Below are 57109 nucleotides of genomic sequence, written 5' to 3'. Positions count from 1 at the left end.
TGTAGCATAGCCAACCTCCCTTAAGTAGCCTGTTAGCTTTACTTGTATCTCTAATCGCTAGCACTTGTGTAATGGACAGCAAGGTCAAAAACGATCGTCCAGTTTGATAAACATCTATTGGACATAGTTAGGATTATGTTAAACATGCCTAGATTTACGTTAACCATAACCAACAGGTTCATATTTATTGGATAAAGCGACTCGCATTTTAGGGTTGAATAGAATAGGGTATACCGAAAATCTAAAGGTATGAATTATGGAAAACATAGCTATTTTGGTCGACGTTCAAAACGTTTACTACACAACACGAGACAAATATCGCTCTAATTTTGACTACAACCAATTTTGGTATGTAGCGACAGAAGGTCGAAGTGTTGTTGCGGCTCATGCGTATGCGATTTCTAGTCAAGATCCTAAGCAGCGTCAATTCCATCATATTCTGCGCGGTGTGGGTTTTGATGTGAAATTGAAGCCATTTATTCAGCGTCGTGATGGCAGTGCGAAAGGTGACTGGGATGTTGGCATTGCCTTAGATGCCATCGAACTAGCCGAGAATGTGGATACAATCATTTTAGTCTCTGGAGACGGGGACTTTGAGATCCTCGTGGAAAGAATTAAACAGCGCTTTGGCAAAAAAGTAGAAGTGTACGGTGTACCCGGGCTTACTGCTCAAAATCTTATCGATTCTGCGTCAAAGTTCGTTCCGATTGAAAAAGATTTCCTACTATAGAGGAAATCTCTCATTTATAATTGAAATTAACAGTAACGATAATTAAAATGCAAACTATTATTATTTGTCGGTTTGTATGATGTCGCGCGTTTTAGTTGTTGATGATGATATTCAGTTGTGTGAATTATTGGGTGAAGTTCTAGAGAATGAGGGGTATCACGTTGATACCGTTCATTGTGGTGAGGCTGCACTAGAGTTTATCCAATCCAATCTTGTTGATTTAGTGTTACTTGATGTGATGCTGCCTAACCTCAGCGGTATTCAAGTTGCAAGGCGCATCTGTCAGCGATTTGCTACGCCTATCTTGATGCTAACGGCACTCAATGACGATGCATCGATGCTTGATGGTTATCAAGCTGGAGCCGATCAATACATCGCTAAACCTTTCAATGTTCCTGAGCTACTGACTCGTATCAAGGTTATCTTACGTCGAGTTGGATTTGAGCGTCAGAGACAGTCTCTAGCTTCATCTAACCATGGTTTGTGTGAACAGATTTCTCGTTTACCCCTAACTGGTACAGAAAAAGATCTGCTTGATTATTTGATTAAGAATGACGGCATTGTTGTATCTAAGTCTGACTTACAAATACATGTCTTAAAGAAAGAGCTGTGTCCCTTTGATCGCAATTTAGACATGCACATCAGTAATATCCGTCGTAAGTTAGTACAGGCAGGGTTGTCTAAACAGCATATTAAAACGGTTCGTGGTAAAGGATATAGTTACTTAGAGTCGGTTGGAACATGAGTACCAAACTAATACGTTGCCCCGACTTCATTGCCAAACGTAAAGATGGATTAACGTTCCAACTTTTCTCATATCTGACGATCATCCTTGTCAGTATATTTATTTTTCAAGCGGTTGCCGAAAAGGCGTTGATGAAGGCACTACTTAAGGTGCCTGATTCTGTTAAGCAAGAAATGTTGGATCTCGCGTATCAAGCCGATGTGTTAATCGAAGATGGCGATATGGATGAATTGGCTGACTGGGCCAATGCTCAACAGTACTATTTGTTTGTTTTAGACAAAAATAATCATCCTCTGACACATCGGCACATGCACCCTCATTTTGAGTTCAAGTTACGTTTCTTGAGAACGTTGGATCATCAATTGGATGCCGTTGTTAATCGGCCAATTTTTGGTCTACCCCTAGAAAGCGGTAATAGCTTAGTTATCCAATTACCGCACCGATTCCATCCCGCAAATTCGTTTGGCTTGTATTCGTCATTGATGAAGGCATTCATCGCTTTCATGATCCTTTCTTTGTTCTCTTTAATTATGGCAAGAAGGCTTCAACAACCTTTAGATCGCTTGAGAGAGGCGAGTCGACGTTTAGCTGAAGGTGATTTCTCAGTGCAAGTCGTCTCTGAATTAAAATCAAACACACGAGAGTTCAATGAGCTCGCGGTGGATTTTGATCATATGACATTTGAGATTAAATCACTGGCAGAGAAGCAACGCCGCTTGATAAGAGATGTCTCACATGAGCTGAGAACCCCTTTAGCAAGGCAAAACCTCGCTCTGCACTTATTACGTAATGAGGTAGATGACAGGAGTGCTGGGCTGCTTGTTCGTATGGAAAGTGAAACCGAAGAGATGAACAAACTTGTGGGCGAAATCCTCGAGTTTAGTCGCTTAGAAACCTCTCGCTACGATTCCAAGCTTAGCTTGATGCAGCTAGAGCAATATTGCTCAATGCTTGTAGCGCAAATGCAAAATGATTTAAAGCCTAATCAAACATTAGTGGGGGATTTAGAGACTCCGACCTCGATGGTGAACATTGATGAGCGGTTGCTTTTAAGAGTAATCGGGAATTTGGTTGGCAATGCGATTAAGTATGCAGGTGAGCATGCACATATCTCGGTCACGACGTATGAAAAGACTGTTGATCAGCGTTACAGTGTCATTTCTGTAGAAGATGATGGAGAAGGAATTCCTGATACCCAAATTGCAGGTATCTTTGATCCTTTTACTCGTATTGAAACCGCTAGAGACAAGCAGTCTGGCGGCTACGGCCTAGGCCTTGCCATCGTTAAAGAGGCAATGGTTGTTATGAATGGTCATGTGACGGCGGAGAATAGAGAAAATGGGGGACTGAGAGTGAATCTAATGTTCCCAATTTGTGAGCCCGTTAATTGACCTTGCAGTTCCGGTTATATTGAGGCTTTAGTATTGATATTAATGGTTGATACCCAAACCCCATAAAAAACGCCACAGTAAATGCTGTGGCGTTTTTTGTGTTTATAGCTAAAGCGTAAGCCATTAATTACGCCATAGCTTGAAGCTTGGTTGCAAGATTACGCTTCTTGGCGTGATAGCTTAACTTCTTCTTCTTTCTCACCTGCTGTAGGGTCGTTGAAGCGAGACTCATCAAGAGCGCCTTCAGACTTAGCAACGATGATAGATACGGCACTATCACCTGTGATGTTTACAGCGGTACGGATCATGTCTAGAAGACGGTCAACCCCCATGATTAGAGCGATACCTTCTAGCGGTAGGCCGACTTGGTTCAATACCATCGCCAGCATAACCAGACCAACACCGGGAACACCTGCAGTACCAACAGACGCCAATGTCGCTGTTAGGATAACCATTAGGTAATCGCCCATAGTAAGGTCGATGTTGTATGCTTGTGCGATAAACGCAGTTGCAACACCTTGCATTATTGCAGTACCGTCCATGTTCACTGTTGCACCCAGTGGTACAGTGAATGAAGCAACTTTGTTGTCTACACCCATGCGGTTCTTAGCGGTTTCCATTGTTACAGGAATCGTTGCGTTTGAAGAGGCCGTTGAGAACGCAAACATGATCGCATCTTCCATCTTACGCAGGAACGTAATAGGGCTAAGGCCAGTGAACCCTTTAAGCATTGCACTGTAAGTCACTAAACCATGCAATAGGAGAGTGCCTGCAAGTACAAGGAAGTATTCTGCTAAGCTCCAAATTGCGTCCAAACCTAAACCAGAGAAAAGTCTTGCCATTAGGAAGAAGACGCCAAAAGGAGCAAGGTTCATCAGTAGAGCAACAAGCTTCATGATCACTTCGTTTAGGTCTGCAAATACAGCAGCAATACGTTCACCTGGTTTACCAGCAGCACTAATCGCGATACCGAATAGCACAGCAAATACGATCACTTGTAGTGTTTTGCCCTCAGCCATCGCCTGGATAGGGTTGGTTGGGAACATATTGATGATGACTTGGCCCAAAGAGGGGGCATCCGCTGATTTGAAAGAGCTCGCAGCAGCCAGATCCGCACCAGCACCTGGTTGGAACAGGTTACCGATCGTCAATGCTAGAGTGATAGCAACGGCTGTAGTACCGATATAAAGTGCAAGCGTTTTGCCACCCATACGACCAAGAGTTGATAAGTCTTTAAGGGAACTTGTACCACACACTAGCGACACGAAGACTAGAGGGACAACAAGCATTTTTAAACTGGCGACAAAAATTTGTCCGCCTACTTCAAAGAATCCATTAACGATGTAGTTGTTAACAAATCCACTTTCTGAAAAAAGGGATTGAATGGCAAATCCCGTTAATATACCTGCGACCATACCAAGAATTACTCGGCCAGTCAGAGACATAGGTTTTTTGGTATTCATTTAGAACACTCCTTATTATTTATAACTTTGATACCTTTTCAAAGTGAGCAGGAGATTAGCAGTCGGATAATCAAATCGAAAAACAAAAAATGAGTTTGGAATTATAGATGTGATCAAAATCACTGATAACCGTATGAATTAAACAAATTTAAATAAAGAAATTCACTATTAATTAACATCTATCGAGGCTTTTATACATAAAAACGCGAAATCAAAGCTAATAAATAAGAGAAGATAAAATTTTTAACGGTGGTGGTGGGGGACCCGAACAAAAGCACTTCTAAGTATATGTATTGAATCAGGTTCTGTTACATCTAATCAATACGCTTACCAAGACCTTTCAAAACTTTACGAATGCAAAGAATGTAAATTCAATGCAAATGGTAATAGTTATCACTTATATTCTCTCGCGAAAAGATTCAGTGATACCGGTAACGGTTCTGCGAGCACATCAAATAATTATTCAAAGTGCTCGTACAAAAAGAATAAAAGCGGAGTAAAGGACATGTTTTCAAAGAGCCCATTGGCTTTAGTGATCGGCGCAGTATTAGCTTCACCAGCAGTATTGGCAGAAACAGCAAAAACAGACGAGCACATGGTTGTTGAAGGTCGTGACTACGGTTACAAAGCCGACACGAATACAACAGCAATGCGCATGGAGGCGACTCAATTAGAGACTCCGGGACAAGTTTCAGTAATCGATGAACAAATTATCGATGAACAGCGTGCATCAACTCTTGGTGAAGTTCTAAAGAACGATGCATCTATTTCCGCGGGTTCAAAATCTACAAACCGTGAACGTTTCAATCTACGTGGTTTCGAACTAGATAGTGGTTCAAGCTACCTACGTGACGGTGTTCAACATTGGTCTCATTATCGTCAACCTATCGAACTTTTAGAGCGTGTAGAAGTGTTGAAAGGACCTGCTGGCCTCCTTTATGGTGAATCAACACCGGGTGGCTTAGTAAACATGGTATCTAAAAAGCCAACTTATGAGACACAAGTGTCTGTTAGCCAAGATATTGGTTCAGATAACTACACTCGTACAGTTGCAGATGTGAGCGGCTCTTTAAACGAAGCTCAAACGTTGAGAGCACGAGCTATCGTCTCTCAAGAAAATCAAGACTCTTACCGCACACGCTTTGATGGCACAGATGTTGAAACAGACCGTTTTGTTGGGGGCCTATTCGTTGATTACGATATCAATGAAGATGTGATGCTTTCTATGCACTACGATCGCACTCAAGAATTGGGTGATTTAGATAATGGCTCGAAGATCGATACTGCCACAGGCAAAGCGATCAATCCAGATACGGTCAATGACCAACGTTTTGCTCAAACAGACAATGACGTTGCGAATTACGGTGCTGTAATTGCTGCAAACCTAAATGAAACATGGTCAGTTAAAACAGGTATCAGCCGTCAGTTCTATGAGCGCCGACGTACTGAATCTGATAACGGTGTAGATTCGCAAAAAGATAGAAGCGGTAATATTACTGGTTACGGTTACAAAGTATCTGACCGTCACGATGAATGGACTTTCGATACTGCTTACCTAGATTTTACTGGTGACTTTGATGCGTTTGGCGTTAATCACCGAATGCTAATTGGTGCAAACGGCCTACATTACGATTACAAGCAGCTTTACTCTTCTGATTATGCATGTTTAAGCGCTACTGAAGCGGAAGCGGTAAAAGCTTGTGGCAACGGTTTTGATATGCCTTCTGATATCAGCTATCACAATGATGATGCGCTATCTCATTCAGAAAGTAAGCATTATGGCTTCTATCTACAAGATTTAGTAACGTTCAATGAACAATGGCAAGTTCTTGCAGGTGCACGTTTTGCGTACGACAAAACTATTAGCAGCAAAGGTAAAGAAGAGAGTTTTAACAATGTTCTTCCTAAGCTCGGTGTAATTTACTCACCGGTATCGAATGGCTCGATATACACAGTATATTCAGAAAGCTTTGAACCAGTTGGTGAAATTACTGACCAAGACGATGTGAACTTTGGTCAATCGCAAGACGCTAAGAAAGGTACTTTGTATGAAGTTGGTACAAAGTGGGAATTGTTTGATGAGCGTCTACTTGTTTCTGGTGCAGTGTTCCAAATCACTCAATCAAATATTCAAGTGACAGAAGACGTAGATCCTAACGCTAATAACGGAAAAGAAACACGTACTTCTCAAGTTGGAGAACAGGTTCATACTGGTGTTGAACTATCTGCAACTGGCTACCTAACTAATGCGTTGTCTCTAAGTGCATCTACAATGTTCCTTGATGCAGAATATAAGAATGATCCAGAGCGAGAAGGCAAGACACCGGCCGACGTGCCAGAGTTCACGGCAAGCATCTGGTCTACTTATGCATTTAACAACGGTACTGACGTAAACCTAGGTGTATACCACGTCGGTGAGCGTTACACAGAAAGCTCTAACACATTTAAGAAAGACGCATATACTCGTGTAGATATGGGCATTGCACATACTATCAAATATGACGAGAACTTAGATTTTGTTGCTCGCTTCAATGTAGAGAACTTATTTGATACTGACTACCTAGAAGGCGGTAGCACACGTGGTGTAGTAGTTGGTGAAGGCCGTAACTACATGGCGACTTTACAGGTGAAATACTAATTTGTTGGTAGGGTGCTATTAATAATCTAAATACTAAGGGGAAGGTTTTGGCTTTCCCCTTTCGTGATTCTGCTATTTAGTAAAAATATCCCTAGTAATGCGAATGATTTTTAATGATAATGAGACTGCTTATCAATAAAATTCATTTGAACTTCTTCTACAGTAAATGACTACAATTATGAATCTTTTAAAAACTAGCCTAGCACTTGCGATCAGTTTGGTTGCAACGTCTTCGATGGCAAACAGCTTAGATCAAGCTCAATCAATTCAAAACAAGACCAATAACGCGTCGGCTTCGAGCCAAAAGGTTATTGATAAAAGCTCACAAGCAACACTCATGCTGCAAGCTGAAATTGAGCGTCTTCAAGAAGAAGTCAAAAACTTAGAAATTTATCATGATCACCTTGCTGCTCTGGTTGAAAGCCAAAATCAAGAAGCTCAAAGCATTGAAGGGCAGATCGAAGAAATTAAATACACACGCCAAGGTGTCGTGCCTTTGATGTATCAAATGATCGATGGCCTGCAACAGCTGGTAGAAAAAGACGTGCCGATTAAGAAAGAGCAGCGTCTAGAGAGAGTTGAAAAGCTTCAAGCAATGATGACTCGTGCAGACGTAAGTGATGCTGAGAAATATCGTCGTATTCTAGAGGCTTACCAAATTGAGATGGACTACGGCATTAAGCTTGGTGCATACCAAGGTCGCGTAGAACTGGCGAGTGATAAAACGATTGAAGCAGACGTACTGTACTTAGGACGCATTTCTTTAGTTGCTCGTAACTTAAATGGCAGCCAATACTGGGCTTGGAATCAAACAGCAGCTCAATGGCAAGAAGTTGATTCTTCGATGAAGTCTGAGCTCGATAAAGCGTACGATATTGCTAGCCAACAAGCGGCTCCAAGCTTGATTACTTTACCTGTTTCTTTAACTGTTGCGGAGGTTAAGTAATGAACTTAAAGCCATTAGCAGCATTGCTTTGTATCACGTCTATTTCCTTTTCTGCTTTCTCTGCTTCTGATTCAACGGCTCAGTTAGTGAACAAAGCGAAGTCAGAAAATCGAGCACAAGCGTCTCACAACGTTGCTCGTGAATCTGGCTTCAAGAAAACTGAACAAGAACTAAGAGCGATTAAAGCGCAACTTGAAGCGAAACGTACATCAGTTCAAAACGCAACAGACGTGCTTACTCAAACGTTTAGCGATAACGAAAATAAGTTGGCTCGCTTAGAAGAAAAACTTCGTCTAGAAACAGGTAGCCTTGGTGAGCTATTCGGTGTTGTTCGTCAAAACGCGAAAGAACTGGGCGCAGAGCTTAGCTCTACTGTAAACAGTGTTGATCGCGCTGAGTATACAGCGACCGTTGAACAAATTATCGATGCGAAATCATTACCATCAATGCCTCAGCTTTCTGGCTTGTGGATGAGTATGGTAGAGCAGATTCAAGCGAGCTCTGAGCTTAGCAAATCTCAAATTGCTTTCATTAATGGTGAAGGTAATACTCAAAATGTTGATGCTTATCGCTTGGGCTCGATTGGCCTAGTGACAGATCAAGGTTACGTTAGTTGGAACACTCAACGTGAAGACGCAATCGCATACCTTAAGCAGCCAGAAAATGGTCCAACGCTAACATCACTTTCTTCACTGGCAAATGGTGAAGTAGCAAGTATTGTTGTCGATCCTTCACGTGGATTCATGTTGGAGCAGTTGGCGCTAACACCTAGTCTATCTGATCGCCTTCAAGCGGGTGGTGTAGTTGGTAAAGTGATTCTTGGCTTACTGGCTATTGGTTTAATTATCGCATTGGTTCGTGGCGTGTCTCTATCAATTGCTCGTCAGAAAATTCGTGCGCAACTTAAGAACCCTGAGCAAGCGGGCGATAACCCACTAGGTCGTGTTCTTGCCGTGTACAACAAAGAGCAAAACCAAACGGTTGAAGCGTTAGAGTTACGTTTACTAGAAGCGGTTGTTGATGAACAAACTCACTTAGAGAAAGGTCTATCAATGCTTAAGTTATTGGCAGCGCTAGCACCAATGTTAGGCCTTCTCGGTACAGTAACGGGTATGATCGAAACGTTCCAAGTGATCACACAGTTTGGTAACGGCGACCCGAAAGTAATGGCGGGCGGTATTTCGATGGCGCTTGTAACAACCGTACTTGGTCTTGTTGCTGCAATGCCTCTTCTATTGGCACACAACATTCTTAGCACTCAAGCAGAAAACATTCGCAATATCCTTGAGAAGCAAGGTATTGGTCTTGTTGCTGAGCAGGCTGAAAAGACAACTGAATCGAGTGCTGTTGTGTCACCAGTTGGGACTGCTGCGTAATGGATATTTTGTCGGGTTCTCTATTACCAGCGAGTTGGTTAACGAGTGACTGGCTGCTGTCTTTATCAAGCTTTATGGAGCAGGGCGGTTTCGTCTTGTGGTGGCTAGCGGCTGTTGTCCTAGTGTATTGGGTGCTTGTGGTAGAGCGTGTGTTATATCTCGCGTTCTATTTTCCTAAGCAGCGCCAAGCTTGGATAGCAAAGTGGCATGAAAGAGAAGATCATTCTTCTTGGCATGCCAGGGCCATTCGTGAAGGTTGGTTAGGTCAGGCCAGTATCTTGCTTAACCAAAACTTGAACTTTATTAAGCTATTAGTGGCTATCTGTCCGATGTTGGGCTTGTTAGGTACCGTAACTGGTATGATTTCTGTCTTTGATGTCATGGCGACACAAGGCAGTAGTGACCCTAAATTAATGGCTTCAGGCATTTCGTTGGCAACACTGCCAACCATGGCGGGTATGGTAGCAGCCTTGGCGGGTATGTTCGTACACGCTAGATTAGCCAAAGTGTGCAACCGCTTAGAATTGAAATTAGAAAAATCTTTAAGGAGTCAACGATGAGACTCGGTCGACGTCATTCTAAAAACGAAGAGGCTCAAATAGACCTAACTTCGATGCTTGATATCGTATTTATCATGCTTATTTTCTTTATTGTGACCAGTTCATTTGTTCGTGAATCAGGGGTTGAAGTTAATCGCCCACAAGCTTCTAACGTAGTAAGCCAAAAGGATGCGGGCATCTTTGTTGCGATTACTTCTGCTAACGACATCTTTATTGATAAACGTGTCGTTGATGTTGAACGCGTTCAAGCGACGCTAGAGCATTTATTACTAGAACAACCGGATGCTTCTTTGGTTATCCAAGCTGATGAACACGCATACAATGGTACTGTTGTAAAAGTGATGGATGCTGCTAAAGGTGCGGGTGTTAAAAACATTGCACTTGCTGCTGATAAGCGATGATCTTGGAGGATCTTTATAAATGATTCGCCTATTTCTTGCTTTACCGTTAGCGGGCGCACTGGGCTTAGCACTTTTTTCTTTCATGGCTTGGATGGTCGACAATGGTCACCAACGTTCACCAGATGAGACTGAGACGTTAAGTTTCAACATGGTGATGGTGGAACAGGAACAAGAAGTTCAAAGAAGACAACGTGCTGTCCCTGAAAAACCAGAAATGCCAGAGCCGCCACCGGAAGCGCAGACGTCTCAGTCACAAGCTGAAGTAACGCCTCTGAACTCGATGTCTTCATTACCTTCATTGGATTTGAATACATCCATTGATGGTTTAGCGATTAATGCACCAACATTTTCTGACTTTGGATCAAACCAACAGGCGATGCCGCTTTATCGAGTGGAACCTCGTTATCCAGCCAAAGCACTCAAACGTGGTGCTGAAGGCTTCGTTATTATGTCGTTTACGATTGATGAAACGGGGCGGCCTGTCGATATTAAAGTTACTGATGCAAACCCGCGTCGTATGTTTGAACGTGAAGCGATGAGAGCACTTAAAAACTGGAAGTACCAACCAAAAGTTGTCGATGGAAAAGCGATAGCTCAAGTTGGTCAAACAGTGAAACTAGAGTTTAAGTTGGCAAAATGATGAAACAGATATGGATATTAGTGGGCTTATTGTTATTGCCCTTCACAACGCAGGCACAAGAGCTGTCTCAATATACTGCTATTCGTGTTCAAAAAGCACATAACCTTGCTCAAGAAGAAAAGGTAAAGCAGGCGATTGATGTTCTCGCTAATCTAGAGCTATCTAAAGGCTACGACAAAGCTTATGTGGCTCGTATGCTGGGTGTTTACTATTGGCAAGACGGTAAAACGGAAGCCGCTATTAAGCAGCTGACGTACGCGGTCGACACTAACTTGCTTGTGGATGAGCAAGCATGGGTGACCAAACGCATGCTTGCTGATCTTCTATTAAATGATCAGCAGTTCACAAATGCGCTACCATATTACTATGAGCTAGTAAAAACGGCGCCAGAGACAGAAAAGAAAGATGTGCTTTGGATGCGAATTGCACAAGCGGAATACCAAATCGAAAACTGGTCAAAAGTGCTGGTGGCCATTGGTAATCACGACAAGTTCAATTCTAAGCCACAGCTATCGCCATTATCGCTAAAGCTGGGTGCACAGCTGCAGTTAAAGCAGTGGAAGCAATCCATTCCAACGTTGGAGAGTCTTATCGAACTCCAACCTGAGAAAGATAATTGGTGGCGTCAGCTTGTTGGTATTCAGCTACAGTTAGAGCGCAGCAGAGATGCTTTGAATACATTGGCGTTAGCAGATCTACATGGTGTTGAGTTGAAAGACTCGGACCGTCGACTTCTTGCTCAGTTGTACGCAAAACAAGGCATTCCAGAGCGCGCAGCTCAAGAGATCGCTAAGCTAGATGACGCGAACAGTGATGTTAAGCTTTTGGCTGAGCAAGCTACATACTGGCAGCTAGCTAAAGAGTGGGACAACGCGATTGATGTTTGGACACTAGCATCTAAAAAGGACAGTCAATACCATTGGAATGTGGCTCAACTGCTTGTTCAACAAGGATACTACGACAGAGCACTAGTTGTTCTAGATAAAGTGAAAGACAAAAACAAACAAGCCGATGTTGCTTTAGCGAAAGTACGTTCATGGTACAAGCTCAAGAACCTGAATAATGCACTGGTTCAAGCGAAACGCGCGGATAACATTGAACCTTCCTCCGAAGCGAAAGGTTGGATTAAGTTTTTGACTCAACTAAGAACGGTCAGCGACAACGGCAATGTCTGATAGCTTAAAGCTCTAACAAAAGGTGTCATTTGATTGTTCAAGTGACACCTTTTTATTTTTTAGACTACGTGAAAAGCAATAGAGCTAAAGAGTAGAGGGATGCATTATGGGCTGCACATCGTCCCGCTTGGTGAGCCACTTTCAATTACGACACTCGCATTAACCACCCAGTTAATGGTGCAGTCTCGAAACGGGTTTTTAAACGCATGCAAGGTGTAACCATTGTCTAGTGCATTTTGGGTCTCAACCCAAGCATGTTTCGGGACTCCCAAAAACTGATAGGACGTGAACGTTCTGTTAGATACGTTCCTGCACATCAGTTATGTTTGAGCCAATGTATTGTTGGATTTGCTCTTCCGTACTGGCTATCTGACTTAAACATGCTGAAATTAGCACAGCTAAAGTCAATATGATAATACGCATTTCCTTTTAGCTTGTTTGCTTCATTCAAGAATTTCCTAAACTTTATCCTTTAAAGCCACAACAGCCATCACTCACTAGGTCTAAATATAAGAGCGAGGCTTCAGTATTTGAGCATACTGCGTGATTAATGCTGCTGTGTACACGTTAGCAAGAATATGCATCCAGTTCGATTATATCGTGTGTAATGATATGTAAATTTCCCAGCGTGTCTCGGAAAACGTAAACAATGTAAATTGAATGCCAATACGAATGATTATCAACTAAATTATCGCCATAAAATTTATAGGTAATGGTTTGTATGTCGTTAAAAAGTAGGGCAGTTCAGTCATGGGCTCGTCGACTTCATGTTTATATTTCTATGGCGCTCCTGTTTGTAGTTCTTTTTTTCTCAGTGACAGGTATCACCCTGAACCGACCTGAGCTATTTGAATCAAGCCAGCCAAATATCCAACGCTCTACACTGACACTTCCTACGAGCTTGTTCACCATTCAAGACGGTCGATTGAAAGCCGATCAAACGGCTTTCGAAACGTTTCTGTTTGAAGAAGCGAACTTGTCTGGCGTTCCCTCAGGTTTGGACATTTACGCAGAGATCGAAGACGGTGAGCTGCTCCTTGGCGAAGTGTCTATGGACTTCAAAGGCCCGGGCTATAACGCTTCCGTTTTCGTTGATGTCACGTCTGAAATTGTCGAAGTCGAGACAACTAATTACGGTGTTATCGCACTGCTGAATGACCTTCATAAAGGGCGTAACAGTGGTGAAGTTTGGAAGTGGTTTATCGATATCACAGCGCTATTGATGATCTTCTTTGTGCTTACTGGCGTCTGCTTACTGTTACCTAAGAAAAAGACACTCAATACCTCCATCAAATGGACGGTGTTTGGGTCTGCGATCTCATTAGTTATCTATTTTGTCGCCGTGCCTTAATTATCTGATTCGATTGATGATTCATATTGAAGAGTGAACTTAGGGTTAAACGGATTTAAAAGGTTGTTAAACATGAAAAAAATGAACTGGAGTAAAGCGCTGCTTGCTTTATCTCTTTTCCCAAGCCTTGGTATGGCACAAGCGATCCCTGAAACGGCAAAGCTGGATGTGAGTTTTGAACTTCCAAAAATTGATACCTCAATGTATGCACGCCCTTATGTGGCGGTGTGGGTAGAGAACAGCGAAAGAAAGCCTGTCAAAACGGTCGAGCTTTGGGTTGGTAAAGACGAGTGGCTTAAAGACCTACGTAGCTGGTGGAGAAAAGTTGGCCGTTACGATCGTGAATTGGTTGATGCGGTGACGTCTGCGACACGTCCTGCGGGTCAATACCGTTTTGTTTGGGATGGAAAGAGCGACAGCGGTGAAACGCTTGAACAAGGTGAGTATACGGTTCATATCGAAGTGGTTCGTGAACATGGTGGTCGTAACTACCTTCGCCAAAAAGTATCTCTTACGGATTCAAACGCATCTTACGCATTAAAAGCAACAGAAGAGACGGGTGAAATCACCTTGAACTACATCGCTAAAAAGTAAGTGCGAACAGTAAAAGCATACTGAACAGAATAGAAAGTCGTCATCGTAGGCTCAGATAGAGCGGCACGGCTAACAATTATAAATAATGGAACCAAACATGATGAAACAGACAAAAATTAAGGCGCTTGCACTAGCGGGTGTTATGGCATTTGGCTTAGCAGCAACGACAACAGCACAAGCTCACCCACGTTGGATTTTGCCATCTCACTTCACTGTATCTAAAGAAGGTGGTGATTGGCTAACGTTCGACGTAACGGCGTCTCACGGTACGTTTGTGTTTGATAAGCCTGCTGGTAGCGAAAATGCTCATGTCATCATGCCAGATGGCCGCAGTGAACGCCCTAACTTTGTGATTCGTGGTAAGCGTCGTTCAATCTTCGACTTCTACTTTGAAGAAGAAGGTACGCACAAAGTGGCTATCAACAACTATCCGTCTTACTACACACAGTATAAAGCGGGTCGTCGTGACACGGTTAAGTGGGTTAAGGCAAACAAAGCTGAGCGCGATTCAGTGCTACCAGAAAAAGCACGTGACGTGGTAACACAAATCAGTTTCACACGTGCTGAAAGCTACATCACAGTAGGTAAGCCATCAGATTCAGTTTTCAAAATTGAAGGTAAGCTACTTGAAATGAAGCCTATTACACACCCTTCAGACATCATTGAAGGCGAACAAGTAACATTCCAGTTCTTCTACAACGGTGAAGTTCAGAAAGGTGTTACAGCGGAAATCACTCGTGAAGGCACACTTTACCGCAACCACCAAGAGCAGATTGACGTGGTGAGCGATGAGAATGGTAAAATCACGTTTACTCCAGACGTAGCGGGTCGTTACGTAATGAAGGCGAACTACAAAGGTGAGTTGATTGACAACCCACTGGCGGACAAAGCGAGTGCCAACGTTCACCTAACGTTCGAAACACTACTTCAATAGTCTGTGATATCGGGCTAGACCCCGATTAAGCGACAAAAAACTTAAGGGCTCATTTGAGCCCTTTATCGCTCAGTTTATGACTGAGAATTTACACTGTGGCTAGGGTACAAACCATGACAATAAAAACAAAACTGAACGCTTTAATGACTCCTTGCTTAGCATTGGGACTTGGTTTCGCTGCATTACCTGCACAAGCACACTTCCCATTGATGAGTTGTTGGTTTGTAGGAAAAACCGTCGCTTGTGAAGCGGGTTACTCTGATGGCAGCAAGGCGATTGATTATGCGGTTGAGATGTACGATTACGAAGACAATTTGATTGCAAAAGAGGTGACTGATAAGCGCTCTATCGTTGAGTTTCCACATCCAGACACTGAGTTTTACCTGGTGTTCGATTCTGGCCACGAATTTCCTGTTGAAGTTGATGTCGTAGAGATCAACGAAAAATGATGATTCAAAGCGTACGTGCCGATACTGGTGGTAGAGAGGGGAAATGGGTTGGATTGATCATTGTATTCATCCTTTGCTTTGCAACCGTCGCGATCCCATTTCATCAGGCGGAATCTCACGTGAAAGCCGCACTTGATCATCAAGTTCTAGTAACGGATGTTGAACAAGAAAACTTGGCGATGCTATCAGAGCTGCGTTTGGCTCATGAAGAAATTCGTGACTTGCGTATGGACTCAGATGGCGAATGGCCAAGTGTTAAGTCACTTAAAGATGAATGGGTTGCGCCATTTGTAGAAGACCAGAGTTGGAAGCGTAAAGGCTCTCATGCTTGGCTACTGGACGAGCGCGGTTACTACTTCTCTACTCCAAGTGAATATCCGACACCAAGTAAACAAGCTACAGAAACTGATCATGGCTTTGCGGATTCTTTTATTCTGAACGCGAACAGCGTTTCTCCTGAAATCTGGATTTTCTTTGGTGGTATAGCAAAACAGCCTAGTGCTTTTGATGAGCACACACTTGAATCTGAAGGTTGGAAAATGGTTGTGAATGAATCAGAAGTTGAACAGCATCATGCAATCGATGCTCACTAAAAATAAGAGATTTACTATGCGAATTATGACTCTGTTCATGTCGTTGTTAGCGGTGTTTATGGCACCGAATACATTAGCAAAAGAATACACGGTCGACAGTAACAAACTGACGATTGGTATTACACTACAACCTTACTACAGCTATGTGAAAGCCGTAGTCGGCGACAAAGTGAACATTCTTCCTTTGGTTGACGCTGGTTTTAACCCACATAACTACCTACCACAACCGAACGACCTGAAGCGATTGAGCCAGATGGATGCAATTGTAGTAAACGGTATTGGTCACGATGACTTTGCGCTTAAAGTTATTGCAGCAGCGCAACGTGATGATTTGGTTGTGATCGAGGCAAACAAAGAGGTACCTTTGCTTCCGGCTCTTGGTCAATCTGTTGGTCAGGGTGCTGTTAACCCGCACACCTTCGTTGGGCTTTCGACAACCATTCAGAAGGTTTACACCATTGCCAGTGAAGTTGCTAAACTCGACCCAGACAACGCTGCGTTTTATCGCAAGAATGCGCGTAAGTACGCAAAGCAATTTCGTTTCATGAAGCGTGATGCGATGTTGTCATTAGGTGAGTTAAATACATCAGGTATGAAGGTTGCGACGACACACAACGCTTATGGTTACATTCTTCAAGAGTTTGGTGTTGATGTCGCGGCGGTAATCGAGCCAGCACACGGAGTTGAGCCAAGTGCTAGCCAACTTCAAGAGACGATCGAGAAAATCCGTGCATCGGGTATTGATGTTCTGTTCTACGAGTTAAACATGCCAAACCGTTTTGTTGACACGATTGAAGCGGAAACCGGCGTCCAGCTTTATCGTTTCTCTCACATGACCCACGGCGAATACGAAGACGACAAAGTCGAAGTTGAGATGAAGAAGAACCTAGAAACGTTGATCGAAGCAATGAAGTTCGCAGCGGCGAACCAAGCTAAAAGTGGGAACGCATAATGCTAGGTCCAGCAATCTCAATCAATAAACTGGGTCTGCAGTACGATAACAATGTGATTCTTGATGATATCTCGCTAGAACTCAAAGCGGGCGAGTGTCATGTGATCATGGGGCCAAACGGTGGTGGCAAGACTTCTTTGCTGAGATCAGTTCTAGGACTGACGCCTTTCTCAGGATCGATCAACATTCATTGGCCAGAAAAGCCAAGTATTGGTTACGTGCCTCAAAAAGCGACATTCGAGTCGAGCTTACCTTTGACGGTCATGGACTTTGTTCTGCTAAATCAGACGCGAATCCCTCTGTTTTGGCGTCGTAAATCAAAGCAGTTAGACCTTGCTCTCGCGCAGTTAGATCGCGTTGGTATGGCGACTCGTAGCGACCGGCGTATGGGACAGTTGTCCGGTGGTGAACAACAACGCGTGCTGTTTGCTCAAGCGTTATTGGATAACCCGAGCTTACTGGTATTAGATGAACCTACGACGGGCATGGACGAGCAGGGCGTTCGCTATTTGGAATCGCTGATTCGTGAATGTGTTGATGAAGGCCGAACGATTCTAGCGGTTCACCACGATGTTACTGCGGTACGTCGACTTGAAGCGAACGTGCATGTCGTTAACCGATTCTTAGTGGATAGCGGCCCACATGAGCAAGTACTGCATCCAACGAAGATCGAAAGCCTATTCCAGCACTACAGTAGTGGCTCAGTAATGACTAATTCGAAGGAGGTTGCGTAATGGATTGGTTACGACAACTTGCCATTAGTGGTGTGGAAGCGGGTTTGTTATCTGAGAGCTTCATGTATGCCTTCATGGTAAATGCTTTGGTCGCAGCCTTATTGCTTGGCCCTCTGCTAGGTGGTCTTGGTACTTTGGTGATTGCAAAGCGTCTAGCTTTCTTTTCTGAAGCTGTCGGACACGCTGCGTTAACTGGTATCGCAATCGGCGTTCTACTTGGCGAGCCGCCAGAAAATCCGATTATTGGGCTGTTTAGTTTCTGTATGATATTCGCGTTGCTTCTGCACTTTGTAAGAAACCGAACCAACGTGCCATACGATACCTTGGTTGGTGTGTTCCTTGCGCTGGCATTGGCTGTGGGGGCAGCGTTACTGATGTACGTGGCTCGTAAGATCAATATTCACATGCTTGAGAACGTATTGTTTGGTTCGATCCTTACGGTAACGGATCAAGACTTAGCGATTCTCGCAGGCAGTTGCGCGATCATCATTTTGCTTTTGATACCGACATTCAACCGTATCCTGCTTACCTGTATTAGCCCTGACATAGCGAAAGTTCGCGGTTACAACACCAGTTTCTACGACTACTTATTTGTCATGATGATTACGTTAGTCACGATTGCTGCTGTAAAGATCATAGGTGCAGTTCTAGTGGGTGCGTTATTACTGATTCCAGGTGCGACAGCTCGACTGCTAACCAAGCGCATGGGTAGCTTTGTGTTGTTATCAGCTCTGCTTGCGACCGTTGCTTGTCTGGTTGGCACGGTATTACCAATGGAGCTTAAATTGCCAGTACCGTCGGGTGCTTCAATCATCATTGTTTCTGCAACGTTTTTCCTTGCAGCAACGCTATACCGAATTGTAAGAAAGGCGTAATCATGACTTCTTTAATTAAACGTATGTCGAACTCAGTCAAAGTAATGGCTCAAGTTGGTGTGCTTGGCAGTGTGTTAATGGCTGGCTTAGTGGTGTCACTTAAAGCGAATGCAGAAGATATTCTAACGAGTACACCTGTAACCTATGCACTAGCGACAGAGCTAACTAAAGGCACTGACATCACGACCGAGTATCTGCCACCAAAACGCTATGGTATTGATCGTCTGCCGAATTGGTTTGGTACCAAGGGAGCAAGCAAAGTGCTTAAGTCTGGCGAAAAGGCGACCGTTGCTCTTACTCTGTCATCGATCTGGCAAGCCGACCCTACATTCGTATACGCAAGACAAGGCAATATCCGCTTGGTTGAGGTCGATGCAGCTCAAGCTATTACGCCTCGAGCACAAGGTGTTGCAGCACTTACGTTATCGAATGGCGAAGTGTCTAAGTATGCTTGGTTAAATCTAACCAACTTAACGCGCATGGCTGCGATTGTGGCTGATGACTTTAAGTTATTGTGGCCAGAGCAGGCTGAAGCTATTGATAGTAATCTGCAGCGCGTGATGTTGGATGTTCGTGAACTGATTAACAAGCAACAAGCTGTATTGCTTGATAATGAGGTAGACTCCGTACTCTTGCTTTCGGAAAGCTTGGAAGATTTTGCGTCTGGTAGCCAACTGTATGTTGAAGACCGCATGTTCAAGGCTGAGCTTGAATGGACAGAGCAAGACAAAGCGAAACTTAAAGCGATGTTTTCGGAAGATGATGCCCTATGGCTTGTTACAGCGAAAAAGCCGAGTAACTTGATTAAGTCACTAGTGCCCAATGAGCGTATTTTAGTAGTGGACTCAGTCGATCGTTGGGGTAGAGCAGGAATTAATGCTCAAGCACCATTCTCTCGTTGGGAAGTAAAGCTATTCAAAGGCTAATCAACGAGATTAAATACATCAGGATCAAAAAAGCAGCCTAAATAGAGGCTGCTTTTTTTGTACTTACCTTTTAGCAAAAAGCCAGGTAAGAATGCACAGTGAGAGCTTAACCTTACTCTGCAGCTTTAGTTTCTTCAGCTTCAACAGTTGCTTCGACAACACCTTCCGTTTGCGCTGCTTGAGCCTGTTCTTCTGCTTCCATCTTTGCGCGTTCAGCTTTAGAAATGTAGCGAGGCTTATTACTTGTATGCAGTTTAGAATTCGCTTTTTTCTGCTTCTTTTTTAGAATTTGATTAATTTTTTTCTTACGGTTCATTACTGCATAGCCTTGTATTTAGTTTAAGCGGTGAAGGATAATCATTTTAGCTCTAGAACTCAATATTTACTACTGGGTTGAACGAGGTTCGGTGAATGTCTATACGTTTGGTTTCACTTAAGAAGAGGGCGGAATGTTAACAATCGCAACATTAGTACAAGCTATTGCGCCATAACGCTTTTGTTCTTTCTGTTGAAACGCTATTTCGATTGGTGACGGTTTAATGCTAACGATCATTGGCTAAGGCTATGTGTTCCAACCCTAGTGTAAACCTCTAAATATCGTGTACAAAAAAGGGCGCTTCATTTGGACGTATTGTCTTTAGTAAAGAGCCCCTAAGTGTATCGCTCAAAAGTAAGGTAACGACTTATTCGCCCGCAATTTGTAGATGAGAGCGTTTAAGGCTTGCAATCAACATGTAAATCGTCGTCGCTAATAAGGATGCAAACAGATAAGTGAACAACCCTGCTTGTGAATCCATGAAGCTTTCTGCCATGATCGGACCTGCAACAGAGCCAATGCTATAGCAAAGCAGCATGATTTGAGTTGCTGATACCAAGTAACTTGGATCTAAGTTACGACTGCCCAAGTTAATAGCAATTGGGTATAGCGCGAACGTTGCCATGCCTAAACACGAATAGGCTCATACCTAATACGTAGAAATCCTGATTAATGGTTAACACGCCAATGCCTGCTACGCCAAGTAGGCAAAACAGAGCCATTAGTAACACCTGACCTACATGGTGAGATAACCAAGTCACCATCGGCTGTACAGCCATACCACCCATGATTACTAATGCCATCAAACCACTAATGTCTTCATGCGCAATATTACGTTGAGCAAGCTCTACAGGCATTAAACCGTAAATTGCCCCTAGCGTAAGTCCTGATACGATGCAGCCGATTAACGCACTGTGGCTCAATTTGCTGAACTGTTTTAGAGACAAAGACTGAGCATGATGGATCTGTGGTGGTGTCGCTTGTCCGTACATCAATACAATGATCGCTCCGAATAGCAGGGTCAACATCGCAATAAAAGGTATACTGCCAGTAATACCTAGGTAACCAATTCCCAACTGACCAACTGCAGAACCGCCGTACAGTGAACACATGTAAATCGCTAAGCGTTTTGCACGTTGTGATTCATCACCGCTCATTAGCCATGATTCAACAATGACGAAAATACCCGCAACCGCCCCCCCCCCCCGCAACAAAGCGCGCAATTAGCCAAACTGCTTGGTGTGGGATTAATGGCAACACAAGAGTCGTTGCGATAAACACGCTCAGTGCCATTACAAACGCGTCTTTGTGACAGATACGTGCAATCGCACGTTCAATCAATAACGTACCCGCTAAAAGGCCTGCATAAAAGGCACTCGCCAACCAACTCGATAGATTACTGTCTAGGCCGTATTCAGATAGCATTAATGGCAATGAGCTCATTAGGTAGCCTGAAGCGACCGCGTAGAAAGACAGTGCAATAACTGGAACGGTTATGCGAGTTGTTGGTTGGATGTTGTCCAATGCAGGAGCCTCCGAAAGGTGAGAAACGATGAATTTTACGCGACTATGGGGGAGAAACTGAATTGGGTAAAACGAATAAAAATGGTCGTTAAGATAAAAGAAATTTGTCGACTGATGAAATTAAAATCCCGTTACAATATTTGGTGATTTCACGAGATTTCATGTGGTCAAAAAGCCGTTAAACCCTTGTTCATTGGCTACTTAATTGAGAGGGTGAAAACAAATCTATTTGTAGCGTTGAAATTAAACTTGAAGTGCAGTTTACGATAAGAGCGCGTCTTTTCGGTATTGGCGTGGTGAGCTGCCACTCCATTTACGAAATGCGTGACGAAAGTTGGCACTGTCAGAAAAACCAACACGCTCAGAAATCTCTTCAATACTCATTTTTGTCGACGATAGATAGTGTCGAGAAAGATGGAAACGAACGTGATCGAGTATTTTCTGGTAACTTGTATCGGCCGCTTTAAGATGGCGACGCAAAGTGCGAGAAGACATGCCCAACTCTGAGGAGATCGATTCTATCGAAGGGTAACATCCATGCCTCTCAAGAAGCATTTGAGATACTTTCTCTTTGAGGCTGGTAGAGGCACTTACCTTTGCCAACATGTCATCACATGACTTGAGACACATTTGTAATGTGATGGTATTAGCTGTGGGTAGAGGAGAGTATAAGCTGGTCGCATCAAATTGCCATTCAAGGCGGTCACTATTAAATTCAACAGGGCAACGGAAAACCTCTGTATAAAGCTCACCGTACTCTGGCTTCGGATAAGGTAAGCGGATCACTTGTGATGGGAAATGCTGTTGCAGCACTTCTTCACACAGACTTTGGATCGCAGCAAACCAATACTCGCAACAAAATGGTAGCACAGAGTCTAAGTCGATCAGTTGTTCTGCGCGAAAGTACCCAACGTTATCCTCAACAGACATCGTCTTTCTCAGTACGGGGCCCGCAAGTTGTAAATATTTGAATCCGATCAGTAAAGCATCTAATAGCGTTTCGCTACTGAACACTGCATAGCCCAACACACCAAAGTCGCTAAATCGTGCCTGCTGACCAACTCGTAAACCTAATCCGCCTTGATCCGTGTTCGCTAGTGCGTTACTGAATACCGCCAACTTTTGCGCCAAAATAATGTGAGTATCTGGCGTATTGAGCTGAAGATCATCAATGTTGCTGCCTTCAAGTAACGTTTCGATACTGAGAGCCGTTGACGTGTAACGATGCAGTAGTTGAAGGTCAAGAATACCGAATGCTTGCATATCGGGTTCATAGACTGCGGTGTATTCCATAGAATTCCTCTTGTTGAAGTTTGTCATCTTAACCGAACACTTAACATTTTTGCCTCTCGTCTGTTCTCACTTCCCTAAGTTAATTCTTTTATTCGTGAGTTCGAAGTTTTACTTGGCTCATTAGAGCTGTGTCCGAATATCACCGGTTTTTGTCTTTTTGAAACCTGTTCGGGATGTTATCAAAATGTTGTAATTTCACAAGTTGCACATTGGTCCGTTTCCAACACTTTTCTCAATAATCACTTTTATTGACGTGACGCTCCAATATGCGACTACCGTAGCAACAAAGACAAAACTCATTACAACGATTAAACGTCTAAGGCGAATGTGACCGCTAGGTCCAGCCAAACAAGGAGATCATGGATGCACAATTTTGCTGTTAACTTAGAACGTAGCACTTGCGTGTCTGGAGGGGCGTCTAAGCCACTTGAGGTGATTCGTCAGTTTGAGTCGCGCTTTGAACGGTCAGTATTGGAAGGATACGGGCTCTCTGAAACTGCGCCAGTCGCGACCTTTAATCACATTGATGGTGATCGACTGTCTGCCAGTGTCGGCCAACCACTGTGTGGACATCTTATCAAGATTGTTGATGTAGAAGGTAACTCGGTCGCAATGGGAGAGTTGGGCGAAGTGTGTATTAAGAGCCCAAGTGTCATGAAAGGGTATTATCAACGACCTGAAGCAACGTCAGAAGCGATCAGAAATGGCTGGTTTTTAACGGGTGATATCGGGCGTGTTGATGAGCACGGGAACTTGTTCATTGTTGACCGTGTTAAAGACATGATTATCCGTGGTGGTTACAACGTCCACCTGAGAGAGAGCGAAGAAGTGTTGATGCGTCACCCGGGGGGCGAGATGGTAGCCGTAGTTGGTGAACATCATGAACAGTTGGGGGAAGAGATTCATGCCCATGTGGTACTGCACGAGCATACACAATGTGACAGCAAAGCCTTAATGGCATGGTGTCGAGAACAACTGGCTGATTACAAATATCCTCGTAAAGTATTCATTCGTAGCGCGCTACCCATGACGGCAAAAGGAAAAATCTTAAAGCGAGAGCTACATCCTTTAGAAGTTGCGGAGGCAATCAATGGATAACTATGACTTTATTATTGTAGGCGGTGGTTCTGCTGGGTGTGTGATGGCTTCTCGACTGTCAGAAGACCCGAGTACTACTGTTTGTTTGCTCGAGGCTGGTGGCAAAGACACGAGCCCCTTTATTCATACTCCAGTTGGCATTGTGGCGATGATGCCGACCAAACTCAATAACTGGGCTTTTGAGACGGTTGAACAGCCGGGCTTAAATGGTCGAAAAGGTTATCAGCCAAGAGGGAAGACGCTTGGTGGGTCGAGTTCTATTAACACCATGATGTACGCGCGTGGTCATCGTTATGACTATGACACTTGGGAAAGTTTAGGTAATGCAGGATGGGGCTATGAGTCATGCCTGCCTTACTTTAAGAAAGCTGAAAACAACGAAGTACACAAAGATGAATATCATGGTCAAGGAGGTCCCTTGAATGTGGCAAACCTAAGGTCACCAAGCCCAATGTTGGAACGCTACTTGTCCGCATGTGAATCGATCGGTGTACCGCGAAATGAAGATATCAACGGAGCCGCTCAGTTTGGTGCCATGCCGACTCAGGTAACTCAGTTAAATGGTGAGCGATGCAGTGCAGCCAAGGCTTACTTGACGCCCAGTTTATCGCGTCCCAACCTTACTGTCGTAACCAAAGCAACCACACATAAGGTCTTGTTTGAAGTTAAGAAAGCGGTTGGAGTTGAATACGGTTCTAACGGTAAGCGCTACCAGATTCGATGTAACAAGGAAGTCATTCTATCTGCAGGCGCTTTTGGATCTCCTCAACTGTTGTTGCTGTCAGGCGTGGGTGCTAAAGATGAGCTGGCGGAACATAGCATCGAGCAAGTCCATGAGCTGCCAGGAGTAGGTAAGAACCTGCAAGATCATATCGATTTGGTGCACTCTTATAAATGCAGCGAAAAGCGAGAAACCTTCGGTATTTCGTTGCAAATGGCCGCTGAAATGACCAAAGCATTACCTCTTTGGCACAAAGAGCGCCGTGGAAAAATGAGCAGCAACTTTGCAGAAGGCATTGGTTTTCTTTGTTCTGATGATCATATCGCAGTGCCGGATTTGGAGTTTGTATTTGTCGTTGCGGTAGTGGATGACCATGCGAGAAAAATCCATACTAGTCATGGGTTTACCTCACATGTCACCTTGCTGAGGCCTAAAAGCCATGGCACCGTGACACTCAATAGCTCTGATCCTTACGATCCACCAAAGATCGACCCAGCGTTTTTCAGTCACCCTGATGATATGGAAATCATGATTAAAGGGTGGAAGAAGCAATATCAGATGCTAGAAAGCGAAGCGTTCGATGATATTCGTGGTGATGCTTTTTATCCGGTCGATGCCAATGATGACAAGGCGATTGAACAAGATATCCGTAATCGTTCAGATACCCAGTACCACCCTGTAGGAACCTGTAAAATGGGCACCGCCGATGATGTACTGGCAGTAGTGGACAAAGATTTAAAAGTTCATGGGCTAGAGAGTTTACGAGTCATTGATGCTTCAATTATGCCGACACTTGTCGGTGCGAATACCAATGCGCCAACCATCATGATCGCAGAGAAAATTGCTGATCAGATCAAAGAGCAATATGGTTTGAGTGAACAAAGCGACTTGAATCAGAAGAGTGATTTGAACAAGCATGAAGCAGGTGAGAAAGCAGAACACGAATTAAGTGTTTAGAAGACAATACGATAAATTGTTGTCTGAATATAGGTTATGAAGCCTTATTTATTAGGGGCTCATAACCTATTTTTGTTTGCCGGTTAATGAATGATTTTAGGCAAACTTATTTAGCTAAAGCTTGATTAAGCCATTGATCAAATTGACCTTTTGGTAAGGCACCGTTGATCGTATCAACACGCTGACCGTTCTTGAATACCATCACCGTTGGGATGCTTCTGATTTGATACATAGCCGCCAGTTGCTGTTGAGCTTCGGTATCGATTTTAACAAATCGAACATCGCCAGCGCGCTCTTTCGCGACATCGCTAAATACAGGTGCGAAACCTACACATGGGTTGCACCATGTCGCCCAAAAATCGACAACGACAGGTTGTGAACTGTTCAAAATCGATTGGAAATTCAGTGATGTACCTTCGATTGGTGCGCCGTCTAGAAGTGCATTTTTGCACTTACCACAAGTAGGGCTTTCTGAAATTCTTTCTGAAGGAACTCGGTTTACGCTACTGCAATCAGGGCAACGAGTGTTGAATGTAGACATAACTTTCTCTTTTTATTGCATCTCCGTGGCTAACGCGATTTACGAATCACGTACGGAACGCTTATACTGTTTAAAACATGAATACGATACTCAAATAAAAACAAACAATAAACAGGTAAATGATGACAAAATTTTACGCCGAGATTACGGGCTGGGGAAAGTGTCTGCCACCAGCTGTGCTGTCCAATGATGATTTAAGCACATTTATTGATACGTCTGACGAGTGGATTCGCACTCGAACTGGTATCGAAAACCGTCGTATCAGTCATGTAAATACCTCTGAGCTAGCGACCGTTGCTGCTCAGCACGCAATGGCGTGTGCTGGCCTAACGGCTGAAGACATCGATCTAGTTATTGTTGCGACGTGTAGCCCAGATTCTCTTATTCCAAATACTGCATCGAAAGTTCAACAGAACTTAGGTATCAAGAGCGCTGCGGCTTTTGACCTTAATGCAGCCTGCACAGGCTTCATCTACGGTGTTGAAACAGCAACTCGATTGATTCAAGCCGGCAACTACCGCAACGCTGTCGTTGTGGGTGCAGAGCGTCTTTCATTCTTCATTGACTGGACCAAGCGTGATACTGCGGTTCTATTCGGTGATGGTGCGGGTGCAGTCGTACTTTCTCGCACTGAAGAGCAAGTTGGTCTCCAAGAAGCGCAAATCGGATGTGATGCTGAAGGCCGAGATATTCTAGCAGTGCCTAAGTTCGGTACTTCTATGGACCGTTTTGCGGCTGATAACGGTTATTGGGACTTTGATTTCGTAGGTAAAGAGATCTTCAAGCGTGCAGTTAAAGGCATGGGGGCGGCAGCGCATACCGTATTGAGCCGCACAGGTATCTCAACAGACAACATTGATGTTGTGATTCCACATCAGGCGAACATCCGAATTATTCAAACGCTTTGCGATATGGCTGGTATTGAGCGTGAAAAAGCCTTTGTGAACATTCAAAACTACGGCAACACGTCGGCAGCGACCGTGCCAATTGCACTATGTGAATCACTAGAGCAAGGTTTTGTTGAGCCTAATTCAAATATCTTGGTTGCAGCATTTGGTGCTGGTTTAACTTGGGGAGCAGGCCATATTAAATGGGGTAACCGTGTAGAGCCGTTAGGTCAATCAGGTGCCAAACTGCCAGAAGTGGAGCAATCAGCATTAGAGCTATTAGAAAAGGCCATTTTACACTGTAAAACGCGCCCTAACTCAGAAAGCGAGTAGCAGTTAAGGTGCAAGTTCGTCTAATGGATAAAGCTGACCTTGGTGGGCAGCTTTAGTTCACCAAGCTACTTTGTTCGACAACAAAACTCGAAGGGTTAGTTACAATTTAACTTAAATGCTGCGCCACGCTTTCTTAACTTCGTTGCAGAAAGTGAAGGGAGATTGTTGGTTACATTATATGGGATCAAAAAGTGGGTTTAGGCCTTGAGCTGTTTTAGAGTTGGAGCAACTTGCTTGTTACCGAGTGCGCAAGGGTTGGAAAAAAGCTGATTCTAGATCCTTTGCCGCTAGTGAAGCAGAAACTTGCAGAGCAAGGCTCGACACTAAAACATGTATTAGTGACCACCAGGGCGGACAACTTTGCACAAAAGCTGTATCAATCTACATTGGGTGCAGAAGTCGAAACTACGATTTCAAATCTGTACTCTGCGGATGAAGTGCTTATGATAGCTCGCAATGTCGGTGAGCGAATCGAATCGCTGAGTTCTTAGAGCTTATTATAATTATCAGTAAATGTTCAATAAGGGGCTTATAGAGTCCCTTTTGTTATTTCTTAGGAAGTATTTTGAAGAAAGTTTTAGCAATTGGCTACGTTTGGCCAGAACCGAATTCATCGGCGGCTGGCAGCCATATGATGTCACTTTTACGCCTGTTTAAACGACAAGGCTGGTCTGTTGAATTCGCAACGCCTGCTCAAGAAACTGAGCACATGATTGATCTCTCTGAAGAGGGTATCACGAGCCAATCTATTAAGCTGAATTGCGATAGCTTTGATCAGTACATCGAACAGCTACAACCTGATGTTGTCATGTTTGACCGTTTCATGATGGAAGAACAATTTGGTTGGCGTGTTGAGAAGGTATGTCCTAATGCCTTTAAGCTATTGGATACTGAAGATTTACAGTTCCTACGCAATGCTCGACACGAAGCTGTTAAGAAAGAGACAGACCTGACGAAAGAACACCTGTACAGTGATCTGGCCAAGCGTGAAATTGCCGCGATTCTGCGCTGTGATCTTTCGTTGATCATTTCAAGTTACGAGATGGAGCTGCTCCAATCTGAGTTCAATATCGATCCAAAGCTTCTACATCATCTACCTTTCATGGTTGATCTTAAGACTTTGCCTGAACGCACGAAAAGCTATGAAGAACGTAAGCATTTCATGACGATAGGTAACTTTAGGCATGCACCTAACTGGGATGCAGTGCTTCAGTTACAAAAGATTTGGCCGAAGATTCGTAAGCAGTTGCCTGATACTGAGCTTCATATATACGGATCATACCCGCCGCCAAAGGCAACCGCTTTGCATAACCCTAAAACCGGTTTCCACATCAAAGGTTGGGCTAAAGATGCTCAAGAAGTGATGGAAGAGGCACGTGTATGTGTTGCACCATTACGTTTTGGTGCGGGCATTAAAGGCAAGTTACTTGACGCGATGAAGCTACAAACCCCGAATGTGACGAGTCAGATTGGCAGTGAAGGCATGCTATCGCCAGGTGAACTGCAATGGCCGGGTACGGTGGCTGACGATATCGATGAGTTTGTGGTTGCAGCAGTTGAACTTTATCGCGATGAAGAAAAGTGGCTGAAAGCTCAAAGCCAGTGTCACTCTATTCTTGAAACGCATTACGAGCAAGATAAGTTAGGCAATCAATTGATCGAACGATTAACGGCGTTGGTTTCTGAGCTTGATTCGCACCGATTGGATAATTTCTTCGGTTCAATGCTCAAGCACCACACCATGGCAAGCACCAAGTACATGTCACAGTGGATAGCTGAAAAGAACAAGACTAAGTAGCAGATACAGCTCAAATGAAATCAAAAGCCCTTAGGTTAACGCCTAAGGGCTTTTTGTTTGTTGGGAGCTCACAGCTAGCTGAATGACAAGGAGCCGATTGTAGGTATAAATGGGATAAGCTGTATTAGCATTGACTAATTTATATTTATTAGTAATATCTAATTTAATGTGATTGAAAGTTATGATGTTTGTGGATAGGAGAGATCTGTGTTGAGTTTGATTCCTTGGAATGCCTTTTTCGGCGGCATGCTGTTGGGCATGTCGGCTATTGTCTTAATGCTCGGGATTGGTCGAGTCGCTGGTATTAGCGGAATTGTCAGTCGATTATTGCCTGTTTGTATCAGTAACAAAGAAAGCAAAATCACGAATACAGAAAAAACTGAAAAGCAATGGCGCATCGCATTTGTTGTTGGAATGGTAGTAAGTGGTTGGTTGTTGATTCCTACCGGTTACCAACTCCCACAACTGGAAGAGATGAATCTCGTAGTGGTGGTTATCGCTGGTCTGTTAGTTGGCTTTGGCACTAAAACAGCGAATGGTTGTACAAGCGGACATGGTATTGTGGGCATGGCACGTTTATCTAAACGTTCAATTATAGCGACTTGTATATTCATGGGTATCGCAATGGCTACGGTGCTTATTAAGAACCTAATGGGTTTGGAGGCATAATGAAAAACTCTTCATTTACTATCCTTGTTGGTTTGCTTTCAGGCATCCTATTTGGTTCAGGTATGATCATTTCAGGCATGGTAGATCCTAACAAGGTACTCGGCTTCTTAGACATTACAGGTGATTGGGACATAAGTCTGGCATTCGTAATGGGCGGTGCACTGATGGTGTTTGCGCCGTTTTATCTTCTAGTCATTAAAAAGCGAGAAAAAGCGATCAATGGAGAGCGATTAGATAGCCTTAATAATCCATTAATTGACAGAAAGCTGGTTGTGGGTTCTACAGCGTTTGGCTTAGGTTGGGGGCTTGCTGGCTTTTGTCCTGGACCAGCGGTGACGAGTCTTAGCGGAGGTAACCCAAGCGTATGGGTATTTATGATAAGCATGCTGGTGGGAATGTGGTTAGCAGGTCCAACACATAAAACCTGTTAAGTTAAACCTATCGTGTATCTAATTGGCTTGATATAAACATTTGAGAAGCCGACTCGCTTTAGCTCTATAGCCAGTCGGTCTCTTTTTAGATCTACAATAATTAGTTGATTGTCGTTGTAACTGGGCAGTGATCGCTGAGTTTGTAGTCCAGAACATCTTGTGTTTTGAATACTTGTTGTTTCGCAGGTTCTGCATTCAATGATTTACTCACCACAATATGATCAATAACAGATCGGAACTGATGCGTACGATGATTGTTTCGGTTAGAGCGCACTTTGCAGTCTGCGCGTGTCTTTCGTGTCGCTAACTGTGCATCAGTATATTTTGTTAACTGTTTCCACATCCAATCTCGTGAGAAAGCGAGGTTATGGTTAAAGTCGCCAAGAATGGCGTAGTCTTCATTCTTGCGCTCCCTTTGCTTTATCCACTTGTTCAGTTGCTGAGCTTGCTCTTTTAAACGTGAGCAATCGCGGTTGGACTTATAAGCACCACTGCATCCTGCTTTTAAATGAACAGATAGCATGTGAATGGGTCTAGTCTCTGTCTTTATAACGATATAGCTAGCAAATCTAAGCTTACTTTTGGGCGTAGTTTCAAGTGGAAAGTCAGCGTAGTCGGTGAGGGTTACTCCTTTACGAACCGCAAAACCCGTGTATTGGTTCACTTCTTTAAATTGGTGGTTGCTGTTCTTGGGTAGCACCCGGTCAGACATTAAGATCTGATATTGATCACCAGCCACAAGTTGTATGGCATTTACGTCATCGACTTCTTGAAAAGCAACCACATCGGCGTTTAAGGATTGAAAATACGTTCCGAGTTTATCGAAGTCGGCTTGCTCTCGTTTATCAGAAAACTTATTCACAGCCTCGTTGGTTGATAACCATTCGATATTCCAACTGGATATGGTTAAAGGTTCAGCAATTGCTTGGTTACCGATTAGGCAGCCTAACATTAACCACTTTTGTAGTCGTTTCATCCCAAATATCCCTAAATTTGTCGACCAATATTGATGAGCCGTTATCCTACAACACTTAGTAAAAATTCAACTCTTTTTAGCAGTTTTTTATTGTTACATTGTTTCTTTTCGAGTTGAGAACTAGCGTAATAATATTGAATTGATCTTAGTCAGCGTTCTCTTTTTATTGATCCAAATCAATACTCAAGTTTGGTGGTTCTCGTTAAATACGCCACAATATCTAGTGTTAGTTTAACGGCAAATAGCTCTATATAGTGCCTTTGTGGATAAGTCTGTGAATACCTCAAGAGTAAGGAGAAGTGGTGAAATCAATCGTAATCAAGCGTGATGGCTCAAGAGCTCCATTCAGTAGAGATCGCATCCAGGCTGCAGTGGAAGCAGCATCAGATAAAACCGATAAGGAAATTGCTATTTATGCATTGAATGTGGCATTAGCAGTTGAGTTGAAGCTCGAAGACTACGATGAAGTTCATATCTCTGAAATTCAAACAATGGTCGAGAATGAGCTAATGCAGGGACCATATAAGTCTCTGGCACGCGCATACATCGAATATCGTCACGACCGCGACATCGCTCGTGAAAAGCAAAGTGCCTTAACTCGTGAAATCGAAGGTTTGATCGAAGAAAGCAACGTTGATCTAATCAATGAAAACGCGAACAAAGATGGCAAAGTAATCCCAACTCAGCGTGACTTGCTAGCGGGGATCGTGGCTAAACACTATGCGAAAACTCACATTTTGCCACGTGACATCGTACATGCTCACGAGTGTGGCGACATTCACTACCACGATCTCGATTACGCTCCGTTCTTCCCGATGTTTAACTGTATGCTTATCGACTTGAAAGGCATGTTAACGCATGGCTTCAAGATGGGTAACGCAGAAATCGATACGCCTAAGTCTATCTCTACCGCAACGGCGGTAACTGCGCAGATCATCGCACAAGTGGCAAGCCACATTTACGGTGGTACAACGATCAACCGCATCGACGAGGTTTTAGAACCTTACGTGATGGCAAGTTACGAGAAGCACTTATCGTTAGCTAAAGAGTGGGACATTCACAGCCCAGAAGCGTTTGCTATTTCTCGCACTGAGAAAGAGTGTTACGACGCATTCCAATCTCTTGAATACGAAGTAAACACACTGCACACCGCTAATGGTCAAACGCCATTCGTTACGTTTGGTTTTGGCTTAGGTGAAAACTGGGGCTCGAAACTGATTCAGCAATCTATCTTTAAGAATCGCATTGCAGGTTTAGGTAAGAACCGTAAAACAGCCGTGTTCCCTAAACTGGTTTTTGCTATCAAAGACGGTTTGAACCACCAGCCACAAGATCCAAACTACGATATCAAGCAACTGGCACTTGAGTGTGCGTCTAAACGTATGTACCCAGACATTCTTAACTACGACAAGGTAGTAGAAGTGACAGGGTCATTCAAAACACCTATGGGTTGCCGTAGCTTCTTAAATACATATGAAGAAAATGGCGAGTTTATCCATGAAGGACGTAACAACTTAGGTGTTGTAAGCTTGAACTTGCCACGTATTGCGATCAACGCAAAACAAGATATGGCTAAGTTCTACGAGTTGCTTGATGAAAAACTGAAGCTTGCTCGTCGCGCATTAGAAACTCGTATTTCTCGTCTAGAAAATGTGAAGGCACGTGTTGCTCCAATCCTATATATGGAAGGTGCATGTGGTGTTCGCTTGAAAGCTGATGATTCAATTGCAGATATCTTCAAGAACGGCCGTGCTTCTGTTTCTCTTGGTTACATTGGTATCCATGAAGCGATGACTGCACTTTACGGCACTGAAGTTCATTTGTACGACGATGGCGAAATGCGTGCTAAAGCGCTTGAGCTAGTGGAGTACATGAAGCGTGAAGTGGAATCTTGGACGAAAGAGACAGGTTACGCGTTCAGCCTTTACGGCACACCAAGTGAAAACCTATGCAGCCGTTTCTGCAGCATCGATACCAAAGAGTTTGGTGTGATTGATGGCGTAACAGACCGTGGTTACTACACAAACAGCTTCCACTTAGATGTACAAAAGAAAGTGAACCCATACGATAAGATTGATTTCGAGATGCCTTATCCTGAAATCTCTAGCGGTGGTTTCATTTGTTACGGTGAATTCCCTAACATGCAGAAAAACATCGAAGCGCTAGAAAACGTATGGGATTACAGCTACACACGAGTTCCTTACTACGGTACCAACACGCCGATTGATGAGTGTTACGAGTGTGGTTACAACGGTGAGTTCGATTGTACGAGTAAGGGCTTTACCTGTCCTAAATGTGGCAACCATGACTCAACTAAAGTATCAGTAACACGCCGTGTTTGCGGTTACCTTGGTAGCCCAGACGCACGACCATTTAACTTCGGTAAGCAAGAAGAAGTTAAACGGCGAGTGAAGCACCTTTAGAGAGCTTTAAGATCGTTAGCGAGCTTACTTAGAAGATCTACGTTTCATAATACAAGATTGGTATCGGCTCAATGTCGGTACCTATTCATTGGTTTCATTTCTCGCTACTCTTTAAGTAGCCGATTAAGCCATCACGAGTTTTCAATACTGCCTTATGAATTATCATCAATATCATCAAATCGACGTTGTAAATGGCCCAGGCACACGCTGCACTTTGTTTGTGTCGGGCTGTGTACACCAGTGTCGTGGGTGTTATAACCAGTCGACGCAAAGGTTGGACTCTGGCCATTTGTTCACTCAAGAGCTACAAGATCACATTATTGCCGATCTTAAGGATCCGCGAATCAAGCGCCGTGGTTTATCACTTTCTGGTGGTGATCCTCTGCATCCTGCAAATGTTTCTGAAGTTCTGAAGTTAGTTAAACGCGTAAAAGAAGAATGTGAAGGCAAAGATATCTGGATGTGGACTGGCTATGAACTTAGCCAATTGGATGAAAATCAGAAGCAAGTGCTAGAATACGTTGATACTTTAATTGATGGTCGTTTCGAGCAAGATAAAGCAGACCCAATGCTCGATTGGCGTGGCAGTTCAAACCAAATCATCCATCGATTCACTGACATCTGAGGTTGTCCCTCGTAGGCTTGGAAAACGAAAAGGGCATCATGGTTAACGTAATGCAACCAATCAGCCCTTGGATGTGAGTTCTCTCGTTCTATTAGTTCAAATCAGTATTTAAGCGGTTAGTTGGTCAGGTTCTTCTATGAGGTTGTTGATCCATTTCTTAGAGTGAGCTCTCTGGCTAGTTAATGCGATCTTCGCCAGCTCCTCCAGCAACACAGTCATTATTGTTTGATTTTTGCATGAACCCCCTCTTTAAAATGACCAATCTCTGATTACTTCTGTGAACTCAGCGCTTCTCTTAAAAAATGTTTCTGATTTGACTACGATAATGTTAACGTGAAGTTCATTACTTGAATTTCAAAGGGTTGTGACTTTCATGTTTTCACATCTACCAAAACCAACTTTAGATCCAATTCTATCTCTTTCTGTTGCTTACCGCGGCGATACTCGCACTGACAAGGTCGATTTAGGCATTGGCGTTTATAAAAACGACCAAGGCGAAACTCCTATCATGAAAGCTGTATCTATGGCTCAAGATATCGTTGTTGAAACACAGAAAACTAAAGCTTACGTTGGCCTAGCGGGCTGTGAAGAGTTTAACCAAAGCATGGTTGATCTGCTGCTTAAAGGGACTTCTGCAATGGATCGCGCAGCTGCGATTCAAACACCAGGTGCAAGTGGTGCACTTCGAATGTTGGGTGACTTAATGAAGGTTTCTCAACCAGACACCACAGTTTGGATTTCAAACCCAAGCTATGTGAACCACAAACCTGTGATGGAAGCTGCAGGCTTAAAGGTTCGATACTACAATTACTTCAGTCCTGAAACGAAGCAAGTTGATACTGCAAGAATGTTAGATGACCTATCGAAAGCGGGTCCATCAGATGTGGTACTACTGCACGGTTGCTGTCACAACCCAACGGGTGCCGATATTGACTTTGAAGCGTGGCAGGAAATCACCAAGCTATCGCAGAAAAATGGTTTCTTACCGTTCGTTGATATTGCCTACCAAGGCTTTGGTGACGGCCTCGAAGAAGATGCAAAAGGTCTTCAACACATGGCGAACAGCGTGGAAGAGATGTTAATTACTACTTCTTGCTCAAAGAACTTCGGTTTGTACCGTGAAAGAACGGGCGCTGCGATTGTGATTGGTAAGAATAGTGAACACGTTGGCAACGCAAAAGGTAAGCTACTGACGCTTGCTCGCTCAACTTACACCATGCCGCCAGATCACGGTGCGGCGTTGGTAAAAACCATTCTTCAGAATCAAGAGCTAACAACGATTTGGAAGCAAGAGTTGAGTGAAATGCAGCAACGTTTGTTAAATCTGCGCCAAAGTTTATGTGATGAATTGCGAAATACTTATAACACGTCACAATTTGATTTCATTGAAAGTCATAAAGGTATGTTTACTGTACTAGGCTTTAAAGAAACTCAGATGAATCAATTACGTGAAGAATATGGCATCTACGGTGTTGGTGATGGACGCATCAATATTGCAGGTCTTTCTGAATCCCATATTCCTTATGTAGCAAAAGCGATAGCCAGCGTATCAAAATAATAGAAGGTGACTGAATGTATAATTGGAGAGCGATTATATCCCTAATATTAAGTGGCGGCTTGTTTGCTTGTACAACCACGACTCAAGTACCAGTTGAACCAGTGCAAAAGCCTCAGATCGAACAACCAGTTGTTGACGATTCTTCTAAGACAGACGCAACTGAAGGTGACAAAGTAACGGAACCTACAGAGAAGCCTGAAGAAGTAAAACCAACTGAACCAGAAGCGAAACCAAAGCCTGAAGAAAAACCGGCCGCAAAACCAACGAAAACCAGTGACGGAAAACTGATCCTTGGTGAAGAAGAGTGGGTATTTGTACTTGGCTTGAAAGAGGCTTTTAAAGCGCGTGTTGATACCGGTGCTACCACCTCTTCAATCAGTGCGGTTGATATCGTTGATTTTGAGCGTGATGGCAAAGATTGGGTTAAATTCAAGATCCAGCATGATGGCATCACAACAGAAGAGGTCAGCTTACCTGTAGAGCGTTGGGTGAAGATCAAACAATCTAGCGCTGAAGGTACACAACGTCGTGCTGTGGTTGTGGTTTCTATCCAAATTGGTGACCTAAAAGACAAAACTGAATTTACACTTGCTGATCGAACCCATCTTTCTTTCCCACTTCTTTTGGGAAGAAGCTTCTTTAGAGATATTGCGGTTGTCGATGTAAGCCAAAAGTACGTTCAGAAGAAAGTGACTAAATAGTTTCAGACCCTTCTAACAGGTTAACTCTGTAATAATCGAATCCCTGCTAATTGAATTAGCGGGGATTTTTCGTTTTTCGACCGTAATTCGGGTAAATACCGATAATTCGCCTCTGTACGTCATTCGTTCACTGTTTAGCCTCGACAATGTGATCCTGATCTCTATATAATCCGCGCTTAATTTTCGTTTACCCCATACTTTCGTAGTCCTTATTTAGGTTTATCCAACAACTTAATAATTATCTATCCAGTATACGCTTAGGAATAACTTCTTTGATATCTACCGCGAACATCACAATGCAATTTGGCGCAGAGCCTTTGTTTGAAAACATCTCTGCTAAATTTGGTAACGGCAATCGTTATGGTTTGATTGGCGCCAATGGTTGCGGCAAATCGACGTTCATGAAAATCCTAAGTGGTGCGCTAGCGCCGAGCTCAGGCAACGTTTCCATTACTCCTGGAGAAAAACTGGGCGTATTGAGCCAAGATCAGTTTGCTTTTGAACAGTACAGCGTAATTGACGTAGTGATCATGGGTGATAGAAAGTTATGGGAAGTGAAACAAGAGCGTGACCGCATTTACTCTTTGCCTGAAATGAGCGAAGAAGATGGGATGAAAGTGGCCGAGCTTGAAAGCGAATTCGCAGAAATGGATGGCTACACAGCAGAAAGCCGTGCTGGCGATATCCTAATCCAAGCCGGTATCGAAGAAGAGTTGCACTTTGGCCTGATGCAGCAAGTTGCTCCGGGTTGGAAACTGCGTGTGCTTTTGGCTCAAGCGTTGTTTGCGAATCCAGATATTCTGTTACTTGATGAGCCAACGAACAACTTGGACATTCACACTATCAACTGGCTTGCTGAAGAGCTAAACCAGCGCAAATGTACAATGATCATCATTTCGCACGATAGGCACTTCCTGAACTCAGTATGTACGCACATGGCGGACATCGACTACGGTGAACTGCGTATCTATCCTGGTAACTATGAGTACTTCCTAGAAGCATCGGGTTTGCGTCGTGAGCAACTTCTGGCTTCCAACGCGAAGAAGACAGACGAAATCAATGAGCTGCAAGACTTCGTGAACCGTTTTGGTGCTAACGCATCGAAAGCGAAGCAAGCTAGTTCTCGTGCTAAGAAGATGGAAAAGATCACTCTTGATGAAGTGAAGTCTTCGAGCCGTATTAGCCCGTCGATTAACTTCGGCGAAGGTAAGAAACTGCACCGCCAAGCGCTTGAACTTCAAGAGGTAAGCCACGGTTTCGAAGGTGAAACGTTATTTTCTGGGGGTAACTTATTACTTGAAGCGGGTACTCGCCTCGCGGTTATTGGTGAGAACGGTGTGGGTAAAACCACCTTGCTACGTTGTTTAGTCGGTGAACTTGAGCAAAACCAAGGCATCGTAAAATGGTCAGAAAACGCATCTGTTGGCTACTGCCCGCAAGATAGCAGTGCAGACTTTGATAACGACCTGAGCATTTTCGATTGGATCTCACAGTGGCGTACAGCGAAGCACGATGACCTAATGGTGCGCGGTATTCTAGGCCGTCTATTGTTCACTGCAGACGATGCAAACAAGAAAGCACGTAACTGTTCTGGTGGCGAGAAGAACCGCCTGTTATTTGGCAAGCTAATGATGCAAGACATTAACGTTCTTGTGATGGACGAACCAACGAACCACATGGATATGGAAGCGATCCAAGCGCTGAACGATGCGCTTAAGGTTTACCCAGGTACGCTTATCTTCGTGAGTCACGACCGCGAGTTTGTATCTTCACTTGCGACATACATTATTGATGTGAAAGACCAACAGCTAGTAAGTTTCCAAGGTACCTATGAAGAGTACTTGGATCATCAGAAAAAGATGTTGATGGCTGAGCTGTAATCGTTTTAAGCGTCATTGATTCAGGTGCTGGACTGACATTAATGGTCCATCACTAGATACAAAAAGCCCCGATCACGTTTGTGGTCGGGGCTTTTTTAGAAGAACAAAAATATCAAAGACGTCGTTAGTTCTTGAATAGTTGAACTTGAGAATTCCGTTGTTGAGCGATACCACGGAACTCTTCAGAAAGCCGACTTTTAGAAGTCGGCTTTCAAATTGGTTTAGATGCTCTGCTCGACGTTATTTAAAAGTTTAGAAACCGAATCGAGCTGACATTAACAGCTGATGGCCGTAAGTACCGTTATTACGCATGTCCAAACCTACAGAAAGTTGATCTGTTGAATGGAAACGAGCGCCAACACCTACGATTGAATGAGTGTCGTCATTGTCAATCAGTTGACCAAGGCGCGCGTTGACTTCAACGTTTGCCATTAACCAAGCTCTTAAACCTAGGTTAATTTCGGTTTTGATATGGTTGTCGTCATTGCGTTCAATGTTGTGCAGAAGCATTTGCCCGGTCACATCGGCGAATTGGCTAATAGGTCCATTAAAACCCATACCTACAGCTGCATCCCAATCACTTTCAAATTCTGAATCGATACGTGCGACAAAGTGTGAGTTCTGAGTAAACATGGTTGTTACTTCACCACCGAAGGTACTAGGGCTGGTACCCATGCGCAGCTCGAATGTGTTGTAGTTAAAGTTGTTTGCAGACGCAGAAAAAGAACACAGTGCAGCTAGTCCTAAAAGGACAGCCTTTTTAGTGCAACCTAGCATGGTGACTCCATATAAATTGTATTTACGGCAGTATAATACAAAAAAGCCTGCAATATGCAGGCCAATCTATTTGAAGTCGGTCGTTTTATCTGTGTCGCTTATAGGACTTGGATATGGTCAACCTCGATTTCAGGTGTTTTGCCACCTTCATACTTGCCGAAGATACGTACTTTTGTATCTGCTGTTAGTGGCTGTGCTAGGCGGATATCGTCATCCAGTTCGATTTGAATCTCGCTCTGGCCATCAGAGAAAATGAAGGTATCGTTCTTAAGCTGGCGAATAATCTTGCCGTCTACAATTGCGTCTTGCTCAGAAAACATGCTTGTGTCTGCTAGTAGTGTCGCGACAGAAACGGTTTCAATAGGTCCTGTGTAAGCAATAGAGCTCTCGTGCTTACTGTATTTTTGGTCACCAGCCATTGCGAAAGTTGGAGCAAGGATCATAGTGGTAGCGATAGCTAATACAGTTTTTTTCATGGTGAATCCCTAACGTTGTTTGTTAGTTAAAGCGTTTTGTTACGATGAGGCTATTAAACAACACTCGGTTTGAATCTAGAGTGAGTAACACATTCATTTTCCATTCATTTTATTGAGCATCTAGTCGCCAATGACGTTAAGATGGTAAAAGAGAAGTATTGCCTGCGGGCTTAGAAATTAAGGATTTAAGTACGAATGCGAGCACCATTAAACGCTCTTATGGTCCAGGGAACCACATCAGATGCCGGAAAAAGTGTATTGGTGGCAGGTTTATGCCGTGTTTTGACCAGGATGGGAATTAAGGTGGCACCATTCAAGCCACAGAATATGGCTTTGAATAGTGCAGTGACTAAAGACGGTGGGGAAATTGGCCGCGCCCAAGCCGTTCAGGCTCAAGCGTGTAATATCGAACCTTCGGTTCACATGAACCCAGTATTGCTTAAACCCAACTCAGACACGGGTGCTCAAGTTATTCTACAAGGCTGTGCATTAAGTAATATGGAAGCTACGGGCTATCATGATTACAAGAAAGTTGCGATGAATACGGTTATTGATTCATTTGATCGACTTTTAGAAGAATACGATAGCGTGATGATTGAAGGTGCCGGAAGTCCTGCTGAAATTAACCTTCGTGAAAATGATATCGCGAACATGGGCTTTGCTGAAAAGGCAGATATCCCGGTGATCATTGTGGCTGATATCGACCGCGGAGGGGTATTTGCACACCTGTATGGCACATTAGCTCTGTTATCTGAATCTGAACAAGCTCGTGTAAAAGGGTTCGTGATTAACTGTTTCAGAGGCGATATCGCTCTGCTTCAGTCCGGTCTTGATTGGTTGGAGGAGAAAACAGGCAAGCCTGTGATTGGTGTTTTGCCATATTTGCATGGTTTCAATTTAGAAGCTGAAGATGCTATTACCTCAGCCCAAGAGTCAGACGGAGAGGCCAAGCTTAAGGTCGTGGTACCAGTCCTTACTCGGATCAGCAACCACACTGACTTCGACGCGTTAAGGTTGAATCCTTCTATTGACCTTCGCTATGTGGGTAAAGGTGAACGTTTAAGCAACGCTGATTTGATTATTTTACCAGGCACTAAGTCAGTAAGAGCCGATTTAGATTACTTGAAGCAACAAGGCTGGGATAAAGATATTCAACGTCACCTGCGTTTAGGTGGCAAAGTAATGGGTATATGTGGTGGTTATCAGATGCTTGGTAATTTTATCCACGATCCTGATGGTGTGGAAGGCCAACCGGGCAGCAGTGAAGGGTTAGGGTACCTTGATATTGAAACCACGTTAACGCAACAGAAAACGTTAACGAACGTGTTTGGCACTTTAAACCTAAATGGAAAGTCGGCACCAGTTAAAGGGTATGAAATTCACGTAGGTAGGACTGATGTCAATGAAATGGCATTACCGGTTCAGTTAGAATCTGGCAACTTTGATGGCGCGATAATCTCAGATAACTCGATATTTGGTACTTACTTGCACGGTGTATTGGATAACAGTGATGCGTTATCACTGATTTGTGAATGGGCAGGTGCCACTGAAGTAGCAGCTATTGACCTCGAACAGCTTAAAGAGTTGGGTATTAATAGAATCGCTGACGCCATCGAAGAGCACTTAAATCTTGACCTGCTTTGGCCTGAGCTGAAACAAATTGATCTAGATTTAAAATGAACAACAGATAAGTGAGAGCAATGAAAAAATTAGTCACTCTTTTAGCAGTAGCGTTAACCACTTCATTGAGTTCTGCTCATGCTTTGGCTACCGAGAAACTACGTGTTTATGCTGCATCGTCTATGACGAATGCGGTTAATCTGTTAGTGGAAGAGTTTGAGAAAAACCATTCTGTTGATGTTATTCCTGTCTATGCCAGCACATCGTCGTTGGTAAGACAGATCGAAAGAGGTGCGCCAGCTGACATATTTATCTCGGCAAATGAAAAGTGGATGACTTATCTTGTCGACCGAAACTATGCTTCTAGTGACAATGTCACAAATCTATGTGAGAACGAGCTTGTGCTAATCTCTCCAAAGGAAGACGCAATTTCATTTGATATATCAAAAGGTGACCAGTGGTCTAAATTTCTTGATAATGAAAGGCTTGCGGTTGGCAATATCATGTCGGTTCCTGCTGGTATCTATGCGAAAGAAGCGTTAGAAAACTTGGCTGTTTGGGATGACGTCAAGACACGATTAGCACCAAGCAATAACGTTCGTATGGCATTGGCTTTAGTAGAACGCAGTGAAGCTAAGCTCGGTATTGTTTACAAAACGGATGCGCTGTTGTCTAAAGAAGTGAATCTTGTATCGACATTCCCGTCAGAGCTGCATACACCAATACGTTACCCTGTAGCGAAAATAAGTGAACAAGCGGACGCACAAGACTTCTACACCTTCCTTACTAGTGAAAAAGCGAAGGACATTTTGAATAGTTTTGGTTTTGAAGTGCGATAAATGATGTATCTATCGGAATACGAATACCAAGCTTTAATGCTTAGCTTGAAAGTGGCTGGATTTGCCATCTTATGGCTTATCCCAATCGGGATTGGCTTAGCGTGGCTGCTAGCTAAAAAGCAGTTTGTGGGCAAAAGTATTGTTGAAAGCATCGTTCATCTCCCTTTAGTGCTTCCTCCCGTGGTTATTGGTTATTTGCTACTTGTGATGATGGGTAGACAAGGTCTAATAGGAGGATGGCTTAACGACGTGTTTGGTATTGTGTTCAGCTTTAGTTGGAAAGGCGCGGCTCTGGCCTGTGTCGTCGTCGCGTTACCATTAATGGTGCGATCAATCCGTTTAAGTTTAGAAACGGTTGATACTAAGCTTGAAGAGGCGGCAGCTACATTGGGTGCTTCTCCTGTCAGAGTTTTCTTTACTATCACCTTACCTTTGATGATCCCTGGGATCATTACCGGAACCATGCTGTCATTTGCGCGAAGCCTTGGCGAGTTCGGTGCGACCATCAGTTTCGTTTCCAATATCCCAGGTGAAACTCAAACCATTCCTCTAGCGATGTACACTTTCATCGAAACTCCAGGTGCTGAAATGGAAGCTGCGCGTTTGTGTGCTATTTCCATTGTGATTGCGTTGGGATCATTGATGCTGTCTGAGTGGTTAAACAGAAAGTCGGCACAACGCCTAGGAGGTAACGCATGAGCGCGTTAGTCCTGAAATACCAGCAACAGCTTGGTGAGACTTTCTTTGATATCGACTTAGAACTTCCAAGTCGCGGCATCACGGCAATTTTTGGTCGCTCTGGCGCGGGTAAGACATCTCTGATTAACGCCATTAGTGGTCTTAAAAAGCCGGATAAAGGTTTGATCAGTGTCTCTGGCACAACCCTATTTGATAGCGAGCAAGCTATTAATTTGCCGACGCACAGACGTAATGTTGGCTATGTATTTCAAGAATCACGACTGTTCCCTCATATGAAGGTATCGGCGAATCTTAAATACGGTGTTAAAGGTACAGATAAAGCGCACTTTGACCAAATCGTGTCACTGCTCTCATTAGGCTCGTTGCTCGATCGTTATCCGGCACGTTTGTCGGGCGGGGAGAAGCAACGTGTTGCGGTTGGTCGAGCACTCTTGTCTAAACCAAGTATTTTGTTGATGGATGAGCCGTTGGCATCTCTTGATTTACCTCGCAAGCGTGAGGTGATGCCGTTTCTGGAAAACCTCTCTGAAACAGTTCAAATTCCGATTATTTATGTGACTCATAGTCTTAATGAGATTCTACGCTTGGCTAACCATTTAGTGATTATCGATCAAGGTAAGGTCGTATCATCTGGTGTGACAGAACAGGTATGGGCGTCACGTGCGATGCAGCCTTGGCAATCTTTCTCTGAACAAAGCTCATTGTTTGAAGGGAAGCTGGTGGAACATAATGATGATTATGCCTTATCTCGGTTAACGCTGGGAAAATCCACGTCTTTGTGGGTTCAAAAGGTGTCGAGTGATATTGGAGCTACTGTGAGGCTCCAGGTTAGGGCAAATGATATCTCAATTATGCTAGAACAACCTCAAGGTACATCAATACGTAATATCCTCCCCGTAACGATTAAAAGCGTAGAGACTCACCAACAAGGCACGAACAAGCAAAGTGTTTCGGTAGAGTTAGAGTTGGAATCTGGGTGTTATCTATGGGCAACCATTACTTTGTGGGCGTTGGATGAGTTGAATCTAAAAGTAGGCCAAAATGTATTCGCTCAAATTAAGGGTGTGAGTGTGGCTCAGAGAGACATTGCGGTTACTCACTAATTGACTGTGAAATTTTTAGTTCAAGGTACTGTAAAACTCGGTCTTGATTCCATGAATGGAAATATGCGTCATTTTTATACGCTATAAACCTCGGTTTTAATCCACACTGTATGAGTGCAAAGTCATAATATTTACTAAGTAGTAGCTCGTGATGATTTATTGACGGTAAGACAGATAAGTAAATATTAGAAAAAGCAGCGGATATAGAAAAGCCGCTTGTTCAAATCACAAGCGGCTTGTTCATAACCATCACTGTTTGCCTTCAACCTAATACAGGTCGATGAATAGCTTACTTAGTGAAAACTTCTTTAAAATCACGCTTCAAGATAGCATCACGACGAGCTTTCTTGATTTGTTTAACCATGTCTTTTACACAGTTGTGTAGAGCTTGGTCTAGTAGTTGAGCGCGGTACTCTTCTTTCTCCTCGTCAGTCATGCCTTCAGGAAGTTTAAGAGTAGGGAACTCTTCCATCACGTTCACGCCAGCGAAAGCTTGGCTAACAGTGATTAGAGCGTGGAATTGCTCGAAGTTGTCCAAAACGTTTTGCGCGCTTGCTGGAAGGCTGTCCCAAGCTTCGCGTACTGCTTCTTCAGACACTTCATGAATAGAAGTAACCATAAAGTGCATCTCTTTTGGCACTTCATCAAATTCGATAACTTGACGAAGCTCTGGAGAGATTGTGGTTAAATCGATTTCTTGTTGTTCTGTGTTTGTAGCGTCTGACATAGTATTTCTCTTTAAAAAGAAACAATGCTAAAAAGTTCTGTAAAAAAGTCAATATAATATAGAGGTTAGGGCATGATTTAAGCCAAAAAATGAGCTGCTTTGAATATTGAACACTCGATAAAGGTGGTGCGATGATAGAAAAGTGATATTCGATGCGCATATTGCTAGTTGACGATGTTCAGCTACACGGAATGCTACTTGCCATTCGACTGTACCCAGACCCATAGTAGACCAACTTGAAGAGGTGTACCTCAATACTGATGCTTGGGCTTATATCGTTGAGACTAAGGTAAAATTGATCTACGAAGATAAGAATAGCTGGGGTAAATACAAACTCAGTACCAGCTGGGCATTACTTTAATGGTGTGGGTTGGGGGAGAAGCCAATGGTGGCGATATCGGTCACCCAGAAGGCTGGTATATTGCAAATGAAGCAAAGATTTTTTATGACTTAGTACGTTGGGACAACCATGTACTCAAGTATAAAGAGAATTGATATTGGTGGTGATACCGTCGTACCTATGGGAACGACCTTCTATTATGAAGGCAGTGTAGGTTGGTTGAACCCCAACATGCTTAATGTGTATTAGTTCCGATTAGATCTGACACTTCAATTTGAAAAGAAGAGAGTTACCCACTTTGATTAAAGGTGCTGAATCCGTAATCAAAGATAATAAGAGGTAACTCTCCTGCTTCATACTAGCAATCCAATCATCAAACACAAAGCTGGGCTTTGTTTTTTTAGCTATAAATACAGAGTTTGTTGCGGCCTGTCTTTTTTGCTTTGTACAATGCTTGATCGGCAAGCTTCAATACTTCTTCAGGGTGTTTTGTGGTTGTGCTGTCTGCCAATCCTATACTCACCGAGACGTTAACAACTTCAGCCGATTGTCCGTTCTTCCCACGCTTTTTAATTCCTTCATCACGGTTATCCGGTCGTTCCTTGGCATTACGGAACGTCATATCGTAGTTGTGTACTTCAGAGACAAGTGTTTGTAGGTGCTCTTCAACTTGCTCGGTATGCTTACCTTTGAAAATGATTGTGAACTCTTCACCACCGTAACGATAAACGCGAGCACCGCCAGTGGTCTCTTTCAAAATACTGGCTACAAGCTTCAACACATCATCACCAATGTCATGGCCATAGGTATCGTTGAATTTTTTAAAGTGGTCAATATCGACCATTGCCATTGAATACTTTCGCCCTAAATGCTTCATATCAACTTCTAGCGCGTGTCGACCGGGGATATTCGTTAATTGGTCGTTGAATGCCATATCGTGGCTAGCAGACATAACATAGATAATGATTAAGGTGCCAGATAATGAAAACATGGTACTTGAAATGTACTGAACATCGAAAAAGATGAAAGTGCTGGAAGCCAACACAATCGCACTATAGACAACAACGTCGATAGAGCGATTGTAAACCAACACCAAAATCGCTGTTAAGCCAACTAGACAAAGGCAGTATAACACCAACACAAAAGGCAGTTTAGAAAAGTCCCTAACGATAAACAGTAGCCCTTCACTCCATGATTCAAAACCTCCGGCATGGAAGTGAGAAACGATCAGCTGCGCCCATATCATAAATAGGACTAAAACGAGCGCGTATAAAAACATCGACTTGGAATTTACACCGGTATCGGGGAAGGCATACACAAGCAAGCAAGTAACTGGGACTAAGGCGGCTAGTAGAGAGAGCTCTAATAATGTGGTTCCCGTGCTCAAGGGTGTTTGTAGGCGGACTTGTATAACAAGATAGGCAACAAGCATAGTGACAGAAACCATCGCCATCCGCCCTTGTCTGAACGTGTTGCACAGCAATACGGCTACACTCAATAGAATGTATGGCAGGTTGCTAGCAAACCCTAAGTTTGAATCCGTCACCAGTATGACGTTATTCATGCCTGCAGGTAATATTGCTAGGAGAAATAAGGGGAAGCAAAATCGAAACATGCTCGACGTTACAAAAGATGATGCCATTTACTTGGTGAGCCTAACTATAATGATGATCTTGTTAATTAATACTGTACGTAGGATACGGTTAAATAAGCGATTGCCAAGCATTTTGCTTAATTGAGTGCGAAAACATGGTCATAAGTCGCTTTTTGCGCAGCTGCATACATATGGGTTGAGTTGCTATTAATCGTAGAAAGAGCTACACAGTATATATGAGAAATTAATTAGTGGTTATAGATACTTAACAAAACTGAGTTTGTTAATCGATACCCAGTATATTGGTTATAAAACGGTGTAATATTTGCGTTAAAGATGAACGTTAAACTGTTCTCTATGGTTAAAAACACTTATCTCAATGTCGCTCAATCAAATTGAGTTTGAACGTTACATTGGACTATGAATCGAGCTGTAGTATGCAAATTAGTGTGGATGTACATAACTATATGGAAACGCTGGTGGGGCAAATTTAGCCACTGAAGAGTATGTGTCTAGTTATACTAGCGAGCAACTGGCAGATCTCACTTGTTTAGTTCTAGGGCAGCTAAACCCCATTTATATTCGGTTCGATATTGATTTTCTTTCCGCGTTAACTGAAGACACGATCGTTGTGTACAGAAGAAATAGTGAGATCGCGGTCAAAAATGCAGAAAGTCTGATTATTGACGATAGAAGACGCGATCGTAACGACAATATGTCGATCATATTTAGTCAACACAATTTTGATGAAGACGTAGAATTGCAATGGTATGAAAAGCCATTGTTGGATCCTAAACAGTCGTGGTAGGTTATTCGTAGTAACGTCATTGAAGGAGTAAAAAAACTTGGGATTCTTTTCTAGATTATTTGGTGGTAAAGAAAAAACCGAACAAAAAGTAGAGATTGAGCCAGTCGAATATAAGGGTTTCAATATCTATCAAGATGCCATTGCTGAATCTGGTCAATACCGTGTTGCTGGACGCATTGAGAAAGAAATTGACGGTGAACTTAAAACGCATCGTTTTATTCGTTCAGACGTTGTTTCAAACAAAGAAGACGCCAACGAATTGATGCTTAAGAAATCGCAAATGTTCATCGACCAAATGGGCGACGGCATATTTAGCTAACCAATTAGAGTTAGAATTGATATTAGTCACAATTTAGAGAGCTTTCAGTGTATATGCTGAAAGCTCTTTTTAGTTTTAGGGACAAAGAACACCTAGTCAGTTGTTATTAAAAGGATTATTAGAAAGTGGTTTGACCTCTTTATTTGAGGCGTGAATCATTTAACTCAAACAACTGCTCAAAATCCATCCAAATCGTTATAAGTAATAACTTTTTCTGTTCTTTGAACAAAACGCTTGAAGTATTAGTTGTCGTTAGATACAAACGAATAAGTCATGTGCCAATAGCGAAAGATTAGTTATGCAAATTGGTGTATCCAATGGCTGCGATCTCTTTAACTGGTCTTTGGTCAGAATAATAATCACAAATTGATACACAAGGAGTCTAATTTGTTGATAGGTGTACCAAGAGAAACGCTCGCAGGTGAAACGCGAGTCGCTGCATCGCCGAAATCGGTCGAACAGCTTATAAAATTAGGATTTGAAGTTTTTGTTGAATCCCAAGCAGGTGCGCTAGCAAGTTTTGAGGATTCAGCTTATGAAGAAGCTGGAGCAAAAGTTGTAAGCGCAGATGAAGCTTGGAAATCCGATATTGTCTTTAAAGTTAACGCTCCAATCGTTGACGATACTCAAAATGAAATAGACCTACTTAAAGAGGGCGCCACTCTGGTCAGCTTTATTTGGCCTGCTCAAAACCCTGAATTAATGGAACATCTGTCGAACCGTAACATCAATGTGATGGCGATGGATTCTGTACCACGTATTTCAAGAGCTCAAGCACTCGATGCGTTAAGTTCTATGGCAAACATCGCAGGTTACCGTGCAGTGGTTGAAGCTGCACATGAATTTGGTCGATTCTTCACTGGTCAAATTACAGCGGCAGGTAAAGTTCCACCAGCGAAAGTACTGGTTGCTGGTGCCGGCGTTGCAGGTTTGGCGGCAATTGGTGCTGCAGGTAGCCTTGGTGCAATTGTTCGTTCATTTGATGTTCGTCCTGAAGTAAAAGAGCAAGTTGAGTCTATGGGGGCTGAATTCTTGGAAGTGGATTTCCAGGAAGATACGGGTGCTGGTGATGGCTATGCAAAAGAGATGTCTGACGCGTTTAACAAGAAAGCAGAAGAGCTTTATGCAGCTCAGGCAAAAGACGTTGATATCATTATTACTACAGCGCTGATTCCAGGCCGCCCTGCGCCTAAGCTTATCACTAAAGTGATGGTTGATAGCATGAAGCCAGGAAGCGTGATCGTCGACCTTGCAGCCGCGAATGGTGGTAACTGTGAATACACTGTAGCGGATCAAGTGATCACAACGGCAAATGGTGTGAAGGTTGTCGGTTATACTGACATGGTTGGTCGTCTGCCAACTCAATCTTCGCAACTGTACGCGACTAACCTAGTAAACTTACTGAAACTGCTTTGCAAAGAGAAAGACGGTAACATCAATATCGATTTTGATGATGTTGTACTTCGGGGTGTAACAGTCGTTAAAGAGGGTGAAGTCACTTGGCCTGCGCCACCAATTCAAGTTTCAGCTCAACCTCAGCAGGCTAAGCCAAAAGTAGCGAAACCTGAGCCAAAAGTTGAAGAGCCAACGTCTCCAGTTAAAAAAATCGCAGGCATGGCCGTTGCGGTTGGTGCTTTCGCTTGGGTCGCATCAGTTGCGCCTGCTGCGTTCTTATCTCACTTTACCGTTTTCGTTCTTGCTTGTGTGGTGGGTTATTACGTAGTTTGGAATGTTAGCCATTCTCTGCACACGCCTTTGATGTCTGTTACGAATGCGATTTCAGGGATCATTGTGGTAGGTGCTCTATTACAGATTGGACAAGGCAACGGTGTCGTTACTTTTCTCTCTTTTATTGCCGTGTTAATTGCAAGTATCAATATCTTTGGTGGCTTTACCGTGACCAAACGTATGCTTGAAATGTTCCGTAAAGACTAAGGAGTAATAGATGTCTGAAGGATTAGTACAAGCAGCTTATATTGTTGCTGCAGTATTCTTTATTATGAGCTTGGCTGGACTATCGAAACAGGAATCTGCACGTGCAGGTAACTATTACGGTATCACAGGTATGGTTATCGCATTGTTCGCGACGATCTTCGGCCCTCACTCAGCTGGTATTGTTTGGATCATCATTGCAATGGTGATCGGTGGTGGTATTGGTATCCACTACGCACGAAAAGTTGAAATGACGGAAATGCCTGAGCTGGTGGCAATTCTGCACAGCTTCGTTGGTATGGCAGCGGTATTGGTGGGCTACAACAGCTACATCGATCCACCGGCGGCAGTGTCTATCAACCCTGCGGATATTCATGCAGAGCACGTTATTCACTTAGTGGAAGTGTTCCTTGGCGTGTTTATCGGTGCAGTAACCTTTACGGGTTCGATTGTTGCGTTTGGTAAGCTTCGGGGCGTGATTTCTTCATCTGCATTGAACATTCCCCATAAGCATAAATGGAACTTAGCGGCTATCGTGGTTTCTACACTGCTTATGATCATGTTTGTCAAAGCAGATGGCAGCATGTTCGCACTGATGGTGATGACACTTATCGCGTTCGCATTCGGTTACCACTTAGTGGCATCAATCGGCGGTGCAGATATGCCAGTTGTTGTATCAATGCTTAATTCTTACTCTGGTTGGGCGGCGGCAGCGGCAGGTTTCATGCTTGCAAATGACCTGCTTATCGTAACGGGTGCACTGGTTGGTTCGTCGGGTGCGATTCTGTCTTACATCATGTGTAAAGCAATGAACCGCTCGTTCATTAGTGTTATCGCTGGTGGCTTTGGTCAGGAAGTACAAGTGTCTGAAGGCGACGAAGATCAAGGTGAACACCGTGAAACTTCAGCAGAAGACGTAGCTGACATGCTTAAGAACTCTAGGTCAGTAATCATCACTCCTGGATACGGCATGGCAGTAGCTCAAGCTCAGTACCCAGTACACGAAATCACTGAAAAGCTGCGTGCGCAGGGCGTAAATGTTCGATTTGGTATCCACCCAGTAGCGGGTAGGTTACCGGGTCACATGAACGTACTGCTTGCTGAGGCAAAAGTACCTTACGATATCGTTCTTGAGATGGACGAAATCAACGATGACTTTGACGAAACAGATACTGTATTGGTTATTGGTGCGAATGACACCGTAAACCCAGCAGCTCTGGAAGATCCAAACAGCCCGATTGCAGGCATGCCAGTACTGGAAGTTTGGAACGCTCAAAACGTTATCGTGTTCAAGCGTTCTATGAATACGGGTTACGCAGGCGTACAAAACCCATTGTTCTTTAAAGAAAATACACAGATGCTGTTTGGCGATGCTAAGCAAAGTTGTCTAGGTATTTTAGAGCACCTCTAAAGGTTGCTTTATAAGACGTAACAAAATTAAAGGGGCTAAATTGGGCTCCTTTTTTGTGTCCACAGGGGGTAAAAATACTTCGAATATAGAGAGAATATGAGCAGACTAATTTTTCTCCATCGAGATGACGAAATGATTTTGCTCCAATGCGTTAAACCAGCATATTCGCTCGCTTTGAGCGTATTAAAGTCAATTTAATGACAGCTAGCCATCATTCTCGCTGCTTTTCATGCGGTTAAAATTTATCTTTGAAAGCGAATGGTATATATTTGTTTGTTCTATATGAATTTGTGCTGGTTTGTGATCATCAAAAGAACATTTACTCTTCTTATCGCTATGTTATCAGTATCAGTAAACGCGTTTGCTGATTCTTTGCCTGAGCGTATCGATAACTTCACCAAACTATTTGATCATGAAACGGCAATTGAATCTTATGACATTCGATTGCTTCAGGCTGATTATCCAACTCGCTTAATCACGCCTTCTTCAATGCTGCCGCAAACCGCAGAGTACCCACTTAAAGATATTCAGCGCCTATACCAGCTATCAAAAACCTGTAGTGGTAAGTTGCCGTTGAGCCCTTTGATCACTGAACCTTTAGTGTTTACGCGAGCTATGTGTAAGGGCACTAAATTGTCGGATCGTTGGTTTAGTCGTAGTGGTTTGATTCACCCTGGTGGAGGCTCTTATGCGGCGCGTTATGTTGAGAAGTACCCAGAAAAATTCGACTCCCTGAAACGCTATATGCATATTCAAGAGCGTCCGAATACTGAAAATAATGAGTTACTGTCTCGCTTGCAACAGATGGACAATGAAGCTATTACTGCGCTGTTGGCTGGTGCTAGCATGTTTGTTGAGCTCAACGAGATGTGGATTAAACGTGGTGACAGATACTATCTGTACAAAGAATCTGATTGGCATGAAAACGCCACAGTAGCAGGGTTGTCTTTCAGCTTATCGTCAGAAGGTAAAGGCTGTTTCGTCCAACGTGGTAACGTGTGTTGGGAAATAGAAGATCACTCTGAACTGCTTCAGGTCGCAATGTTTATTTTGGTGATCGCCAACATCATGCTTGTGCTAGGTTGGGCGATATACCGTTGGAACAGTAAGAAGCAGGAATTGAAGAGTCGTATGTTGGTTCTTCAGATTTTAACCCATGAACTGAGAACACCGATTGCGAGCTTATCATTGACCGTTGAAGGGTTCAGACGGGAGTTCGAACACTTACCTGAATCGGTATATGATGAATTTCGTCGCCTGTGTGAAGACACGCGTCGTTTAAGACAGCTAGCAGAGGCAAGTAAAGACTACTTACAGTCGGACAATCAACCACTTGCAACAGAGTGGGTGCCAAGTGTACAAGAGTGGTTAGAGTACAAAGTTGAAGAAGATTTCGCTCCTAGAATCGAGCTACGAATCAACCAAGATATTGCTGCGAAAGTGAACGTATATTGGCTAGGTACTTGTATCGATAACCTGATCAGGAACGCTGTTAAATACGGTGTCGCACCAGTGATACTAGAACTGAATACTTCTGACAAGAAGCTGACATTCAAAGTTATAGATAATGGAGACTTGTCCCGCAAAGACTGGGGGCAACTAAGGAAGCCATTCGTTAGTAAGAGCGGACTAGGTTTAGGTCTGACGATAGTAGAATCTATGGTCGGAAAAATGGGCGGTCACATGACGCTAATCGGCCCCCCGACAACATTTATTTTGGAGATACCTTGTGAAACAGACATTGCTTCTCGTTGAAGATGATAAAAATTTAGCTGACGGCCTTTTAGTTAGCCTTGAGCAAGCTGGGTATGAATGTTTGCATGCTGAACTGATCTCTGAAGTTGAAGGCTATTGGGAGCAGGCGGATCTAGTCATCCTAGATCGCCAACTTCCTGATGGTGACTCAGTAGATTCACTTCCAGGCTGGAAGAAGAAGAAAGATATCCCTGTAATTTTGCTGACAGCATTAGTTACAGTGAAAGACAAAGTAGCGGGCCTAGATTCAGGCGCGAACGATTACCTAACGAAGCCATTCGCAGAAGCTGAGCTGTTTGCTCGTATTCGTGCGCAGCTTCGTCTGCCAGACGCTGAAGAGCAGGACGCATCAAAAGTTATCGCTCAAAACCTTGTTATCGACAAGGCAACACGTGAAGTGTTTTTCAATGAGAAAGAAGTGACGCTAACACGCACGGAATTTGATCTGTTGTTGTTCTTGGCAAGTAACCTAGGCCGTGTATTTACACGTGACGAACTACTTGATCACGTATGGGGCTACAACCACTTCCCAACAACTCGTACCGTAGATACGCATGTTCTACAATTAAGACAGAAGCTACCAGGTCTAGAGATCGAAACGCTTCGTGGCGTTGGCTATAAGATGAAAGCGTAATGAAAAAAGCCTTACTTCCACTATTAATGCTATCGAGTGTCGTCAACACCGTACACGCAGCAGATTGGTTTAAAAGCAGCGATGCTCTTACTCAAGTTCATAAACATTTGTTGGATAATGATTTACCGCAGATGTTTGATTCTTTAGTGGAAGTTTGGCAAAGCAATTCCTCTCAATCTCGAGAAAATCACCTCAATGAATTGTTTGACCAGGCGTTGAACAAAGATTGTGGTAAAACCCTTACAAAAAAAACTTTGCCTGATTGGATAAGTTCAGTTGTCGTCAAAAGGCACATTATTCAAAGCCCTGGCCGAGACACATTCCGAGTTTCAATTGATGTCGAATCTGGGCAAAGCATTCAAGATATTACCTTCGAAAAGTGGGTAGACAAGCTTGTCTCTTCCGATAGTGAATTCATGAAAGAAAGTGAAGTGGTCAACAATGCCTCTGTCAGTTTGTACCGCAAGCGTTATAACCTAGCGTCACAGTTGGATTCAGGTTTATATCGTCTGAATGTGAAAGGCGATGGTGGTAACTCTTGGAGCACTTGGATTGTTTTGGGTGAAGTCTCGATGCGCCAGCAGGTACGCTGGGCATCTAAAGATACATGGCGAATTGATAAGAAAGACTTACTTAACCCATATTGTCCGTTGCCTAAGTTAGAAGTCGGTTTATACGACTATATTGACGAGCAGTATGAACAAGTATGGGGTAAGAGCTATGAGTCGGATTATCCGATGAGCTTGTCTAGCGAAGATTTGCCCAATGACCGATATGTTCTAGTTGTTTCTATGGTTCATTCACGTTGGCAAGGTGATATAGCGATAGAACAAGCACAAACTATCAGTAAAACTTATGATATTTCTAGCGAAGAAGAGTTAAAGTAATTTAAAATTGTGTCGTTAACTTTATAAGGGATCTAACATAGATAAACGGCATGAAAAAAACTACTAAACTACTCGCAGCGTCCATTGCTTTCGCCAGTCTTCCTATTTCCGCAGCAAACTACGCAATTGAAGCGCGTGGTGATGCAATGGGTGGTGTTGGTGTTGTTTCTGCAAACTTCCTAACTGCTCCATTCTATAACCCAGCATTGGTTGCCATTTACCGCCGCAATGATGACATGGGTATGATTACTCCAAGCTTTGGTGGTAAATACAACGATCCAAACGATATGAAATCGAATATCGATAGTGTTATTGACGCTTCAAATACCTCAGACTTAGATGCCGCTCTTACTAAGCTTGATGGTAACCAAGCAAACGTAGAGCTTGGTGGTGTTGTTGCATTTGCGCTTCCTAATCAATTTGTTGCTGCGAACTTATTTGCTAAAGCTTACACCGAATCTTTTGCAACACCTGACGTTTACACAACCGGTTCCGACACGGACAAAGTGGAGTTATCTACCGTTGAAGCGGTTTCTATTGGTGTAGCTGAAGTTGGCCTTTCTCTTGCGAAGTACCAAACCTTTATGGGCCAACACATCTCTTTTGGTATTACTCCTAAGATTCAACGTATCTATACATACAACTACATTGCATCGGTTAACGATTACGATCTCTCTGACGTAAGAGAAAACAGCAATGGTGAAACTGCGTTTAACATGGATGCAGGTGCGCTTTGGTTCTTCGGACCGTTCCGAGTAGGTGTTGCTGCGACCAACTTGTTCTCAAGAGATATTGAGACGAAAGATACAACCCGAACGTTAACGAGCAGCACAAGCGGTGCTACACATAAAGTTGGTGGTAAATACGCTTATCAACTTGAGCCAGTTTATACCGTTGGTGCAGGTATCGTATCTGACTACTTCTCGTTAAGTGTTGATTACGATTTAAATGAGGCTGAAAAGTTTACTTCGTTTGAAGACAACGAGCAGATGATTCGTGTCGGTACTGAAGTTGACCTATTGCGTCAAATGCAACTGAGAGCAGGGTACTACAAGAACCTAGCGTACTCTGATTCAGAAGGAACCATCACAGCCGGTATTGGCTTGTCGCCACTTAATTTGTTCCAGCTAGACCTAAGTGCTAACTACACAAACGAAAACGCAATGGGTGCATCTATCAATTTCCTTGCTAGTTACTAGTAGTCCTTATATAGTTCTGCTCCTAAACAAAGGAGCAGAAGATGCTAAACGACTTACCAACCCTTTCTCACGAAGAACAACAAAAAGCTGTTGAACGAATCCAAGAAATGATGAGCCAAGGTGTTAGCACAGCACAAGCTATCAAAATCGTTGCTGAGCAAATCCGTGAAGAAATGAGTAACAAAAAAGAGTAGGGCGTCAGCCCTTCTTTTTCAACACCTTAATGCACTATAACTAAAATACTTGCAAGCCAATATATTATCTCGCCAGTCACAGTCTTAACAAAGTTCTAAAATACGCATCTCTATATTCTATTAATCACCATATATTCAATAGCTTACTTTGGAATAATCTACTTTCTTGGGGTGCCATTTATCTCGAACTGTAATTAAATTACAGGGTGGAGTGAAAGTTATACGCTTCTTGGTTGTGGGTGTCAGCATTTGTGTCACTAGTCGTAAGTTATTAAATATCCGAGCTTTTTTAACGATCGTGACGCTGTGACTTCAATGATTAGCGAATTGACTCAGCTAATTCTCAATGAGTAAGATTTTCTGGTTAAAGATTGGGAGTGTTCGTGGCGAGCAGCGATACTAAGATACTCAACGACAGATCTGCGTATCTAACACTCTTTAGACTAGGGTTCGCATACTTTAAGCGCAGCAGAAAGTATTAGCTAAAGGTATGGTCTGTATTGAGGTAGATAGTTGTTTACTTAAGTGTGTGGTTTTGGTTTGAGCTTAAAGGAAGTAAATTCATGGTTGCCCTAACGGGCCATTAGATTAAAGCTTTGCTAAGCAAAAGCGGTGAGTGCAAAGAGATTTAGCAGGCAGGGCTACTATCTTACAGACGCTTAGAAATGTGCAGGTGAAAACAAAGACGTGGAATCAAAATGTCACGACTTGGTTTCGTCCGTTGTTCTTTGCATCATACAGTGCTTTGTCTGCTCGTTTGATTGCAGAACGTATCGACCCGTTGTGCTTAAGTTGTGTGACACTAGCAGAAGGTGTGACAGTAAGCCTATTAGGCCACGTATTTTTGCCCATAACTAGGTACAAATCATCGATTGATTCGTGACACTGTAGCGTTTTTTTGTTCTAGGCAAACGAGTAGGTACTCCTCACCACCCCAGCGATAAATAAAATAATGCTCTCCAAGTGTTTCATTTGCGGTAGTAACAAATTGGATGAGAACCTTATCACCAACTTCATGGCCATGCTGGTCGTTAATCTGTTTGAAGTGGACTAAATCAAACAACGCGACGTGAATCATTTTCCTTGTTATGCTACCCATTCGAAATCATAGAAGCTATCTAGCGCTTCGGTTCTGTTTCTGCTGCCAGTCAACGGATCTGTTGTGGCCTTAACTTTTAACTCTTCAATTTCTTGGGTCAAATAACGTTGTTGTGCAGAACGAGCTTTATTTCGTCGAGCGATATGCAGAGCACAGCATACATAGTAGGCGGCATATATCACCCATAACCCGACCAAAATCTTACCTAGGAAAGCCTTGCTGATGATTTTACCGTGGAAGACAATACTAGTGACCTTAATCCGGTAAGCGTGCCGCACTAAGCCCGAGTTCAACAGATAATACGTTCGTGATGTCTACCGCGCTATCAGAAACAGTGCGGTTATAATGATCAATCCACCAGAATGGGACGTTGAAGTAGTCCAAGCCGATGTGATTTGTATCTGGTAGCTAAAAATCTAAGCGATTGAACTTGTTAGACATTACATCGATTTAACACTATAACGTCACCGAATCATACGAGAACAGATCTAA

At 43.3% G+C, this 57109-nt stretch carries 59 protein-coding genes and 1 pseudogene; 45 read left to right on the top strand and 15 right to left on the bottom strand.

Annotated features, from left to right (window positions below; translation table 11 throughout):
- The first annotated feature begins 256 nt into the window (after positions 1 to 256).
- The 3 genes from ACTRWI_RS10805 (at position 257) to ACTRWI_RS10795 (ending at position 2866) form a co-directional block, all read left to right on the top strand.
- Positions 257 to 730 carry a LabA-like NYN domain-containing protein gene (locus tag ACTRWI_RS10805; RefSeq protein WP_499131246.1) on the top strand — a complete coding sequence of 158 codons (474 nt, stop codon included), beginning with the start codon at positions 257 to 259 and terminating at the stop codon, positions 728 to 730.
- 79 nt (positions 731 to 809) lie between these two features.
- Positions 810 to 1475, top strand: coding sequence for a response regulator transcription factor (locus ACTRWI_RS10800; protein WP_499131245.1), 666 nt, complete (start codon positions 810 to 812; stop codon positions 1473 to 1475).
- Positions 1472 to 2866 carry a sensor histidine kinase gene (locus tag ACTRWI_RS10795; RefSeq protein ID WP_499131244.1) on the top strand — a complete coding sequence of 465 codons (1395 nt, stop codon included), beginning with the start codon at positions 1472 to 1474 and terminating at the stop codon, positions 2864 to 2866. Before ACTRWI_RS10800 ends, ACTRWI_RS10795 begins: the two co-directional genes overlap by 4 nt.
- Positions 2867 to 3024: 158 nt before the next feature.
- On the opposite strand, the gene ACTRWI_RS10790 is transcribed toward ACTRWI_RS10795, so the two are convergent.
- Entirely contained in the window at positions 3025 to 4329 is a 1305-nt protein-coding gene (locus ACTRWI_RS10790; RefSeq protein WP_499131242.1) for a dicarboxylate/amino acid:cation symporter, read from the bottom strand.
- A 505-nt stretch (positions 4330 to 4834) separates the two neighbouring features.
- On the opposite strand from ACTRWI_RS10790, the gene ACTRWI_RS10785 reads away from it, so the two are divergent.
- The 16 genes from ACTRWI_RS10785 to ACTRWI_RS10710 all read left to right on the top strand — a co-directional run bounded on the left by ACTRWI_RS10785 (position 4835) and on the right by ACTRWI_RS10710 (position 19473).
- Entirely contained in the window at positions 4835 to 6967 is a 2133-nt protein-coding gene (locus tag ACTRWI_RS10785; protein WP_499131241.1) for a TonB-dependent siderophore receptor, read from the top strand.
- A gap of 178 nt (positions 6968 to 7145) precedes the next feature.
- The gene (locus ACTRWI_RS10780) at positions 7146 to 7913 is read left to right on the top strand and encodes a DUF3450 domain-containing protein (RefSeq protein WP_499131240.1); all 768 of its coding nucleotides are present in this window, start codon (positions 7146 to 7148) and stop codon (positions 7911 to 7913) included.
- On the top strand, positions 7913 to 9289 hold the full coding sequence (locus tag ACTRWI_RS10775) for a MotA/TolQ/ExbB proton channel family protein (protein ID WP_499131238.1): 1377 nt from the start codon (positions 7913 to 7915) through the stop codon (positions 9287 to 9289). Before ACTRWI_RS10780 ends, ACTRWI_RS10775 begins: the two co-directional genes overlap by 1 nt.
- Positions 9289 to 9849, top strand: a complete 561-nt coding sequence (locus ACTRWI_RS10770) for a MotA/TolQ/ExbB proton channel family protein (protein ID WP_499131236.1) — start codon at positions 9289 to 9291, stop codon at positions 9847 to 9849. Before ACTRWI_RS10775 ends, ACTRWI_RS10770 begins: the two co-directional genes overlap by 1 nt.
- Positions 9846 to 10250 carry an ExbD/TolR family protein gene (locus tag ACTRWI_RS10765; protein WP_004739212.1) on the top strand — a complete coding sequence of 135 codons (405 nt, stop codon included), beginning with the start codon at positions 9846 to 9848 and terminating at the stop codon, positions 10248 to 10250. Before ACTRWI_RS10770 ends, ACTRWI_RS10765 begins: the two co-directional genes overlap by 4 nt.
- A gap of 19 nt (positions 10251 to 10269) precedes the next feature.
- A complete protein-coding gene (locus ACTRWI_RS10760) occupies positions 10270 to 10890 on the top strand; it encodes an energy transducer TonB (protein WP_499131229.1) in 621 nt (206 codons plus the stop codon).
- On the top strand, positions 10887 to 12065 hold the full coding sequence (locus tag ACTRWI_RS10755; protein WP_499131228.1) for a tetratricopeptide repeat protein: 1179 nt from the start codon (positions 10887 to 10889) through the stop codon (positions 12063 to 12065). The genes ACTRWI_RS10760 and ACTRWI_RS10755 overlap by 4 nt, the downstream gene beginning before the upstream one ends.
- Positions 12066 to 12786: 721 nt before the next feature.
- Positions 12787 to 13416: a PepSY-associated TM helix domain-containing protein gene (locus ACTRWI_RS10750; RefSeq protein ID WP_171368631.1), complete on the top strand. Its 630-nt coding sequence runs from the start codon at positions 12787 to 12789 to the stop codon at positions 13414 to 13416.
- Between the two features lie 72 nt (positions 13417 to 13488).
- On the top strand, positions 13489 to 14010 hold the full coding sequence (locus ACTRWI_RS10745; RefSeq protein WP_499131226.1) for a DUF2271 domain-containing protein: 522 nt from the start codon (positions 13489 to 13491) through the stop codon (positions 14008 to 14010).
- Between the two features lie 97 nt (positions 14011 to 14107).
- A complete protein-coding gene (locus ACTRWI_RS10740) occupies positions 14108 to 14944 on the top strand; it encodes a DUF4198 domain-containing protein (protein ID WP_499131224.1) in 837 nt (278 codons plus the stop codon).
- 113 nt (positions 14945 to 15057) lie between these two features.
- Positions 15058 to 15393, top strand: a complete 336-nt coding sequence (locus ACTRWI_RS10735; RefSeq protein ID WP_499131222.1) for a hypothetical protein — start codon at positions 15058 to 15060, stop codon at positions 15391 to 15393.
- A complete protein-coding gene (locus ACTRWI_RS10730; RefSeq protein WP_499131221.1) occupies positions 15390 to 15986 on the top strand; it encodes a DUF6162 family protein in 597 nt (198 codons plus the stop codon). Before ACTRWI_RS10735 ends, ACTRWI_RS10730 begins: the two co-directional genes overlap by 4 nt.
- 16 nt (positions 15987 to 16002) lie before the next feature.
- Positions 16003 to 16938, top strand: a complete 936-nt coding sequence (locus ACTRWI_RS10725) for a metal ABC transporter solute-binding protein, Zn/Mn family (RefSeq protein WP_499131219.1) — start codon at positions 16003 to 16005, stop codon at positions 16936 to 16938.
- The gene (locus ACTRWI_RS10720) at positions 16938 to 17672 is read left to right on the top strand and encodes a metal ABC transporter ATP-binding protein (RefSeq protein WP_499131217.1); all 735 of its coding nucleotides are present in this window, start codon (positions 16938 to 16940) and stop codon (positions 17670 to 17672) included. The genes ACTRWI_RS10725 and ACTRWI_RS10720 overlap by 1 nt, the downstream gene beginning before the upstream one ends.
- Positions 17672 to 18547 (top strand): metal ABC transporter permease, encoded by an 876-nt coding sequence (locus tag ACTRWI_RS10715; protein WP_499131215.1) that lies wholly within the window; start codon positions 17672 to 17674, stop codon positions 18545 to 18547. Before ACTRWI_RS10720 ends, ACTRWI_RS10715 begins: the two co-directional genes overlap by 1 nt.
- A gap of 2 nt (positions 18548 to 18549) precedes the next feature.
- Entirely contained in the window at positions 18550 to 19473 is a 924-nt protein-coding gene (locus ACTRWI_RS10710; RefSeq protein WP_499131213.1) for an ABC transporter substrate-binding protein, read from the top strand.
- Between the two features lie 112 nt (positions 19474 to 19585).
- Here ACTRWI_RS10710 and ACTRWI_RS10705 read toward each other — a convergent pair whose 3' ends face one another.
- From ACTRWI_RS10705 to ACTRWI_RS10685, 5 genes are all read right to left on the bottom strand, one after another.
- Positions 19586 to 19789 (bottom strand): DUF2986 domain-containing protein, encoded by a 204-nt coding sequence (locus ACTRWI_RS10705; RefSeq protein WP_499131212.1) that lies wholly within the window; start codon positions 19787 to 19789, stop codon positions 19586 to 19588.
- A gap of 367 nt (positions 19790 to 20156) precedes the next feature.
- Positions 20157 to 20414, bottom strand: coding sequence for a hypothetical protein (locus ACTRWI_RS10700; protein ID WP_499131211.1), 258 nt, complete (start codon positions 20412 to 20414; stop codon positions 20157 to 20159).
- Positions 20380 to 21012 (bottom strand): MFS transporter, encoded by a 633-nt coding sequence (locus ACTRWI_RS10695; RefSeq protein WP_499131208.1) that lies wholly within the window; start codon positions 21010 to 21012, stop codon positions 20380 to 20382. The genes ACTRWI_RS10700 and ACTRWI_RS10695 overlap by 35 nt, the downstream gene beginning before the upstream one ends.
- A complete protein-coding gene (locus ACTRWI_RS10690) occupies positions 20957 to 21313 on the bottom strand; it encodes an MFS transporter (RefSeq protein WP_499131206.1) in 357 nt (118 codons plus the stop codon). Before ACTRWI_RS10690 ends, ACTRWI_RS10695 begins: the two co-directional genes overlap by 56 nt.
- 261 nt (positions 21314 to 21574) lie before the next feature.
- Entirely contained in the window at positions 21575 to 22606 is a 1032-nt protein-coding gene (locus ACTRWI_RS10685; RefSeq protein ID WP_499131204.1) for an AraC family transcriptional regulator, read from the bottom strand.
- 363 nt (positions 22607 to 22969) lie between these two features.
- On the opposite strand from ACTRWI_RS10685, the gene ACTRWI_RS10680 reads away from it, so the two are divergent.
- Both ACTRWI_RS10680 and ACTRWI_RS10675 read left to right on the top strand, forming a co-directional pair.
- Positions 22970 to 23704 (top strand): AMP-binding protein, encoded by a 735-nt coding sequence (locus tag ACTRWI_RS10680; RefSeq protein ID WP_499131202.1) that lies wholly within the window; start codon positions 22970 to 22972, stop codon positions 23702 to 23704.
- Positions 23697 to 25382 carry a GMC family oxidoreductase gene (locus ACTRWI_RS10675; protein ID WP_499131200.1) on the top strand — a complete coding sequence of 562 codons (1686 nt, stop codon included), beginning with the start codon at positions 23697 to 23699 and terminating at the stop codon, positions 25380 to 25382. Before ACTRWI_RS10680 ends, ACTRWI_RS10675 begins: the two co-directional genes overlap by 8 nt.
- 106 nt (positions 25383 to 25488) lie before the next feature.
- Here ACTRWI_RS10675 and trxC read toward each other — a convergent pair whose 3' ends face one another.
- On the bottom strand, positions 25489 to 25923 hold the full coding sequence (gene trxC, locus ACTRWI_RS10670; protein ID WP_499131199.1) for a thioredoxin TrxC: 435 nt from the start codon (positions 25921 to 25923) through the stop codon (positions 25489 to 25491).
- 122 nt (positions 25924 to 26045) lie between these two features.
- On the opposite strand from trxC, the gene ACTRWI_RS10665 reads away from it, so the two are divergent.
- The 5 genes from ACTRWI_RS10665 (at position 26046) to ACTRWI_RS10645 (ending at position 30041) form a co-directional block, all read left to right on the top strand.
- A complete protein-coding gene (locus ACTRWI_RS10665; protein WP_499131251.1) occupies positions 26046 to 27143 on the top strand; it encodes a ketoacyl-ACP synthase III in 1098 nt (365 codons plus the stop codon).
- Between the two features lie 230 nt (positions 27144 to 27373).
- Positions 27374 to 27634, top strand: a complete 261-nt coding sequence (locus tag ACTRWI_RS10660) for a hypothetical protein (RefSeq protein WP_499131197.1) — start codon at positions 27374 to 27376, stop codon at positions 27632 to 27634.
- A 74-nt stretch (positions 27635 to 27708) separates the two neighbouring features.
- The gene (locus tag ACTRWI_RS10655; RefSeq protein ID WP_499131194.1) at positions 27709 to 28941 is read left to right on the top strand and encodes a glycosyltransferase; all 1233 of its coding nucleotides are present in this window, start codon (positions 27709 to 27711) and stop codon (positions 28939 to 28941) included.
- Between the two features lie 207 nt (positions 28942 to 29148).
- Positions 29149 to 29610 carry a YeeE/YedE family protein gene (locus tag ACTRWI_RS10650; RefSeq protein WP_499131192.1) on the top strand — a complete coding sequence of 154 codons (462 nt, stop codon included), beginning with the start codon at positions 29149 to 29151 and terminating at the stop codon, positions 29608 to 29610.
- Positions 29610 to 30041, top strand: coding sequence for a DUF6691 family protein (locus ACTRWI_RS10645; protein WP_499131191.1), 432 nt, complete (start codon positions 29610 to 29612; stop codon positions 30039 to 30041). The genes ACTRWI_RS10650 and ACTRWI_RS10645 overlap by 1 nt, the downstream gene beginning before the upstream one ends.
- Positions 30042 to 30141: 100 nt before the next feature.
- Here ACTRWI_RS10645 and ACTRWI_RS10640 read toward each other — a convergent pair whose 3' ends face one another.
- Positions 30142 to 31017 carry an endonuclease/exonuclease/phosphatase family protein gene (locus tag ACTRWI_RS10640; RefSeq protein WP_499131189.1) on the bottom strand — a complete coding sequence of 292 codons (876 nt, stop codon included), beginning with the start codon at positions 31015 to 31017 and terminating at the stop codon, positions 30142 to 30144.
- A gap of 302 nt (positions 31018 to 31319) precedes the next feature.
- Here ACTRWI_RS10640 and nrdD point away from each other — a divergent pair, with 302 nt between their 5' ends.
- From nrdD to ACTRWI_RS10615, 5 genes are all read left to right on the top strand, one after another.
- Complete coding sequence (nrdD, locus tag ACTRWI_RS10635; RefSeq protein ID WP_499131187.1) at positions 31320 to 33440, top strand: anaerobic ribonucleoside-triphosphate reductase; 2121 nt, start codon at positions 31320 to 31322, stop codon at positions 33438 to 33440.
- Positions 33441 to 33594: 154 nt separating this feature from the next.
- Entirely contained in the window at positions 33595 to 34065 is a 471-nt protein-coding gene (gene nrdG / locus ACTRWI_RS10630; RefSeq protein ID WP_499131185.1) for an anaerobic ribonucleoside-triphosphate reductase-activating protein, read from the top strand.
- 373 nt (positions 34066 to 34438) lie between these two features.
- The gene (locus ACTRWI_RS10625; RefSeq protein WP_499131183.1) at positions 34439 to 35623 is read left to right on the top strand and encodes an amino acid aminotransferase; all 1185 of its coding nucleotides are present in this window, start codon (positions 34439 to 34441) and stop codon (positions 35621 to 35623) included.
- A gap of 14 nt (positions 35624 to 35637) precedes the next feature.
- A complete protein-coding gene (locus tag ACTRWI_RS10620; RefSeq protein ID WP_499131181.1) occupies positions 35638 to 36324 on the top strand; it encodes an ATP-dependent zinc protease family protein in 687 nt (228 codons plus the stop codon).
- A 272-nt stretch (positions 36325 to 36596) separates the two neighbouring features.
- Complete coding sequence (locus tag ACTRWI_RS10615) at positions 36597 to 38204, top strand: ABC-F family ATPase (RefSeq protein WP_499131179.1); 1608 nt, start codon at positions 36597 to 36599, stop codon at positions 38202 to 38204.
- A 252-nt stretch (positions 38205 to 38456) separates the two neighbouring features.
- On the opposite strand, the gene ACTRWI_RS10610 is transcribed toward ACTRWI_RS10615, so the two are convergent.
- Both ACTRWI_RS10610 and ACTRWI_RS10605 read right to left on the bottom strand, forming a co-directional pair.
- Positions 38457 to 38981 (bottom strand): hypothetical protein, encoded by a 525-nt coding sequence (locus tag ACTRWI_RS10610; RefSeq protein ID WP_499131178.1) that lies wholly within the window; start codon positions 38979 to 38981, stop codon positions 38457 to 38459.
- 98 nt (positions 38982 to 39079) lie between these two features.
- On the bottom strand, positions 39080 to 39457 hold the full coding sequence (locus ACTRWI_RS10605; protein ID WP_499131177.1) for a YgiW/YdeI family stress tolerance OB fold protein: 378 nt from the start codon (positions 39455 to 39457) through the stop codon (positions 39080 to 39082).
- A gap of 195 nt (positions 39458 to 39652) precedes the next feature.
- On the opposite strand from ACTRWI_RS10605, the gene ACTRWI_RS10600 reads away from it, so the two are divergent.
- From ACTRWI_RS10600 to modC, 4 genes are read left to right on the top strand one after another with little or no spacing between them, the layout of a single operon-like run.
- Positions 39653 to 41137: a cobyric acid synthase gene (locus ACTRWI_RS10600; RefSeq protein ID WP_499131176.1), complete on the top strand. Its 1485-nt coding sequence runs from the start codon at positions 39653 to 39655 to the stop codon at positions 41135 to 41137.
- A gap of 20 nt (positions 41138 to 41157) precedes the next feature.
- Positions 41158 to 41916, top strand: a complete 759-nt coding sequence (gene modA / locus ACTRWI_RS10595; protein ID WP_499131175.1) for a molybdate ABC transporter substrate-binding protein — start codon at positions 41158 to 41160, stop codon at positions 41914 to 41916.
- Entirely contained in the window at positions 41917 to 42615 is a 699-nt protein-coding gene (gene modB, locus ACTRWI_RS10590; protein WP_499131173.1) for a molybdate ABC transporter permease subunit, read from the top strand.
- The gene (modC, locus tag ACTRWI_RS10585) at positions 42612 to 43718 is read left to right on the top strand and encodes a molybdenum ABC transporter ATP-binding protein ModC (protein WP_499131172.1); all 1107 of its coding nucleotides are present in this window, start codon (positions 42612 to 42614) and stop codon (positions 43716 to 43718) included. Before modB ends, modC begins: the two co-directional genes overlap by 4 nt.
- Positions 43719 to 44007: 289 nt before the next feature.
- On the opposite strand, the gene ACTRWI_RS10580 is transcribed toward modC, so the two are convergent.
- Positions 44008 to 44445: a DUF3069 domain-containing protein gene (locus ACTRWI_RS10580; RefSeq protein WP_499131170.1), complete on the bottom strand. Its 438-nt coding sequence runs from the start codon at positions 44443 to 44445 to the stop codon at positions 44008 to 44010.
- A gap of 205 nt (positions 44446 to 44650) precedes the next feature.
- On the opposite strand from ACTRWI_RS10580, the pseudogene ACTRWI_RS10575 reads away from it, so the two are divergent.
- Positions 44651 to 45034 (top strand): annotated as a pseudogene (locus tag ACTRWI_RS10575) (Solitary outer membrane autotransporter beta-barrel domain); the annotation flags it as partial.
- Between the two features lie 151 nt (positions 45035 to 45185).
- Here the strand turns inward: ACTRWI_RS10575 and ACTRWI_RS10570 are convergent.
- Positions 45186 to 46349 (bottom strand): GGDEF domain-containing protein, encoded by a 1164-nt coding sequence (locus ACTRWI_RS10570; RefSeq protein ID WP_499131168.1) that lies wholly within the window; start codon positions 46347 to 46349, stop codon positions 45186 to 45188.
- A gap of 538 nt (positions 46350 to 46887) precedes the next feature.
- On the opposite strand from ACTRWI_RS10570, the gene ACTRWI_RS10565 reads away from it, so the two are divergent.
- The 9 genes from ACTRWI_RS10565 (at position 46888) to ACTRWI_RS10525 (ending at position 55518) form a co-directional block, all read left to right on the top strand.
- Positions 46888 to 47187, top strand: a complete 300-nt coding sequence (locus tag ACTRWI_RS10565; protein ID WP_499131167.1) for a hypothetical protein — start codon at positions 46888 to 46890, stop codon at positions 47185 to 47187.
- A 37-nt stretch (positions 47188 to 47224) separates the two neighbouring features.
- Entirely contained in the window at positions 47225 to 47506 is a 282-nt protein-coding gene (locus ACTRWI_RS10560) for an HlyU family transcriptional regulator (RefSeq protein ID WP_499131166.1), read from the top strand.
- Between the two features lie 387 nt (positions 47507 to 47893).
- Entirely contained in the window at positions 47894 to 49441 is a 1548-nt protein-coding gene (pntA, locus tag ACTRWI_RS10555) for a Re/Si-specific NAD(P)(+) transhydrogenase subunit alpha (protein ID WP_499131165.1), read from the top strand.
- Between the two features lie 10 nt (positions 49442 to 49451).
- Positions 49452 to 50849 (top strand): Re/Si-specific NAD(P)(+) transhydrogenase subunit beta, encoded by a 1398-nt coding sequence (gene pntB / locus ACTRWI_RS10550; protein WP_499131164.1) that lies wholly within the window; start codon positions 49452 to 49454, stop codon positions 50847 to 50849.
- Positions 50850 to 51149: 300 nt separating this feature from the next.
- Positions 51150 to 52604 (top strand): sensor histidine kinase VxrA, encoded by a 1455-nt coding sequence (gene vxrA / locus ACTRWI_RS10545; protein WP_499131163.1) that lies wholly within the window; start codon positions 51150 to 51152, stop codon positions 52602 to 52604.
- The gene (vxrB, locus tag ACTRWI_RS10540) at positions 52579 to 53238 is read left to right on the top strand and encodes a response regulator transcription factor VxrB (RefSeq protein WP_499131162.1); all 660 of its coding nucleotides are present in this window, start codon (positions 52579 to 52581) and stop codon (positions 53236 to 53238) included. The genes vxrA and vxrB overlap by 26 nt, the downstream gene beginning before the upstream one ends.
- Positions 53238 to 54125 carry a DUF2861 family protein gene (locus tag ACTRWI_RS10535; protein WP_499131160.1) on the top strand — a complete coding sequence of 296 codons (888 nt, stop codon included), beginning with the start codon at positions 53238 to 53240 and terminating at the stop codon, positions 54123 to 54125. The genes vxrB and ACTRWI_RS10535 overlap by 1 nt, the downstream gene beginning before the upstream one ends.
- A 50-nt stretch (positions 54126 to 54175) precedes the next feature.
- Positions 54176 to 55324, top strand: a complete 1149-nt coding sequence (locus ACTRWI_RS10530; protein WP_499131159.1) for a conjugal transfer protein TraF — start codon at positions 54176 to 54178, stop codon at positions 55322 to 55324.
- Between the two features lie 41 nt (positions 55325 to 55365).
- Entirely contained in the window at positions 55366 to 55518 is a 153-nt protein-coding gene (locus tag ACTRWI_RS10525; protein WP_499131158.1) for a YoaH family protein, read from the top strand.
- A 693-nt stretch (positions 55519 to 56211) separates the two neighbouring features.
- On the opposite strand, the gene ACTRWI_RS10520 is transcribed toward ACTRWI_RS10525, so the two are convergent.
- The 3 genes from ACTRWI_RS10520 to ACTRWI_RS10510 are packed head-to-tail and all read right to left on the bottom strand — an operon-like array spanning position 56212 to position 56910.
- Complete coding sequence (locus ACTRWI_RS10520) at positions 56212 to 56370, bottom strand: diguanylate cyclase domain-containing protein (RefSeq protein ID WP_499131157.1); 159 nt, start codon at positions 56368 to 56370, stop codon at positions 56212 to 56214.
- Between the two features lie 13 nt (positions 56371 to 56383).
- Positions 56384 to 56596, bottom strand: coding sequence for a diguanylate cyclase domain-containing protein (locus tag ACTRWI_RS10515; RefSeq protein ID WP_499131155.1), 213 nt, complete (start codon positions 56594 to 56596; stop codon positions 56384 to 56386).
- Positions 56597 to 56604: 8 nt separating this feature from the next.
- On the bottom strand, positions 56605 to 56910 hold the full coding sequence (locus ACTRWI_RS10510; protein ID WP_499131153.1) for a hypothetical protein: 306 nt from the start codon (positions 56908 to 56910) through the stop codon (positions 56605 to 56607).
- Positions 56911 to 57109 lie beyond the last annotated feature (199 nt).

The organism is Pseudoalteromonas sp. G5_S1_14_S5, from assembly GCF_054968605.1.
Note: the sequence above shows the minus strand (reverse complement) of the source record. Positions and strands in the feature narration are given on the sequence as shown.

Excerpts from the sequence above, each read along its gene's own strand:
- ACTRWI_RS10780 (WP_499131240.1), top strand. The coding sequence starts at position 7,146 with ATGAATCTTTTAAAAACTAGCCTAGCACTTGCGATCAGTTTGGTTGCA.
- ACTRWI_RS10715 (WP_499131215.1), top strand. The coding sequence starts at position 17,672 with ATGGATTGGTTACGACAACTTGCCATTAGTGGTGTGGAAGCGGGTTTG.
- ACTRWI_RS10535 (WP_499131160.1), top strand. The coding sequence starts at position 53,238 with ATGAAAAAAGCCTTACTTCCACTATTAATGCTATCGAGTGTCGTCAAC.
- ACTRWI_RS10745 (WP_499131226.1), top strand. The coding sequence starts at position 13,489 with ATGAAAAAAATGAACTGGAGTAAAGCGCTGCTTGCTTTATCTCTTTTC.
- ACTRWI_RS10645 (WP_499131191.1), top strand. The coding sequence starts at position 29,610 with ATGAAAAACTCTTCATTTACTATCCTTGTTGGTTTGCTTTCAGGCATC.
- ACTRWI_RS10785 (WP_499131241.1), top strand. The coding sequence starts at position 4,835 with ATGTTTTCAAAGAGCCCATTGGCTTTAGTGATCGGCGCAGTATTAGCT.
- ACTRWI_RS10675 (WP_499131200.1), top strand. The coding sequence starts at position 23,697 with ATGGATAACTATGACTTTATTATTGTAGGCGGTGGTTCTGCTGGGTGT.
- modA (WP_499131175.1), top strand. The coding sequence starts at position 41,158 with ATGAAAAAATTAGTCACTCTTTTAGCAGTAGCGTTAACCACTTCATTG.
- ACTRWI_RS10730 (WP_499131221.1), top strand. The coding sequence starts at position 15,390 with ATGATGATTCAAAGCGTACGTGCCGATACTGGTGGTAGAGAGGGGAAA.
- ACTRWI_RS10700 (WP_499131211.1), bottom strand. The coding sequence starts at position 20,414 with ATGGCAACGTTCGCGCTATACCCAATTGCTATTAACTTGGGCAGTCGT.
- ACTRWI_RS10805 (WP_499131246.1), top strand. The coding sequence starts at position 257 with ATGGAAAACATAGCTATTTTGGTCGACGTTCAAAACGTTTACTACACA.
- ACTRWI_RS10750 (WP_171368631.1), top strand. The coding sequence starts at position 12,787 with ATGTCGTTAAAAAGTAGGGCAGTTCAGTCATGGGCTCGTCGACTTCAT.
- ACTRWI_RS10760 (WP_499131229.1), top strand. The coding sequence starts at position 10,270 with ATGATTCGCCTATTTCTTGCTTTACCGTTAGCGGGCGCACTGGGCTTA.
- ACTRWI_RS10740 (WP_499131224.1), top strand. The coding sequence starts at position 14,108 with ATGATGAAACAGACAAAAATTAAGGCGCTTGCACTAGCGGGTGTTATG.
- ACTRWI_RS10600 (WP_499131176.1), top strand. The coding sequence starts at position 39,653 with ATGCGAGCACCATTAAACGCTCTTATGGTCCAGGGAACCACATCAGAT.
- modC (WP_499131172.1), top strand. The coding sequence starts at position 42,612 with ATGAGCGCGTTAGTCCTGAAATACCAGCAACAGCTTGGTGAGACTTTC.
- ACTRWI_RS10625 (WP_499131183.1), top strand. The coding sequence starts at position 34,439 with ATGTTTTCACATCTACCAAAACCAACTTTAGATCCAATTCTATCTCTT.
- ACTRWI_RS10720 (WP_499131217.1), top strand. The coding sequence starts at position 16,938 with ATGCTAGGTCCAGCAATCTCAATCAATAAACTGGGTCTGCAGTACGAT.
- ACTRWI_RS10710 (WP_499131213.1), top strand. The coding sequence starts at position 18,550 with ATGACTTCTTTAATTAAACGTATGTCGAACTCAGTCAAAGTAATGGCT.
- ACTRWI_RS10580 (WP_499131170.1), bottom strand. The coding sequence starts at position 44,445 with ATGTCAGACGCTACAAACACAGAACAACAAGAAATCGATTTAACCACA.
- ACTRWI_RS10640 (WP_499131189.1), bottom strand. The coding sequence starts at position 31,017 with ATGAAACGACTACAAAAGTGGTTAATGTTAGGCTGCCTAATCGGTAAC.
- ACTRWI_RS10525 (WP_499131158.1), top strand. The coding sequence starts at position 55,366 with ATGCTAAACGACTTACCAACCCTTTCTCACGAAGAACAACAAAAAGCT.
- ACTRWI_RS10775 (WP_499131238.1), top strand. The coding sequence starts at position 7,913 with ATGAACTTAAAGCCATTAGCAGCATTGCTTTGTATCACGTCTATTTCC.
- ACTRWI_RS10735 (WP_499131222.1), top strand. The coding sequence starts at position 15,058 with ATGACAATAAAAACAAAACTGAACGCTTTAATGACTCCTTGCTTAGCA.
- ACTRWI_RS10790 (WP_499131242.1), bottom strand. The coding sequence starts at position 4,329 with ATGAATACCAAAAAACCTATGTCTCTGACTGGCCGAGTAATTCTTGGT.
- ACTRWI_RS10620 (WP_499131181.1), top strand. The coding sequence starts at position 35,638 with ATGTATAATTGGAGAGCGATTATATCCCTAATATTAAGTGGCGGCTTG.
- ACTRWI_RS10665 (WP_499131251.1), top strand. The coding sequence starts at position 26,046 with ATGACAAAATTTTACGCCGAGATTACGGGCTGGGGAAAGTGTCTGCCA.
- ACTRWI_RS10770 (WP_499131236.1), top strand. The coding sequence starts at position 9,289 with ATGGATATTTTGTCGGGTTCTCTATTACCAGCGAGTTGGTTAACGAGT.
- ACTRWI_RS10520 (WP_499131157.1), bottom strand. The coding sequence starts at position 56,370 with ATGGGCAAAAATACGTGGCCTAATAGGCTTACTGTCACACCTTCTGCT.
- ACTRWI_RS10515 (WP_499131155.1), bottom strand. The coding sequence starts at position 56,596 with ATGATTCACGTCGCGTTGTTTGATTTAGTCCACTTCAAACAGATTAAC.
- ACTRWI_RS10610 (WP_499131178.1), bottom strand. The coding sequence starts at position 38,981 with ATGCTAGGTTGCACTAAAAAGGCTGTCCTTTTAGGACTAGCTGCACTG.
- ACTRWI_RS10530 (WP_499131159.1), top strand. The coding sequence starts at position 54,176 with ATGAAAAAAACTACTAAACTACTCGCAGCGTCCATTGCTTTCGCCAGT.
- ACTRWI_RS10795 (WP_499131244.1), top strand. The coding sequence starts at position 1,472 with ATGAGTACCAAACTAATACGTTGCCCCGACTTCATTGCCAAACGTAAA.
- ACTRWI_RS10605 (WP_499131177.1), bottom strand. The coding sequence starts at position 39,457 with ATGAAAAAAACTGTATTAGCTATCGCTACCACTATGATCCTTGCTCCA.
- pntB (WP_499131164.1), top strand. The coding sequence starts at position 49,452 with ATGTCTGAAGGATTAGTACAAGCAGCTTATATTGTTGCTGCAGTATTC.
- ACTRWI_RS10570 (WP_499131168.1), bottom strand. The coding sequence starts at position 46,349 with ATGAATAACGTCATACTGGTGACGGATTCAAACTTAGGGTTTGCTAGC.
- ACTRWI_RS10685 (WP_499131204.1), bottom strand. The coding sequence starts at position 22,606 with ATGGAATACACCGCAGTCTATGAACCCGATATGCAAGCATTCGGTATT.
- trxC (WP_499131199.1), bottom strand. The coding sequence starts at position 25,923 with ATGTCTACATTCAACACTCGTTGCCCTGATTGCAGTAGCGTAAACCGA.
- modB (WP_499131173.1), top strand. The coding sequence starts at position 41,917 with ATGATGTATCTATCGGAATACGAATACCAAGCTTTAATGCTTAGCTTG.
- ACTRWI_RS10755 (WP_499131228.1), top strand. The coding sequence starts at position 10,887 with ATGATGAAACAGATATGGATATTAGTGGGCTTATTGTTATTGCCCTTC.
- ACTRWI_RS10680 (WP_499131202.1), top strand. The coding sequence starts at position 22,970 with ATGCACAATTTTGCTGTTAACTTAGAACGTAGCACTTGCGTGTCTGGA.
- ACTRWI_RS10725 (WP_499131219.1), top strand. The coding sequence starts at position 16,003 with ATGCGAATTATGACTCTGTTCATGTCGTTGTTAGCGGTGTTTATGGCA.
- ACTRWI_RS10800 (WP_499131245.1), top strand. The coding sequence starts at position 810 with ATGTCGCGCGTTTTAGTTGTTGATGATGATATTCAGTTGTGTGAATTA.
- ACTRWI_RS10705 (WP_499131212.1), bottom strand. The coding sequence starts at position 19,789 with ATGAACCGTAAGAAAAAAATTAATCAAATTCTAAAAAAGAAGCAGAAA.
- ACTRWI_RS10765 (WP_004739212.1), top strand. The coding sequence starts at position 9,846 with ATGAGACTCGGTCGACGTCATTCTAAAAACGAAGAGGCTCAAATAGAC.
- nrdG (WP_499131185.1), top strand. The coding sequence starts at position 33,595 with ATGAATTATCATCAATATCATCAAATCGACGTTGTAAATGGCCCAGGC.